Raw genomic sequence first — 55,122 nt, 5'->3', positions numbered from 1 at the left:
CGTCGTCCAGCCGCCCCGGCTGGCGTCGCCCCGGTAGGCCGACTCGACGAGCGGGACGAGTGCCGGGACGTCGTCGAGGACCGCGTCGCGGTAGCTGATCCGGCCGGTCTCCTGGGACGTGGCGGTGTCCATGTTCTCGGGGCTCCCCTCAGGCGCTGACGATCGGCGTGCGCGATCGGCCCGAGCCTAACGCGCGAGCCTTTCGCTCCCTTCGTACGCCTGTGCGCGCCCGTGCGCCCGCGTGCGGCCCCCGGGAGGCGGGCATTCCTCCCTGGAGGGGACGGCGGCGAGGGGGAGGTGTGCCGTGCACGGACCGGCTCTGTCCGGGTGGTTGCTGGTCGCGCTGTGCACGGCGACGGGCGTGTACTGCCTGCTGCGGACGCGCACCTGCGTCGGCGAGGCGCGGCGGGCCGCGGTCGGCGAGGCCGTGATGGGCTTCGGGATGGCGGCGATGGCGCTGCCCGCGGCGGCCCTGGCGCCGCCGGAGTGGGTGTGGGCGGTGTACGCGGCGGTGTTCGGCGCGGCGGCGCTGCACGGTCTCCTGGCGGCCCGGCACGGCGGTCACCATCTGCACCATCTGGTGGGCTCGCTCGCCATGGTCTACATGGCGGTCGCGATGGCGGCGCCCGGCGCGACGGGGGCGCACGCGGGGCACACGGCGGGGACGACGGGCGGCATACCCGTGCTCACGGGCGGACTTCTCCTCTACTACACGGCGTACGTGCTCCGCTCGGGTGCGCGACTCGTCCCGGTGGCGGCGACCCAGGGGGGCGCCGCGGGCCGGGCGTGGGCGAGCGGGGGCGGCGGCTGGGCGGGCCGGCCGGAGCTGACGCACGCCTGCCGGCTGTCGATGGCGCTCGCGATGCTGGCCATGCTGGTGACCATGTGAGGCGGGGGGCTCACCGGGCCCCGGGAGGTCTCGTGGGACCCGGCCCGCGACCGCGCCTTCCGGCCAACCAAACCGTGGCGTACGTCACTTGCCGTCCGCGCCCATACCCCGGCGAGTACCGCGCTCATAGGCTGACGCCATGTGGGTCTCCCTCGCGCTGTTCCTGCTCGGCCTCCTGACCGCCGTCGCGGCCCCCAAGCTGCTGTCCCGGGCCGACTGGGTGGAGCGAGAACCCGTGGTGGCCCTGTGGGTGTGGCAGTGCGTGGTGGCCGCGGTGCTGGTCAGCTTCGCGCTCTCCATGACGTTCAGCGCGTCCGCCGCCTGGCAGGCCGTCCGGGGGCAGGTCTTCGCGCCCGCGCCGCGCGCGGTGGTCGACGCGTACGAACTCGGCACGTCCGGGCCCTGGTCTGCGGTGCTCGCGGTGGCCCTGGCGGCCGGCGGGCTCTGGTCCGGGGCGATGCTGGGCCGCGAGATCGGCCAGGCCCGCGCCCGGCGCCGGCAGCACCGCTGCGAACTGCTCGTCCGCGCGCCCCTGCTGCCCGGGGAGCGGCCGGGCGGCGAGCGGCTCGTCGTCCTGGAGGGCGAGCGGGCGAACGCCTGGTGGGTGGCGGGCTCCACGCCCCAGCTGGTCATCACGACCGCGGCGCTGCGCCGGTTGAAGGGGCGCCAGCTGGACGCGGTGCTGGCCCACGAGCAGGGCCACGCCCGGGCCCGGCACGACTGGCTGCTGCACTCCTCGGCCGCGCTGGCCGCCGGATTCCCGGGGATCCCGGTCTTCGCGGCCTTCCGCGAGGAGATGCACCGTCTGGTGGAGCTGGCCGCCGACGACGTCGCCTCGCGTCGCTTCGGGCGGCTGACGATCGCGCTCGCGCTGGTCGAACTGAACGAGGACCGGGGAGTGTTCGGCCCCGGGCCCGCGCCCGACGCCGGTCTGCCGCAGCGGGTGAACCGGCTGCTGACGGCGACCCCGCGGCTTACCGCCGGCCACCGGCTCCGGCTGACGGCGGCCGCTTCCCTGGTGCCCGTGATCCCCGTGCTCGTGGCCTTCGTGCCGGCGCTCAGCGCGCTGGGATAACGGCAGGTGACAGCGGGCTCGATGGACCGGTCCCGGACGGCGACGCGCGCCGGGGCGGAGGACCGGGGCCGGACGGCGACACCCCCCGGCCCGGACAACGGCGCGGGGCGGATCGTCGGGCAGGATCGGCGCATGCGCACCTCCGCCGTGATCTCCGGGGTCCTGGCCCTGGCTCTGCTCCTGCTCGTCGCGGTGGGGTGGTCGCCGCTGCTCTCCTTCGACCGGTCGGTCGCCGAGGCGCTGCACCGCAGCGCCCTCGCGCACCCCGGCTTCACCCACGTCAACCGTGTGCTGACCGACTGGGTGTGGGACCCGTGGACGATGCGTGCCCTGGCCACCGTCGCCACGGTGCTGCTGTGGTGGCGGAAGGAGCGGCGACCGGCTCTCTGGGTGGCCGGGACGAGCCTGCTGGCCGCCGGACTCCAGCAGGCCCTCAAGTCGCTGGTGGACCGGGACCGGCCGCAGTGGACCGATCCGATCGACTCGGCACGGTACGCCGCCTTCCCCTCGGGCCACGCCATGACGGCGACGGTCACCTGCGGGCTGCTGCTCTGGGTCCTCGCCCTGCGCTGGCGCGACGAGTGGCGCGGCTGGGGGACCGTGGCGGGCGTCGCCGCCTTCTCGGTGCTCGGGGTGGGCTTCACGCGGGTCTACCTGGGCGTCCACTGGCCCTCGGACGTCGTCGAGGGGTGGCTGCTCGGCTGGTTCTGCGTGTCCGTGGCGGTCCTCACGTACCGGTGGAGCGAGCGGCGCGAAGCCCCCGGAGGTGAAGGCGGCATCGGGGGCAGAATGGGAGAAAGACGATGAAGCCGCCTGTTCTGGACGATCCCCCGTGTCGCCCAGAACAGACGGCATCCCCGCCGGTATGCCACAGGGGCATGCCGACGGCATGCGCCGAGTATATTGGCCGGCAGCCAGTCAACGCAGGAGTCCAGCATGTCCCCGCGTAGCCCATCGGTCAATGAAGAGCTTCGGCGCCGGTCGCGGGAGCGGATTCTCCAGGCCACGGTGGACCTGATCGACGCTCATGGCTACGAGGCGACCACGCTCGGCGACATAGCGGAGCGGGCCGGTACGGCGCGGGGGCTGATCTCGTACTACTTCCCCGGCAAGCGCCAGCTGCTCCAGGCGGCGGTGCACCGGCTGATGCACCTCACCCTGGAGGAGGCGCTCGAGCGAGAGCCGCGCACGGAGGACGGCCGCGAGCGGCTGGCCCGCGCGATCGACGCGATCCTGGGGCTCGCGGTGGCGCGGCCCACGCTGATGCGGACCCACATGGCGGGCATCCTGCAGGCCGAGGGGTTCGTGCAGTGCGAGGAGCAGCAGCGCCTGGCCTTCCTGCTGCGGGACACGGTCACGCGGTACGGCTCGACGGACGTGGACACGGACTACCCGCTGCTGCGCGCCCTGCTGATGGGCACGGTGGTGGCGCTGCTGCTGCCGGGGGCTCCGATGCCGCCGGCCCGGCTGCGGTGGGAGCTGTTCCAGCGGTACGGGCTCGACTGGGAGGCGGGCATGCCGCCGGACGGGGGTCCGCCCGACGGCATGCGGGTGCTCAGGCCGTCATCCGGCCGTCATGACCTCGGTCAGTCGTCGAGGTCGAAGTAGTCCGGCTGGGTCTGGACGTTGAGCCGGTCCATCCGGATCCGCTTCGCCGGGTCCGTACGACGGTCGGAGAGCTGCAGGACGTCGAAGCCCTTCGCGATGTCGTTCGAGTAGATGTGGCCGTTGTAGTAGTACGCGGACCAGGAACCGCCCGTCGCCATGGTGGTGGCGGACAGCGGGCCTCGCTCGAAGTAGGCGATCTCCTTCGGGGCGGAGGAGTCGGTGAAGTCCCAGACGGAGACACCGCCCTGGTACCAGGCCTGGACCATGAGGTCCTTGCCCTTGACCGGGATCAGCGAGCCGTTGTGCGCGACGCAGTTCTCGGTGTCGGCCTGGTGGCGCGGGATCTTGAAGTAGCTGCGGAAGACGAGCTTGCGCTGGTCGCCCTTGCCGACGATGTCGTAGATGCCGTCGGCGCCCCGGTTGGGGCCGACCTGGGCGTTGCAGGTGGCGGCGCCGCCGCCGCCGAGCTCGTCGGTGAAGACGACCTTGTTCGCCTTCTGGTTGAAGGTCGCGGAGTGCCAGAACGCGAAGTTGACGTTGTCCTCGACCTGGTCGATGACCCGCGGGTGCTCGGGGTCCTTGATGTCGAAGAGGATGCCGTCACCCATGCAGGCGCCGGCCGCGAGGTTCTCCGACGGGAGCACGGTGATGTCGTGGCAGCCGGTGGTCTTGGAGACGCCCGGGTTGGTGGGCGCGCCCGGGTTGCCGCCGCCGTCCGGGCCGTCGCCCGGGAAGAGGACGGGGAAGTTGACGACCGCGGCCTGCTCGGGCGCCTTGCGGGGCACCTTGATGACGGAGATGCCGTCGTGCGGGGGCTGGCAGTCCGGGAAGGCCGCGTTGGGCGAGTAGGAGGAGACGTAGATGTACACGTTCTTGCCCTTGGGCAGGATCGTGTGGGTGTGCGAACCGCAGTTGGTCTCGACGGAGGCGACGTACTTCGGGTTGGCGATGTCGCTGATGTCGAAGATCTTCATGCCCTCCCAGGATTCCTTCACCGAGGCGGGCTGCGTCGTGCTGGCGCACGAGTTGTCGCTGCGGGAGGAGTCGGTGGAGAGGAAGAGGAGGTTCCCGGAGACGGAGACGTCGTTCTGGGAGCCCGGGCAGAGGACCTGCGTGACGGTCTTCGGGGCCTTCGGGTCGCTGATGTCGAAGATCCGGAAGCCGTCGTAGTTGCCGGCGAAGGCGTACTTGCCCTGGAAGGCGAGGTCCGAGTTGAGGCCCTTGAGGGCGTCCTTGGGGATGTTCGCCAGGTGCTCGATGTTCTGGCTGTGGACGATCTCGTCCACGCCGGGTATCTCGCCGCTCTGGATGGCGGAGCGCGCCTCCTCGGCCTGCTGCGCGGAGACCGCGCCCTGTACGGGGCCGGTGTCTCCGGGGTCGGGGCTGGCGGTCGCGGGGCCTGCCACGAGCATGGCGGCCAGTAGCCCGGCCGCGGCGGATGCCACGCCCAGGCGTCTGATGCGGGCACGCGGGTCACGCGTGTCGGACGTGGAACGCGGGGTACGCAACGAAGTCACTCCGTCCTCCCTGGTATCCGTTCAGCTTTGAACGGGTGTTGGACCCCGGCAGTATCTTCCTTGCCGTGCACATCTCAACAGATGGCAACACAGACGTAATGAAGGTTTTCGATCGGTCAAGAAGAGAAAGTGCTAGGAACGGTCACTATCCCCCGCAAGAACCCCTGGAGGTCGCGTTGTTGATCCGCCGTCAGCGTGCCGTCGTCGCCGTGGCCCTGTCCGCCGTCGCCGTACTCGCCCTGGGTGCCTGCGAGTCGGGGCCCGACAGGAGCGCGCCGCAGGCCAAGGCCTCGACCGGGCAGTCGGTGGTGGCACCGGGCAAGCCGGGTGAACCGGCCCGGCGGATATCCCCCGAGGAGGCCGCCCGGCTGCTCCCCGACGAGAGCCCGAACGGCGCGGACTTCCGGTACGTCCAGATGATGATGGTGCATCACCAGCAGGCCCTGACGATGACGGACCTGGTCCCCCGGCGGGCGTCCTCGCCGCAGGTGAAGAAGGTCGCCGCGCGGATCGCGGCGGCGCAGCGGCCGGAGATCGGCGCCATGGAAGGTTGGCTGAAAAACAACGGCGGCCCGCGCGCGCAGGGCGCTCACGACCATCACTCGATGCCGGGCATGGCGACCGAGGCACAACTGGAGGAGCTGAGGAGCGCGAAGGGCGAGGTCTTCGACGAGCTCTTCCTGAAGCTCATGATCAAGCACCACGAAGGGGCCGTGACGATGGCCGCCGAGGTGCTGAGCGAGGGCAACAACGTCCTCGTGGAGGAGATGGCGAACGACGTGATCGCCCAGCAGAGCTCGGAGATCGACCGGATGCGCTCGCTGTAGGCGCCGCGGGATGCGGAGGGAGCCGGCCGTCAGGCCGTCCCCTCCTCCCCCGCACGCCCGGCCTGGGCGCCGGCGGCGGACAGGACGGAGTCGAGCAGGCCGGGGAAGAGGGCGTCGAGGTCGTCCCTGCGCAGGAGGTTGTACTTGGCCGTGCCCCGGTACACCTGCTGGATCACGCCGCTCTCGCGGAGCACCCGGAAGTGGTGCGTGGTCGTGGACTTGGTCACCGGGAGGTCGAAGTACGAGCAGCTGAGTTCGACGTCCTCGCGCGCCATGTCCCGCACGATCCGCAGGCGCACGGCGTCCGAGAGGGCGTGCAGCACCTCTTCGAGGCGGATCTGGTCGCGCGTGGGGTGTTCGAGGACGCGCGGGCTGGTGGTGGTCGTCATGGCGGCGGCTCCACTTCATCCGGGATGCGCACCATTGTACGAGAGGCCTCGTAGTTTGACAGGTGCCGTACTACGACGAGTATCGTACGAGCATCTTCGAGGCATCCCGAACGGAGTCCGTCATGAGCGTCGCCCTCTTCGAGCCGTACACCCTGCGTTCCCTGACCGCGCCCAACCGGGTCTGGATGGCGCCCATGTGCCAGTACTCGGCGGAGACGAGCGGACCGGACGCGGGCGTCGCCGGCGACTGGCACTTCGCCCACTACGCGGCCCGCGCCACCGGCGGTGCCGGACTGATCCTCGTCGAGGCGACCGCCGTCTCCCCCGAGGGACGCATCAGCCCGGCCGACCTCGGCCTCTGGAACGACACCCAGACCGAAGGACTGCGACGCATCTCCGGATTCCTCAAGGAGCACGGCACCGTCCCCGGCATCCAGATCGGTCACGCCGGACGCAAGGCCTCCACCAACCGGCCCTGGGAGGGCCGCGGCCCGGTCGACCCGAGCGAGGGCTGGCAGCCCGTCGGCCCCAGCCCGGTCGGGTTCGCCGCGGACCACCAGGTCCCGACCGAGCTGACCGTGGAGCGCATCCGGGAGATCACCGGACAGTTCGCGGACACGGCCCGCCGCGCCCTGGAGGCCGGTTTCGAGGTCATCGAGATCCACGGCGCGCACGGCTACCTGATCCACGAGTTCCTCTCCCCGCACAGCAACCACCGCACCGACGCCTACGGCGGCTCGTTCGAGAACCGCACCCGTCTCGCCCTGGAGGTCGTCGACGCCGTACGCGCCGTCTGGCCCGAGGAGCTGCCCCTCTTCTTCCGCGTCTCCGCCACCGACTGGCTGGAGCGGCAGGGCTGGACGGCCGACGAGACCGTACGGTTCGCCGCCCTCCTGCGCGAGCACGGCGTCGACCTCCTCGACGTCTCCACCGGCGGCAACGGCGGACCGGCCGAGATCCCGGTGGGCCCCGGCTACCAGGTGCCCTTCGCCGCCCGCGTCAAGGCCGAGACCGGGCTGCCCGTCGCCGCCGTCGGCCTGATCACCGAGAGCGAGCAGGCAGAGAAGATCCTCGCCAACGGCGAGGCCGACGCGGTCCTCCTCGGCCGCGAGCTGCTGCGCGACGCCTCCTGGCCGCGCCGCGCCGCCCGCGAGCTGGGCGCCCTGACCCCCGCGCCCTCGCAGTACGCCTGGGCGATCTGACCACGGCGCGTCACCGGGGACCGTTGTCAGTGGCCGGGTGCAGACTGGCCCGTATCAGTGACAACGGCGTCCCTGGAGGTGGCAGCCATGCCCGACGTACTCCTCACCGTAGGCACCCGCAAGGGCCTCTTCATCGGGCGGAGGCACGACGGACGATGGGAGTTCGACGATCCCGGCTTCCCCGCGCAGGCGGTGTACTCGGTGGCCATCGACACCCGGCGGCCGACACCGCGCCTGCTCGCGGGCGGGGACAGCGCGCACTGGGGCCCCTCCGTCTTCCACTCCGACGACCTCGGCAGGACCTGGACCGAACCGGCCCGCCCCGCCGTGAAGTTCCCCGAGGACACGGGTGCCTCCCTGGAGCGGGTCTGGCAGCTGCACCCGGCACCCGAGCACTCCCCCGACGTCGTGTACGCGGGGACGGAGCCGGCCGCACTGTTCCGGTCGGCGGACGGCGGCGAGTCCTTCGAGCTCGTCCGCCCGCTCTGGGAGCACCCGACGCGCTCGAAGTGGGTGCCCGGCGGAGGCGGCGAGGCCGTGCACACCGTCGTCACGGACCCGCGCGACCCGGACGCGCTGACGGTCGCGGTGTCGACGGCCGGGGTGTTCCGCTCGCGGGACGGCGGAGCCGCGTGGGCGCCCTCCAACCACGGTGTGTCCGCCGTCTTCCTGCCCGATCCGAACCCCGAGTTCGGGCAGTGCGTCCACAAGATCGCCCAGGACGCGGGCGACAACGACCGGCTCTACCTCCAGAACCACTGGGGCGTCTTCCGCAGCGACGACGCCGGCGCGAACTGGTCCGACATCGGCTCGGGACTCCCCTCGGACTTCGGCTTCGCGGTCGCCGCGCACCCGCACCGCCCGGACACCGCGTACGTCTTCCCGATCACCGCCGACTCCGACCGGGTTCCGGCGGGCCGCCGCTGCCGCGTCTACCGGACGACGGACGCGGGCGCCACGTGGGAGCCGCTCAGCCGGGGGCTGCCCGAGGGCGACCACTACGGCACGGTGCTGCGCGACGCGCTGTGCACGGACGACGCGGACCCGGCGGGCGTCTACTTCGGCAACCGGAACGGCGAGGTGTACGCGAGCGCGGACGACGGGGACAGCTGGCAGCTCCTGGCGGAGCACCTGCCGGACGTGCTGTGCGTGCGGGCGGCGGTGATCTGACGGAACGACAGATTCCGCAGAATCTCGCTCAAGTGCCGCCGTGCAGGCGGAAGTTCGTTCGTGCGAACATGCGATCATGAGGCCGCTCTCCCGGCCGACGGCTGGGGCCTCCCTGATTGCAGAGGACCATGAAGCTCAGCCTGTTCTCCCACGCCCGCCGCCTCCTGCTCGCGCTCGCCGCCGTCTTCGGTGTCCTGCTCACGGCCGCCCCTGCCCAGGCCGACGGGGGCCACGTCTCCGACTTCACCTATGAGATCCGTCCCAACCACACCTCGGGCATGTGCCTGGAGGTCGCCGACTGGAGCCTGGCCAACGGTGCCGCCGTCCGACAGTGGCCGTGCACCGGCGGCGCCAACCAGCAGTGGCGCAGGTTCTACGAGCCGAACTCGTCCACCGGTCCCTACTGGTACGTGAACGTGAACAGCGGCATGTGCCTGGAGATCGGCGGCTGGGCCACGTACAACGGCGCCACGGCCAACCAGTGGGACTGCCACTGGGGTGCGAACCAGACCTGGTACGGCAATGACGGCCGCATCCGCACTCCTGTCGAGTACGTCCAGAACAAGTGCCTGGAGATCGCCGACTGGCGCGTCGACGCAGGTGCCCCTGCGCGACTGTGGGACTGCACCGGCGGCGCCAACCAGTCGTACTACTTCCGCAGGATCTACTGACGCTCCGGGGCGCGCCGGCGGCACCGGCGCGCCCTCAGGGCAGGCGCCAGTCCACGGGCTGGGCGCCCATGCCGATGAGCATCTCGTTCGCCCGGCTGAACGGGCGGGAGCCGAAGAAGCCCCGGTCCGCCGACATCGGGGACGGGTGCGCGGACTCGATCGCCGGCAGGTTCCCGAGGAGCGGGCGGGCCCTGCGGGCGTCACTGCCCCAGAGGATAGAGACCAGGGGCTTGCCCCGGGCCGCCAGCGCGCGGATCGCCTGCTCGGTGACCTCTTCCCAGCCCTTGCCCCGGTGGGCACCGGCCTTGCGCGGGGCCGTCGTCAGCGCCCTGTTGAGGAGCAGGACGCCCTGGCGGGTCCACGGCGTCAGGTCGCCGTTCGACGGCCGGGGCAGATCGAGGTCGGTGTGCAGCTCCCGGAAGATGTTCTCCAGGCTGGGCGGCAGCGAGCGCACCTCGGGCGCGACCGAGAAGCTGAGCCCCATCGGCATCCCCGGTGTGTGATAGGGATCCTGACCCACGATCAGAACCCGCACCTCGTCGAAGGGCTGCTGGAAGGCCCGCAGCACGTTCGGCCCGGACGGCAGGTACGTCCGGCCTGCGGCGATCTCCGCCCGCAGGAAGTCGCCCATCGCGGCGACACGCCCCGCGACGGGGCTCAGGGCCTCCGCCCAGCCGGGCTCCACCAGTTCGTTCAAGGGTCGCGCTGTCACGGTCCGTCACTCTACCGGCCTACGCTGACAACGGGGTCCGGCGCGGACCCCCGCCGGCTCCCGCTCACGTCTCCGAGGATGGTGCACCGTGGTCTCCGTGGATCCCGTACGTCCCGCTCTTCCCGTGGCCGAGTCCTCCGACGCCGTGGTCGTCGGCGTCGACTCCGGCGGTTCGGGGCTCCGCGTCGCGCTGGCCGGGGCGGCGAGCGGCACCGTCCTGGAGACCGTCTCCTCCCGGGAGCCCGTGCGGACCGGACCGGGCGGGATCTCCGCCGGTCACTTCCTGGAGCAGGTCCTGCCCGCCGTCGCCGCCCTGCGGGAGCGGGCCGGTGGGCGGCCGGTCGCGGCCGTCGCCGTGGGTGCCGCCGGGATGGCGACCCTCGGGGACGAGCTGCGGGCCGAACTGCCGGGCGCGTTCGCGGAGGCATGGGGGGTACGCCTTCTGGCACTCGCGGCCGACGCGGTCACCGCCTACGCCGGGGCGCTCGGCCAGCGGCCGGGCGTCGTCGTCGCCGGCGGTACGGGGCTGATCGCGCTCGGCACGGATCTGACGTCCTGGCGGCGGGCGGACGGCTGGGGGCACCTGCTCGGCGACTGCGGCAGCGGCTCCTGGATCGGCCGGGCGGGCCTCGAGGCGGCGATGCGCGCGCACGACGGGCGGCGAGGGGGTTCGGCGGAGCTCCTGGCGCGGGCCGAGAAGCTCTTCGGGCCCGCGGCCGGACTGGCGGGCGTGCTCTACCCGCGTACGGACCGGCCCGCCGTACTCGCCTCCTTCGCCCCCGAGGTGGGTCGGTGCGCCGGGTCCGATCTGGTGGCGGCCGGCATCCTCGCGCGGGCCGGCACGCACATCGCCGAGGCCGCCGAGGCCGCGTGCCCCGCGGAGCCCGGTGCTTCGGTGGCCCTCACCGGCGGGCTCTTCAAGATGGGCGAGCCCCTGCTCGCCCCGCTCCGGTCCGCTCTCGCGGAGCTGCTGCCGGAGGCCCGGGCGGTGGAACCGGCGGGAGACCCTCTCGCCGGGGCGGTCGCCCTGGCCTCCGCGCTCGCCACCGACACCCTGCGCCTGCCGGAACACCCGTCGCTGCTCCGCCTGTTCGGCGCCGGGGTGGCCTAGCCGGGGCCTTCCGCCCAGCTGGGACACGGTGCGCGGAGGCGGGAGTCGACCCGTGCGGGGTGGAGGAGACGGGGAAGCGGAACCGGCGCCGGGGCGGATGCGCAAGCGTGGCGGAACGGAAGTCGGAGCAGAGAGCGGACATAGAGGGGCAGAAGGCACGTGACCGCACCTCAGCCAACGGCGCGGCGGGCGAAACCAGTAGCATGCGGCGCCATGAGCTCCCCCACTGGGCCTGCTTCCGGCCTGCCTGTACGAATGCCTCGACCCCGCCAGTCCGGGCGGCACCGTCGCCCCGAACCCGCGGCGGCGCCCGAGGGCGCTCCCGCACTGGTTCTCGCCGTGCCCGGCGTGCCGTCCGCCGCCATACGCTCGCTGGCCGAGGAGGTCGTGAGCATCGCCCGCTCCGAGCTGCCCGGCCTGGAGGCCGCGATCGGCTTCCTGGAGGGCGACGACACCGAATACCCCTCGCTCGCGACCGTCCTCGCGGCGACCGAGAAGCTGCGCACCGAGCGGTACGAGCTGGCCCTGGCCGCCGGCCGCGAGGCCACCGCCCCGACGGGCCCGGCCGCGGTCGTCGTCCCGCTGCTCGCGGGCCCTGACAGCGCGCAGATGCGCCAGGTGCGCCAGGCCCTCATGGACGGCGGCAACACCGCCGAGCTGACCGATGTCCTCGGCCCGCACCCGCTGCTCGCCGAGGCGCTGCACGTGCGGCTCTCCGAGGCCGGTCTGGCCCGCGCCGACCGCGCCCGGCTCTTCACCGTCGCGACGGCCGCCGACGGCATCATCCTGGCCACGGTCGGTGGCGAGGAGGCCGTGCAGGCCGCCGGCATCACCGGCATGCTGCTCGCCGCGCGCCTCGCCGTCCCGGTGATGGCCGCCGCGCTCGACCAGGAGGGTTCCATCGCCTCCGTGGCCGATCAGCTGCGCGCCGCCGGCGCGGAGCAGCTGGCCCTCGCCCCGTACCTGATCGGCCCCGAGCTGGCCGAGGGCCTCCTCGACGAGGCGTCGAAGGAGGCGGGCTGCGCCGCCGCCGAGCCGCTGGGCGCCTACCCGGCGATCGGCAAGCTGGTGCTCTCGCAGTACACCGCCGCGCTGGGCATCCCGCCGCAGCAGCCGCAGGGCGCGCCCTCGCTCTGAGGCCCGCTCGCAGGCCCCGGCCCCGCGCCGTACGGAAGGGCCCGCTCCGGAATCGTCCGGCGCGGGCCCTTCGTCGTACCCCGACCGTCTCTCGCCCGGCGGTCTCAGCCGAAGACGACGCAGGAGGCCGCGGGGGCCTCGATCGCGCCCGCGCGCGTCGGGATCCCGGTCTCCGGGTCGAGGGTGAACCAGGTGACGTCGCCGGAGCGCTCGTTCGCCGCGTACAGGTGCCGCCCGGAGGGGGCGAGCGTGAGGTCGCGGGGCCAGGTGCCGCCACAGGGCACGGCGGCGACGAGACGGGCCTCGGCGCCGTCCGCCCCGAGGGCGAGCACGGCGAGGGTGTCGTCGCCGCGCACGGCGGCCCAGAGGAAGCGGCCGTCGGGGGAGACGACCACCTCGGAGGGGTAGCTGGGACCGGTGGTGCCCTCGGGGACGACGGGGGTCTCGCCGAGCGGTTCCAGGACGCCCTGCGCGGCGTCCCAACGGCAGACGGTGAGGGTGGGCTCCAGCTCGTTCAGGACGTACGCGTGGGTGCCGGCCGGATGGAAGGCGAGGTGGCGCGGTCCGGTGCCGGGGCGCAGCGCGGTCTCGCCGTGGAGCGTGAGCCGCCCGGTCGCGGGGTCGAGCGCGCAGATCCGTACCGAGTCGGTGCCGAGGTCCACGCTGACGACCCAGTCGCCGCTGGGGTCGGGGAGCACCTGGTGGGCGTGCGGGCCGCTCTGGCGGTCGGCGACGGGGCCGCCGCCCTCGTGCCGCAGGACGGTGGTGGCGGGGCGGGCGGTGCCGTCCTCGGCCAGCGGCAGGGCGGTGACGCTGCCGGAGGTGTAGTTGGCGGTGAGGAGGTGTCCGGCGGCGAGCGCCAGGTGGGTGGGGCCCGCGCCGTCGACGGGGACGGGGGCGCCGAGCGGCCGGGGCGCCGGCCCGGTGACGTCGAAGGCGGCGACGGCACCCGCCTCGGTCTCGGACACGGCGTGGAGCACGGGGCCGGCGAGGGCGAGGAAGGAGGGGTCGGCGACGGCGTCGCCGGCGCCGGTGACGGTCAGCGCGCCGGTGGCCTCGTCCACGTCGGCGGCGAGGACGCCGCGGCCGCCCGCCGAGGTGAAGGAGCCTATGTACGCCCGTACCCCGCTCCGGCCCTGATCCGTCCCTGTGCCGCCCACGGCGCCTCCCCTGTCCCCGGGCCGGTCGCGGTCGACCGGCCGTCGTCTCTCGTCGGGCCGACGGTAGCAGGCGGTCTAGACCAAATCGGGGAGCCCGGGGCCCTTCAGGGGCGGACCATCCACGCGCCGGGCGGAGTCCGCAGCGGAGCGTCCAGCTCCGTGAGCACGCGCGCGAGCCCGCTCGCGTGGACGAGAGCCGGCGCACCCGCGTGGGCCTCGCTGTCGGACCGGGGGTGACCCTCCAACTCCATCGCGGCCCCTTCGCGCGAGGTGAGGGCCTCCACGGCGGCCTCCACCCGCCAGCAGGCGGCGGCCAGGCGGGCGTCGTGACTGGCGTCCGGGTCGGCGGCCACGGCGACGAGTCCCCGCACCTCGGCGGCCGCCTCGTCGAGGAGCACGAGGACCCGGCGCGCTCGCTGCTTCCTCCCCAGGAAGGGGGTCAGCGGATGCACCAGCGGAGCCAGCGAGAGCCGGACGCGCCCGAGGAGCGCCTCCAGCTCGGCGGCGTGCGGCGTCGGGTCGGCGGCCTCCTCGCCCGCGAGACGACGTACGGACGCCGACGTGGCGGACCGGACACACAGCAGCGCCCTCTGGATCCACGCGTCGTTCGTGGTGTGCGTCCGTACGGGAAGGACCAGCGTCACGGCGAGGCCGGCGCACACGGCCCCGACGACGGTCTCGGACACGCGCAGGAGGAGCAGCGCGCCGTCGAGCACCCCGAGGAGCCCGTAGAGCAGGCTGGCCATCACAGTGACCGCGAGGATCATCCAGCTGTACGAGACGGGGGCGGCGTAGAAGATCCCGAACACGCACACGGCGACCAGCAGCGCGGTGGCGACGGGGGCGCCGCCCAGCGGGATGGCGACGAGGAATCCGGCGGCGATGCCGGTGACGGTCCCGAGGACGCGGCGGAAGCCCCGGACGAGCGTCTCGCCCCGGGAGGCCGTGTTGACGAAGATCCACCAGACGGTGCCGACGGCCCAGTACCAGCGCTGCTCCGAGAGGACCTGTCCGATGACGAGGGCCGCCCCGGAGGCGACGGTGACCTGGACGGCCTGGCGGGTGGTGGCCCGGGCGAGCCCCGTCCCGGGCAGCGGGGCGGGCGCCGCCGGCGGCGGGACCCGGCGCTCGACGGGCCACAGCACGAAGCGCACGGTCGCGGCCGCGCCCAGGGCGATGCCGGTGGCCGCGTACAGCTCGGGGAGCTGGGCGGGGAGGGCGTGCAGGAACTGGGTCACGAAGAACTGCATGAAGGCGAAGATGCCGAGCGCGTGTCCGCGCGGCCCCCAGCGGCGCGCGTACACGCCGGCGAAGATCACGAGCAGCCAGGCCGCGTCGCGCAGGGCCGGAGCACCGTGCAGGAGGGTCGCGAGGGCGAGCACCGGGAAGCCGACCGTCGGCAGCAGGGCCGTGGTGACGGCCTGACGGCGCACGCTGGGGTCGGCGACCGTGAAGAGGGCGAGCAGCGCGGCGAGCCCGGCGGTGATGGACGCGACGAGGGACAGACCGGACAGCTCGGCCAGGGCGACCGCGAGCGCGATGCCGAGGACGGCGCGCAGCGAGACCCTGAGCCTGACGCGCCCCGGATCCGGGGCCATGAAGTACTTGTGCACGGCGGCCAATCCCGCCCCCCTTGATCTGTCCCTCACCGCGCGCGAGACGTCCCCGGGGGTGGTGGGGGCTCGGACACGACGAAAGCACCGCGGGCCGGTCCGGCCTCGTCGCCGGACGGCGCTGCGCGGCGCCGAAGATGTGTGATGGCTACAAGGATAGACCGAAGGGGGTACAGCGGCTCAACTCACCGACGAAAGGGTGGGCCATCGGCCCAGCGACACGCCGAGACGGGTGACCGGACGGAGCCATTGGCCCACACCGCCGAACACCGGATGCCGGCGGCAGCGCCTGCCCGCCGACGTCTTCACCGATGAGTTCGGCGTCCTCGAACGGTCCACCCGGCGACACGACCGTTCTCGACAGGAGTGCCATGTCCACCATCCAGCCCGTGATCGTCACCGCCCACCACGACGTCCTGCGCGACTTCTACACGAAACTGTTCGGCGCCCAGGAGATCTCCCGGGTGCCGGAGGAAGGCCCGGTCTTCTATCTCGGCCTGCGCATCGGCGACACCGACCTCGGTCTCGTGTCCAGGGCCGACGCGGGGAACGGGGCTGCGCCGCGGATCCTGCTCAGCATCGGTGTCGACGACGTCGACGAGACGCTCGGCCGGGTGACGGCGCTTGGCGGCTCGGTCGGCGGCGGCCCCACCGACATGCCGTGGGGGCAGCGCGTCGCCCACATCAAGGACCCCGACGGCAACCCGTTGAACCTCACCCAGCCGGTCCCGGCGCCCTGAGGGCCGTCCACTACAGTGCGTGGTCACTGCGACTGTCTGTCGCGTTCGTGACAAGGGGTGGGTATGGCCGGCCATCGGCTTTCGAAGAAGCGTCGCTACATCGCCGCGGCGACCGGAGGCGCCGTCGCCGTGGTGGGCGCCGTGGTCGCGGCGCAGACCTCGATGGCGGCCACGGTGTGGCCCGCGCAGAGGACGTTCACCGGGCGGGCCTTCGACACGTGCACGGCGCCCTCCCTGGCGGCGATGAAGGCCTGGAAGAGCAACGGCTTCTACGGCGGCGCCGCGGTCTACATCGGCGGCAAGAACCGGGGCTGTGCGCAGCCGAACCTCACCGCGTCCTGGGTGAAGTCGGTCGACGCGGCGGGCTGGAAGCTCATCCCCCTCTATGTCGGCGCCCAGCCGCCCTGCCAGACCAGCGCCAACCCCGAGAGGCTCACGGCCTCGACGGCGGCGTCCCTCGGCGTGACGGACGCCGCCGACGCGGTGGCGAAGGCCTCGGCGCTCGGCATGAAGCCCGGCAGCCCGATCTTCCTGGACATGGAGCCGTACGCCGTCACCGACAAGGCGTGCAACGACGCCGTGCTGACGTACGTGCGGTCCTTCACCAGGACGCTGCGCGCGAAGACGTACCGCGGCGGCTTCTACGGCTTCACCAGCTCCAGCGCGAAGGCCGTCGCCACCGCGACCGACCGCACCGACCTGCCGGGCAACCTCTGGTACGCCCTGTGGGACAAGCAGAACACCACCACCGCCGACTGGCCGTGGGGCGCCACCCAGTACACCGGCCACAGCCGCGGCCACCAGTACCTGGTCAACGGCAAGGAGACGCGCGGCGGCTACACCCTCACCGTCGACCAGGACGCGTGGGACGGCCCGGTCGCCATCGTCGGCTGATCGCCCCCCCGAAGGCTCCGCGGCTAGCCGGCCTCCCCACCCAGTTCGGCCCAGACGGTCTTGCCCTCGTCGGTGTGGCGCACGCCCCAGTTGTCCGCGAGGGAGGCGCAGATCAGGAGGCCGCGGCCGCCCTCGTCGACGGCCTTGGCATGACGGAGGTGGGGCGCCGCCTGTCCGGCGTCGCTCACCTCGCAGATGAGGGACGGGCCGTCGGCGATCAGGCGGAGGACGACCGGGGCGGCGCCGTAGCGGAGGGCGTTGGTGACGAGTTCGCTGACGACGAGCGTCACCGTGAACGGGTCGGCGGGGTGGTTCCACCGGCGGAGGCGGTCCTGGACGTGGGTCCGAGCGGTGGCCGCGGCGGACAGGGCGTACGGGATCTCCCACTCGGCGAGTTCGCCGGGCGGCAGATGGCGGGTGCGCGCCAGGAGCAGGACCCGGTCGGGGGTGAGGAGCCGCTCCACGTCGTCGGCCATCGCCTCCGGGTCGCGCTCCGGGTGGGCGAGGGCCGCCATCAGGTCCTCCGTCCGGGGCCCTTCGCCGCCGGACGCCAGACACAGGGTGCTGCCCTCGGGCAGGAAGTACGTCGCGCAGGCGAACGGCGGGCCCTCGCCGCCGAGCAGGGGCCCTTCGTCGAGCGGCCGGGGGTCCGCCGACCCGTCAGGATGGACGACGACGAACAGCGAGGCACCGGCACGGGCGATGTCGAGACGTCCGTCGACGGGGTCGTGGACGGCGATCGTGCAGCCGGCGGTGGGGTGGACGTCGACGTGCGGCGCGGCGGCCGAGTAGGCGACCGTCGCCCCGCCCTCCGCGGCGAGCCGCAGGGTCGTCGCGTGCAGGCGGGCGAGGAGCTCGTGCGGGTCGAGGTCGAGCGTCGTCAGGCTGTGGACGGCGGTCCGCAGCCGGCTCATGGTGGCGACGGCCCCGGGCCCCCGGGACTCCACCTGTCCCACGACGAGGGCCACGCGCGCGCCCGGCAGGGGGATCACGTCGCACCAGGAGCCGGCGCCGCTGCCACCGGGCCGGTGCCGGCGGGCTACGTCGACGGCGCTCTGGGTGGCCTCCTCCCTGGGCGGCGGCCAGCTCTGCAGGGCGGTCATCACGATGTGCTCGCGGGTGTAGCGGAGGGCGTTCTCCAGACAGTTCGCCGTACGGGACGCCAGGGCGTCGGCGAGGGCACGGTCGTCGGGGCCGTACGCCTCCGCGTCGGCGCGGCGCTGGAAGGCGACCGCGCCGAAGATCTGCCCGCGTACGGTCAGGGGGACCACGAGCCGCGTCGGGAGCGGACGGCCGGGCGTGGGCTCCCGCTCGTCGAAGATCCCCGGCAGCACGACGGTACCGGCCTCCGGGACCTCCGGCCCGGTCCCCGTGCCGCCGGTGGCGGTGCAGCGCAGCAGCGGCACGGTGTCCCGGGACTGGAGGGCCGGGTCCTGCCCACGGAAGACGGCGTCGGTGAGGGCGACGACGACGGAGTCGGCGAACACCGGCACGGTCACGTCGACGAGCTCCTGGGCGGTGCGTTCCACGTCGAGGGTGGTACCGATGCGCTCGTGCGCGTCGTGGAGGAGCCGCAGCCGGGCGTGGGCCCGTTCGCTGTCGGTGACGTCGGTGCTGGTGATGACGAGGCCCAGCACGTCTCCCGCGGCGTCCTGGAGGCGGTACGCGGAGGCCGAGTAGACGTGCTCGACGTGCGCGGCGCCGGGTGCGCGCCCGACGACGCGCAGGTCGGTGGCCGGGTGACCCGTCGCGAGGACCTTGCGCAGGACGGCCTCGTCGATGTGCACGCCGGCGAACGTCGCGTACGCCTCGACGGCGGGCATGCCGGGGACGCGGTCGGCGGGTATGCCGTGGAGTCCGGCGACGACGCCGTTCACGCGGACGACGCGCAGGTCCTTGTCGAGGACGTGGAGCCCGATGTCGGACTGGGTGAAGACCGCGTCCAGGACGGCGTCGCCCCACGCGGCCTCCGCGCTCCAGCGCTCGGCCGCCCCGGGCGGGGGTGCAGCCGCCTGGTCCTGTTCACGGTACGCATCCACTCGTCGTCGCTCCCGCCGGACGTGCCTCAGCCGGTTCCGACGAGCCTCTCCCAGATCGCTCGGACGCGCGAACGGAACAGCGGACGGATGCGGGGGCTCCGCTGTGCCTAGATCCTCTCCAGGCAGTACACGGAGCCGTTGCTGTCGGTCCAGAGGCGGCCGGATCCGCTCGAGTACGCCCCCTCGCAGACGGACTCTTTCGTGGACCCGTTCGAGGCCCGGACGGCTGCGACCTTCAGCCGGGGAGACGGGCCTCCGCACGAGCCCGCCGTCCACAGCACGGACGACGGAACGTAGCCCCGGTCGTACCTGGTCTCGTTCAGGCAGTCGCCCTCGACGACCCGCGGCCCGACGCAGAGGTTCGATCCGGGCCAGTGTTCGCTGGGCTGGGGAGTGTCCGGGCAGGGACCCGCCGGGTCGGCCTGTGCCATGACGACGAGCGTCGCCGCGGAATCGCCGCAGTCCACCTCGCGCGGGCTCCCGGGTTCGTAGGTTCCCGGGGTGGTACGGGTGTTGGACAGGCAGTCCGCCACGCTCAACCCGTCCTCGGCCATGCGGTCGTAGATCAGGTATCCCCCGGTCGACACCACGATCGCGACCGCGGCCGCCGCCAGGGCCCGGACGCGCCGGCCCAGCCTTCGACCGCCGTGCCCCGCCGGGGGCGGCGGGGACGCCGGAGTCGCCGGGCGCGGCATCGGCTCCTGCGCCGGCGCCGGTTTCGGGAGGGCCGTCCGCGTCGGGGCGGAGTGCAGCGCCGGTACGGGATCGGCGGCACGCTCGGCGCTCGCGGCTGTGGCGTCGACGGCCGGGGCGTCGCCGGCCTCCGTCGGAGGGACGTACTCGTGCCGGGCCCGGATCAGGGACGTCCACGGCGCCGGGAGGAGTTCGCTGCCGCCAGTCGGTTCGCGTTCGAAGGCGGACAGGATGTCCTGCGGCGTCGGCCGGGACGACGGGTCCCGCGTCAGAAGTGGCCGGATCAGGTCGTCGAGTTCGCGCGGCAGTCCGTCGAACGCGACGTCGGCCCGCTGGACCTGGGCAAGCAGCCGGAAGGCGTCCGAACCCGGGGCGTACGGGGGTCGGGCCGTCGCCAGGTGGAAGAGCGTCGTGCCTGTCGAGTACACGTCGGACGCCGGCGTGGAGGCCTCGCCGCGTGCCTGTTCCGGCGAGGTGAACGCGATCGTACCCAGGGTGAGGGTGGTACGGGTCAGGTCGAGCGCGTGCGAGATGCCGAAGTCGATGAGCCGGGGTCCGGACTGCGGCAGGAGCACGTTCCCGGGTTTCACGTCCCGGTGCACGATCCCCGCCCCGTGGAGGTCCACCAGCGCCTCCGCCATCCCGGCGGCGATCCAGCGCACGGCGGACGGCGGCAGCACACCCGCCTCCTGGACGAGTTCGGCGAGGGAGGGCGCGGGGACGTACTCGGTGGCCATCCAGGGCCGGTCGGTCTCCGCGTCCGCGTCCAGGACGGCCACGGTGAACACGCCGTTGACGCGGCGGGCCAGCGCCACCTCGCGGGCGAAACGCCGCCGATCGGTCTCCGAGACCTCGCCCTCCGCGAGCAGGGTCTTCACCGCCACGAGACGGCCGCTGACGGTACGGCCGAGGTAGACGCGGCCCATCCCGCCGGACCCGACGCGGCCGATCAGCCGGTACGGTCCCAGACGTGCCGGATCGTCGCCCCGCAGCGGCAGCAGCCGTGGCGCCCCCATCCCGATCCCCCGCTCCCCCTCAGGCCCTCGAGCCTCCCGGGCTCCGGCAGCACCGACCGTACGGGATACGGCCCCGGCCCGCCGGGGGCTTCGGGGGTTTCGGCCGCGTGAGCAGGCGGTTCCGGACACGGGGCGCAGGCACGGCACCCTCCGGGGGCATGGGTACAGTCGGAAACCGGACGAGCCGGGGCGAAGGAGGCCGACGGAGCATGGCGGTGGACGAGCTCGACACGCGGATCCTGCGGCTGCTCATCGAGCAGCCGAGGACCAGCGTGCGCGAGTACGCACGGATCCTGGGAGTGGCGCGGGGCACCGTGCAGGCGAGGATCGACCGCCTGGAACGGGACGGGGTGATCACGGCGACCGGCCCGGTCCTCTCCCCCGCCGCCCTCGGTCACCCGGTGCTCGCCTTCGTGCACGTCGAGGTGACGCAGGGGCATCTGGACGAGGTCGGCGACGCGCTCGCGGGCGTGCCGGAGATCGTGGAGGCCTTCTCCATCACCGGCGGCGGCGACCTGCTGACCCGGGTGGTGGCCCGGGACGCCGGGCACCTGGAGGACGTCATCCAGCGGCTGATCCAGCTGCCCGGGGTGGTCCGCACCCGGACCGAGATCGCGCTGCGGGAGCGGGTGGCGCACCGGCTGCTGCCGCTGGTCGAGGCGGTCGGGCGGCGGTCGGGGACGGCTTGAGCGGGCTTCGTTCCGCGCCGGTCGGCTTCGTCGGTTCGTCCGAGCGGGTCGGCCGATGCCCTGGGACGGACCTTGATCGCTTGTAGCCGGGATCCCCTACGACCTAACGTGACCGGCATGCAGTCCTACACCATCGGTCAGGCCGCCCGCCTGCTCGGCGTCAGCCCCGACACGGCACGCCGCTGGGCCGACGCGGGCCGGGTCGCGACCCACCGCGACGAGAACGGCCGGCGGCTCATCGACGGCCGTGACCTGGCCGCCTTCTCCATCGAGGTGGGGCAGGGCACCGCCGGGGACGAGGAGGAGCCGTACACCTCCGCCCGCAACGCCTTCCCCGGGATCGTGACCGCCGTCAAGCTCGGCGACATCGCCGCCCAGGTCGAGATCCAGGCCGGTCCGCACCGGCTCGTCTCGCTGCTCACCCGCGAGGCGGTGGAGGAGCTGGGGCTCGAGGTCGGCATGCGGGCCACCGCCCGCGTGAAGTCGACCAGCGTGCACATCGACCGGACCTGAGCCCCCTGCGGGACGCCAACCACCCGGTCCCGTAAGGAAATTCACGCGCGCCGGGCGGGGTCCTGTGGCAGCGTACGACGCTCTGTCCCCGTTGTGATCCGGAGCGCCCCATGCCTGTGCCCGAGCGGCTCGCCCCCCTCCTCGACCAGTTCGACTTCGCCCGGCAGCGGCTCGCGGAGCGGATGGCGGGACCGGTGATGGACAGCGGCAACGGGACGAACGTCGAGGTCGGTCCGATGACCGACGCGGAGTACCTCTGGGAACCGGTGGCCGAGTGCTGGTCGGTCCGGCGGCACGCCGAAGGACCGGGGCCGCGCGCGACCCTCCTGGTGGGCGCCGGCGACTGGGGCCGGGACACGACGCCTCCGCCGCACCCCGCGCCGCCGCCGTTCACGACGATCGCCTGGCGGCTGAGCCACCTCACCGAGATGCTCGCGCTCCGCGCCGACCACACGAACGGCAGCCGCAGCCTGACCCGTGACGACTTCACGGTCAGCGGGGACGTCGCCACCGCCCTGCCGGCCTTCGCCGCCGCCGCGGCCGCCTGGCGCGAGGCGCTGCTGTCCGTCGACGACGAGGCGCTCGACACCGTGGGCCACTGCACGTACCCGCACGGCAGCGACCCGGACGACCCCTTCCTGGAGATCGTCTGGTGGGTGAACCAGGAGCTCCTGCACCACGGGGCGGAGATCGCCCTCCTCCGCGACCTCCACAGGTCCCGCTCGTAGGAGGGGTCAGCGGGTGGTGCGGGCGAGGAGCATCGCCACGTCGTCCTGGGCGGAGCCCGCGAGGAGCTGTCCGAGGACCTCGTCGCACATCGTGTCCAGCGGCCGGTCCAGGGGCCGCAGCGCCTCGGCGAGCTGCCGCATGCCCTGGTCGAGGTCCCGGTCGCGGGCCTCGATGAGACCGTCCGTGTAGAGGACGAGGAGTCCGCCCCCGGGAAGGACGACCTCCTCCGTACCGAAGTCGTGCGCCCCGGTGCCGAGCGGGGTCCCGGGCGGCCCGTCGAGGAAGGTGATGGTGCCGTCCGGGGTGGCGACGGCCGGCGGCGGATGGCCCGCGCGGGCGATGACCCAGCCGCCGGTGGCCGGGTCGTGGACCGCGTAGACGCAGGTGGCCATCTCGTCCTCGCCGAGGTCGGCGACGACGGCGTCGAGGGAGCTGAGCATGCGGTCCGGTGCGATGTCGTGGCGGGCCAGGGTCCTGACGGCGGTGCGCAGTTGGCCCATGACGGCCGCCGCGTGGATGCCGTGGCCCATGACGTCGCCGATGACGAGCCCGGTCCGGCCGCCGGGCAGCGCGATGACGTCGAACCAGTCGCCGCCGACGTCGTGGGAGCTGGCGGGGAGGTAGCGGCCGGTGAGTTCGAGGCCGGTGACGTCGGGGAGCGCGTTGTTGGTGAGGCTCCGCTGGAGGGTGAGGGCGGCCTCCCGCTGGGTGGTGTAGAGCCGGGCGTTGTCGATGTTGAGGGCGGCGCGGGCGACGACCTCGTCGATGAGGACGAAGTCCTGCTCGTCGAAGGGTTCACGGGTCCGCAGCCGGGTCACCGTGACCGCGCCGAGCACCTGGCCCCGGGCCACCAGGGGGATGAGCCGGGCCGAGCCGATGCGGGTGGCGAGATACGTCTGGAGGGCCTCGGTGCGGGGATCGGTGAAGAGCTCCGGGATGTCGGCCGTGTAGAGGTTCATGGGCCGGCCGCGGACGACGACCTGCTCGTACACGGAGTCCAGGGGGATCTGGAAGGTCTGCCCGGGGGTGAGGAGGGCCGTCGGCGCGGTCGGGTCGGGGAAGCGGGCCGCGAGCCGGCGCAGCACGCTCCGGGTGGAGTCCACGGGGTCGTCGGGTTCGAGGACGGACTCCAGCATCTGCACGTCGGCCGAGTCGGCGAGCTGGGGTACGAGGAAGGCGACGGCCTCCTCGGCCGTCTGCTTCAGGTCGAGGGTGGTGCCGATCCGGGCGCCGGCCTCGGCGAGCAGGGCGAAGCGCTGGCGGGCGCGCTCGACCTCGATGTGTGCCTCCTGGCTCTCGGTGATGTCGACGAGGGAGGCGATGAGCCCGAGCGACCGCCGCTCGGTGCGGTCGACGAGCGGGGCGTACGAGCAGGACCAGATGTGGTCGTGCTCGGGGTCGGCGGGGGTACGGCCGACCCGGCGGGCGTCCACCACGGCCGTACCGCTCTCCATGACCTGGCGCATCAGCGATTCGAGTCCGGCGGCGTTGACGTCGGGGACGACCTCGGTGAGCCGGTGGCCGACGTGCCGGGCGGCCGAGACGCCGTTCATCCGCGCCAGGGCGTCGTTGACGCGCAGGAAGCGCAGGTCGGGCCCGAGCAGCGCGAGCCCTATGGGCGACTGGGTGAAGAGGCTCTCCATCGCCGCCAGGTTCTCCCGCATCCGCAGGACCTCGGAGGTCTCCACCGCGATGAGCATGGCTCCCGGGCGGCCCTCGGGGTCGGTGGCCGGGACGATCCACATCTCCATGGTGACCGTGTGGCCGTCGCGGTGGCGGACGGGCAGCGTGCCGACCATGGTCTCGCCGGACTGGACGCGGTCGGTGAGCTTGTCGGCGAGTTCCCGGTTGGTGTCGGGGACGAGGAGCGGGGTGGCGAGCCTTCCGAGGACGTGCTCGGGCCGGTGTCCGAGGAGGTCCTGGGCGGCGAGCGACCACTCGACGATGCGGCCCTCGGCGTCCTCCCGCCAGAGGGCGATCGGCAGCAGTTCGCGGAGCACGCCCGCGTCCCCGACGGCCGCCCGGGGCGGCTGCGGAACCCTGCTCGACGACTGATGAGTCTCCAAAGCATCGACCTACGCATCGGCCCGGCCCCGGGGGGCGCAATCCCTACCGAATCACCCTAGCCGAGGAGCCGTCGGCGGGCCCGGCACAGTGCGGCCGATAGGTACGGACCAGGGTCGAGGGGGCACTCACTCCCGGTGACCGCGCCGGGGTTCCCGGGCCTCGACGGTGAGGGCCTTGAAGGCGCGGGTCTGTTCCGTGACGGCCCGCTCCGTGGGCAGGCGTTCGATCGACGAGGCCCCGAAGAAGCCGACGACGCCGGTGGTGCGCTCCAGGACGTAACGGGCGTCCTCGGGCTCGGCGATGGGTCCGCCGTGACAGAGGACCAGGATGTCGGGGTTCACCCGCTTGGCCGCGTCGTGCATCGCCTGGACGGCCTCGGCGGCCCGGTCGAGCGTCATGGCGGTGCCCGCGCCGACGGCCCCCTTGGTGGTGAGTCCCACGTGCGGCACCAGGACGTCGGCGCCGGCCTCGGCCATGTCCGCGGCCTGCTCGGGGTCGAAGACGTACGGGGCGGTGAGCAGGTCGCGCTCGTGGGCGGCACGGACCATGTCGACCTCAAGGCCGTACCCCATGCCGGTCTCCTCCAGGTTGACCCGGAAGGTGCCGTCGTACAGGCCGACCGTGGGGAAGTTCTGCACCCCGGCGAAGCCCATGCCCTTGAGCCGGTCGAGGAAGAGGTCCATGCGGCGGAACGGGTCGGTGCCGCAGACACCGGCGAGGACGGGCGTGTCGCGGACCACGGGCAGCACCTCGCGCGCCATGTCCTGGACGATGGCGTTGGCGTCCCCGTACGGCAGCAGACCGGCGAGCGAGCCGCGGCCGGCCATCCGGTAGCGCCCGGAGTTGTAGATGATCAGCAGGTCGACCCCGCCGGCCTCGGCGCACTTGGCGGAGAGGCCGGTGCCCGCGCCCGCGCCGACGATCGGGCGGCCGGCGGCGACCTGGGCGCGCAGCCGGTCGAGCACGTCCTGGCGGCTGGGGGCGGCTGGGGTGGTGGTCCGGGTGTTCACGGTGGTCACTCCTCGGTGTCCTGGCGTCTCGGAGGGCGGCTCGGCAGGCGGCCGGCGGTTGTCCTGGTGTCCCGGACGGCGGCTCGGTGGCGTCCTGGCGTCTCAGGGCCGGCCCGGCAGGCGTTCCGCCGTCTCAGGGGGCGGCCATGCGGTTGTTCTCGGTGATCAGCTGGTGGAGGCGGTCGGCCATCGCGGTCGCGAAGGAGGGGTCGTTGACGTGGGCGTCGAGTTCGTGGACGCGGACCTCGCCGCCGAGGACGGCGGCGCGCAGTGCGTCGAGCCCGGCACGGTCCGCCTCCGGGTCGTCGAAGGGGCCGCCGGCCGCGTCGACGGCGGAGACGCCGCGCAGGGGCCAGAAGACCTCGGCGGGTCCGCGCGCGGCGCGGAGTTTGCGGCCGATGGACGTGCCGAGGTCGGCCATCTCGCGCGCGGTGGTGCGCATCAGGGTCACCGTCGCGTTGTGGATGAGCAGCCGGCGTTCGGCGAACCGCTCGGGGACGGTGGCGGCCGGCCCGAAGTTGACCATGTCGAGGGCTCCGGGGGCGACGACCTGCGGGATGCCCAGGGCACCGGCGGCGGTGAGCCGTGCGGGGCCCGCGCCGAGCACGCCGCCGACGAGTTCGTCGGCGAGTTCGGTGGTGGTCAGGTCGAGGACGCCGTCGAGCATGCCGTCCCTGGCGAGTTTCTCGACGGCCCGGCCGCCGGCGCCGGTGGCGTGGAAGACGAGGACCTCGTAGCCGAGTTCGGCGAGCCGGGCGCGGGCCGTGTCGACGGCCGGGGTGGTCACGCCGAACATGGTGGCCGCGACGACGGGCCGTCCCCGGCCTGCGGGTTCGTCGTGGTTGCGCTCGTGGCGGCGGGCCATTCCGGCGGCGGCCGCGGCGGCGTTGCCGAGGACCTGGCGGGACACGGAGTTGAGCCCGGAGATGTCGACGACGCTGTACATCATGGTGAGGTCGCTGCTGTCGACGTACGGGGAGACGTCACCGCCGGCCATGGTGCTGACGAGCACCTTCGGGACGCCGATGGGCAGGGCCCGCATGGCCTGGGCGGCGATCGCGGAGCCGCCGCTGCCGGCCGCGGCGAGCACCGCGTGCAGTCGTCCCTTGCGGTAGAGGTCGAGGACGATCCTGGTGAGGCCCTGCGCCATGGCGGTGACGGCCGCGCCTCGGTCCCCGGCGGCCCGGAGGCGCTCCAGGTCGTGGCCCGCGGCGCGCGCGACGACGTCGGCGGGGACGTCGGCCACGGGTGCCTGGGCGGGCGGCGGCATGATGCCGGTGTCGACGAGGAGGACGTCGCTGCCGTACTCCCTGAGCCGCTCGCGCAGCCAGGCGTACTCCTCCCCCTTGGTGTCCAGTGTGCCGGCCAGCACGACGGTCGCCATGCCCTCACCTTTCTCCCGGTCCCGTGCCCGGTTCCGTGCCCGGGTCCCGCCGATGTCGATCCTCCGGGGCGTGACCTGCGGCGACAACGACCAGTCGGGGCGAATTGGCCTGCGTCGTGACGCAAGATGGGTGCCATGGCCAGGATCGCCTCGACCCGTCTGTCCCGACTCCTCACCGGCTGGTCCTCGGAGGGGCCGGGACCGCTGCCGCGGCGGCTCGCGGACGCGCTGCGGGAGCTGGCCGAGCGCGGGGACGTGCCCGGCGGCAGCGTGCTGCCCTCGCAGCGCGAACTGGCCCTGGTGCTCGGCGTGAGCCGGTCCACGGTGACGGCCGCGTACGGACTCCTGGAGGACGAGGGGTGGCTGGAGAGCGTACGGGGCAGCGGCTCCCGGCTGCGGGGCTCGGGGGCGCTCGACCGGTACGTCGCCGAGGGGCGGCTCGCGAGCTTCGACGCGCGCTCGGGGGGCTCCGGCACCGCGGACCTGTCGAGCGGGGCCCTGCCCGGGCTCGGCGCGGTCGGCGAGGCCGTCGGGGCGCTGACCCGCGGCGACCTGGGCGGCCTGCTCGGCGAGGACGGCTACCACCCGTACGGGATCCCCGCGTTGCGGGAGGGCATCGCCGCGTACTACCGGGCGGCGGGGGTGGCGACGGAGGCGGAGCAGATCCTGGTGACCTCGGGTTCGCAGCAGGCGGTGTGGCTGGTGGCGCAGGCGCTGGTGGGACCGGGCGACACGGTGGTCGTGGAGGACCCCACGTACCGGGGAGCCCTGGAGGCGCTGCGGGCACGCGGCGCGCGGCTCGTCCCGGTCGGCGAGGACGGGCCGGAGGGCGGCGCGGACGGTACGGGTCCGGCGGAGCTTCGCCGGCTGTGCGCCCGCGCGCGGCCGCGGCTCGTGTACCTCCAGCCGACGGTCCACAACCCGACCGGGCGCACGCTGGGCGGCGCGGCGCGCCGGGAGTGGGTGCGGGTCCTCGCGGAGCAGGAGCTGTTCACGGTCGAGGACACGGCCTGCGCCGAACTCGCCCTGGGCGACGAGGAAGCTGCTCCGGTTCCGCTCGTGGCCGCGCTCCCGATGGACTCGGTGACCGTGGGCACGCTCTCGAAGCTGTTCTGGGGCGGTCTGCGGGTGGGCTGGGTGCGGTCCTCGCCACGGGTGGTGGCCCGGCTCGCGAAGATCAAGACCTCGGTGGACCTGGCCTGTTCGGTCGTGGACCAGCTCGTCGCCGTCCGTCTCCTGGACCGGCTGCCCGAGGCCCGCGCCCGGCGCAGGGCGGAGCTGCGGGGCCAGCGGGACGCCGCCGAGGCGCTGCTGCGCGGGGCGGCACCGCACTGGGAGTGGACCCGGCCGGCGGGCGGGCCCGCGCTGTGGGTGCGGATCCCGGGCGTCGACACGGAGGCCCTCGCCCAGCTGGCGCGGCGCCACAAAGTGTCGGTGGTTCCGGGGGCGGCGTTCTCGCCGGTGGACGGCTTCCGTGACCGGCTCCGGCTGCCGTACGCGCACGGGACGAAGGCGCTGGCCGCCGCGCTCCCCGTCCTCCTGGAGTGCGCGGAGCGCGCGGCGGGGTGACGGTCCGGAACCTTCAGCACGGCCGGGTGACGGTCCGGATCCCGGCGGGGGCTCACGGGTGCATCCCGGCCCCCTTGAGCACCTTGTCGACGGCGTTGCGCGGCCCGTACACGGCGATGCCCGCCAGATCGAGCTGTCCCGTGCCCACGGCCCGCACGGCGGCGCGGTTGTCGCGGTCGTTGCCGGTGGCGAACAGGTCGGTGGTGAAGACCGCCCGGGGCAGCGCGCGGGAGAGGGCGCGGCCGTGCGCGGCGGTCAGCGTCTCCTTGGTGCCCTCGAAGACCAGGACGGGCTGCCGGAACATCGGCAGGTACGGGGTGCCGTCGGCGTCGGCGTAGGGTTCGCCGATCACCTCGGGAAGCTGGGTGCCGAGGCCGCTGACCAGGAACGCCGTCACGTTCAGCCGCTGCCAGGTCTCCAGGTCCTCGCGCAGCAGAACGGCGATCTTGGTGTCGAAACGTACGGGCGTGCTGTCGGTCGTCGTCATGCTCCGAGACTGCCGCCGGACCCGTCTCACGGTCTTGTACATTCCTTGCATGGTGAACCGCACGTGACCCGGCAGCAGGTCTCGGCGTGGCGCCCGCACGTGCCGGGTGTCGTGGAGGTGTTCCACGCCCACTTCACCGCGCACGCGTACCCGATGCACGTGCACGACGTGTGGACGCTGCTCATCGTCGACGACGGCGCGGTCCGCTACGACCTCGACCGGCACGAGCGCGGCACGCCCGGCGACACGGTGTCCCTGCTCCCGCCGCAGGTCCCGCACAACGGCTCGCCCGCCACCTCCGGCGGCTTCCGGAAGCGGGTCCTGTATCTGGACCTGACGCAGCTGGACGAGAGCCTCATCGGTCCCGCGGTCGACGCGCCCGACCTGGTCGATCCGCTGCTGCGGCGCCGAGTCGGGCAGTTGCACACCGCGCTCGCGGAACCGGGCGACGAACTGGAGGCGCAGAGCCGCCTCGCCCTGATCGGGGAGCGGCTGCGCGGCCATCTGCGGCCCCGGCTCGTCACGCCCGAGCGGGGGGCCGGTCCCGGGGTGGCGCACGGGCTGCGGGAGCTCCTCGACGCACGTCTCGTCGAGGGCGTGACCCTGGACGAGGCGGCCCTGCGGCTGCACGCGCACCCCGCCCATCTCGTACGCGCCTTCAGCGGCGCCTTCGGCATCGCGCCGCACCAGTATCTGACGGCCCGCCGGATCGACCGGGCCCGGCGTCTGCTGCTCGACGGGCAGCCGCCGGTCGAGGTGGCGGCCGCGACCGGCTTCTACGACCAGTCGCATCTGAACCGCTCGTTCAAGCGGATCGTGGGCACCACCCCCGGGCGCTTCGCACGCACGCGCGGAGGACCGTCGCCGCCGTCGTGAACCGGACACCGGACGAGGGGCGCACACGCGTTCCGGGAGCGGCCGTCCGTACGCCCCGTGGTGTGCCGTCCGGCCCGTGAGGCGCCGCGAACCGGGACGATCCGGCCAGACACACCGTCATCCTCCCCCGCGGGCGACCGAATTCCGCCCATGATCACCCAAACGGACCAGATGATGCACAGGTAGCCATGTCCTCTGGTGGCGGTGACTCCAGCGCCCCGCCGCACGCCCTGTCGACGCCGATCCGCCGCCCGCACCCTGAGCAACTGAAGAGAGCGGGGAGCACGAGCGGGGAGCGGGTGACCGAGTGGACACAGGCACGGACGGCGACGTGGACGTGTGCGTGGTCGGGGCGGGACCGGTCGGACTGACCCTCGCGATCGGTCTGCACCGACTCGGGTTACGGGTCCGGATCGTCGACAAGGCACCGGCCGCCAAGCACGAGGCCCGTGCCCTGGTGCTCTGGGCGCGGGCCCGCGAGGCCCTCGACTCCCTCGGGGTCGGCGAGCTCCTCCGGCGCCACGGGGTGGAGCTGGACGCGGTGACGATCCACGCGCGCGACCGGTACCTCGGCGAGCTCACCACCGGCTGGGCGCTCTCCGCGCACGCCCGCCCGCTCGACATCGAACAGCACGACGTCGAACGCCTCCTCCGCGGGGAACTCGCCCGCCTCGGCACCCGCGTCGAGTGGAACGCCGAGGTGACCGACCTCAAGGTCCACGAGGACCGGGCCGAGTTCACCCTGCGCCACGGCGACGGCAGGATCGAGTCCGCCACCACCCCCTGGATCGTCGACTGCGACGGCACCGCCGGCGTGGTCAGGGACCGGCTCGGCATCCCCTTCGAGGGCCGCCGCCGCACCGGCCTCCAGGTCGTCCAGGGCAACGCCCGCCCCACCCGGCCGCTCGGCGAGCGGCCGGGGCGCGGGCGCATCTTCCTGGCCCCGCACCGCTCCCTGCTCGTCTTCCCGCTGCCCGGCGGCGGTTTCCGCTTCTTCTGCTTCCGCGACGACCCCGACCCCACGCCGACCGCCGCGCCCACCGTGGAGGAGCTGCGCGACCTGGTCGCGGACACCACCCGCATGCCGGGCCTCCGGCTCGACACGACGGAGCCGCTCCGGCTGAACCGGGCCCTCTTCAGCGACCGGGTCGCCGCCCGGCTCCGTCAGGGGCGCGGTCTGCTCGCCGGGGACGCGGCGCACGCCTGGGCCCCGGTCGGCGGCCCCGGCGTGAACGTCGGCATCCTCGGCGCCCACAACCTCGCCTGGAAGCTCGCCGCCGTGCACCGGGGCCAGGCCGGCGAGGGGCTCCTGGACACGTACTGCGACGAGCAGCGGCGGATGGCCGTGCGGTACATCCGCGAGATGCGGTTCGACTTCATGGAGCTGCCGCTGCCTCCGCTGGGCCACCGGGCGTTCACGGCCACGGTGCCCGGCGCCCTCGCCCGGCGCGGCTTCCCTCGTCGGCTCGACCTGCGCCCGAGCGACCTGCTCCGCCACCACCGGGGCCGCGCGCCGTCCTGGCACCACGCCGGCCGCCACCACCGCTCAGGGCCGCGCGCGGGCGACCGCATGCCCGACGTCAGAGTCGCGATCGGCGACGACCGGGTCGCCGGCGAGCCCGTCGTCCGGCTGCACACCCTCCTCGCGTACGAGCGGTGGACGCTGGTCCTGCGGGCAGAGCGGGCCGCGCCCGGGGTGCTCGCCGCCCTGCGCGCGGCGTGCGCGCGCTCCCCCGTCCCGGTCCTGGTCCTGCCCGTGACGCCCCGGGACGGCATCGAGGCCGGCCGGCTCGGTCACCCCGGCGACCTGTGGCTGGTGCGGCCCGACGGATACGTGGGCCTGGTCGCCCCACTCGCCCGCATCGCCCTGCTCCGCGACCACCTCGCGGCGCTCGCCCCCTGACCTGGTGACACAGGCGCCGCCCGTCCCCCGGGAACCTCTCGCCACCCCTCCGCGTTATACCCCCCAAGGGTATACAGAGGAGAGGCTCCATGACCACGAGAAGACTGACCGCGCTCGCCCCCGAGCAGGCGCAGGGCCGTGCCCGCGAGTTGCTGACCGACATCGCCGAACGGCACGGCTCCGTCGGCGAGATGGTGTCCACGATGGCGCACTCGCCCGCGCTGCTCGACGGCTATCTCAGCCTCTCGCGCGCCATGAAGCGGGTGAAGATCCCCCGCGCCCTGAGCGAGAAGCTCTCCCTCGCCGTCCAGGAGTGGATCGGCTGCGGCACCTGCCGCGAGGCGCACGTCGCAGCCGGGCGCGCGGCGGGCCTGACCGGGACCGAAATCGAGCTCGCCCGCCAGGGCACGTCGACCGACCCGCGCGAAGCCGCCCTGATCGGCCTGGCACTGAAGGTCCTCGCCGAACCCGGCGCGCTCTCCGACGAGGACGTCGCCGAGGTGCGGGCGCACGGGTGGAGCGACCGGGTGATCGCCGAGGTGGTCGGCGTGGTCACCCTCAACCTCCTCACCGGCGCCTTCAACCTCCTCGCGGGCATCCAGCCGGGACCGGAGGACTGAGCCGGCGGCCTCAGCTCGCCCTGGGGGCGGTGAAGGTGACGTCGGCAGTCGGGACGGTGGTCTCCGCGTCGCTCCCGAGGGCGTACGCCGCGACGCGGGAGACCGTCGCGGCCGGGACGGCCTCGCCGATGCCCGGCGCCGCGGGGATGTCCTGGGTCGCGTGGGCGTCGTGCGGGACGACGACCCGGTAGCCGAGCTCCAGGGCCGTGCGGGCCGTCGCCTGCACGCACATCTCCGACATCACTCCGCAGACGGCGACCGCCCGTACCCCCGCGGCGGTGAGCACCGCGCCCAGCGACGTCTCCGCGAAGCCGTCGTCGCGGGGCTTGCGGATCACGACCTCGGCCGGTCCTGGCTCCACCGCGTGGTGGAGCTCCCAGCCGGGGGTGTGCGGTTCGTCCTCGGCGCCGGGCGGCCCGTCGTTCTGCAGGTGGGCGATGAACGCCCCGTCCCGCCGGGCCCGGGCGATCAGATCGGTCGTCCGGTCGACGAGCCGGCGGGCGTCGGGCACGGCGCCGTCTCCGGTGACGAAGGCCGACTGCACGTCGACGACGATCAGGGCATCCACGGGCTGCGCGCGCTCGGTCATCCGGCCATCATCACGCCCACGGGCCCAGCCCGCCACGGGATTTCGCCCCGCCGAAGGGTCAGGGAAACCCGCGCGCGCAGGCCCCTGACCTGCGGGTAGCCTCACCGGTCGAGAACCAGGGGAGGATCCGCATGGCCGAGTTGACGACGTCCGAGTGGTGGGGGCTGCTGCCGGAGGGCATTCGCGGCGAGGTCGACGGATACGTCCTCCAGGACCGCCGGCTCCAGGCGGCGCGTGTCGTCCGGGAGGCCTGCCGGGCCCGCGGTCTGGGGCTCCACGAGGCGGAGCTGGTCGTCCACGCCCGCTACCTCCACCACGGCGACCGGATCGCGCGCACCCCGCTCAGCCCCCTCGACCTGGAGTCGCTGACGGCGAAGGCCTCCGGCTGCCCGGGGCCGGTCGCCGCGATCGAGGCGATCTGGGACGGCGACACCGTCCACGACTGGTTCGTGATCCTCCTGGCCGTCTCCACCGAGCCCGCCGGCGAGCGGCACCTCGCCACGGTCCACCGGGAGACGGCCGTACGGCACCTGGGAGAGGCGCGGGCCGCGGAATCGCTCCGGCCGGCGGCCGCGGCCGCCGAGGAGGCGGGCCGGGCGCTGGCCCGACACCTGTCCGTTCCCTTCCACTTCGCGAGCCCGGACACCCCGGACGACGAGGCGCCGCGCTGGCGGCCCTGAGCCGCGAAATCGGTTTGCCGCCGCCGAGCCCTGCCGGATAGGAAGCCTGCATGCTGAGAGGCGACACGGTCGGGCTCAGGGCCCGGCACGAGGAAGACATCCCCGTCCTGCGGACCGAGCTCTACGACGACGTGGTGAACGGCTCGCGGGCCGAAGGCGGGCCGTGGCGGCCGATCACACCCGGCTCGAAGGACCCGCGGCTCGTGGTGGACGACAAGGAGCAGCGCCACGTCCCCTTCTCCGTCGTGGAGTTGGAGGGCGGCGCGCTGGTCGGCACGGCGACGCTGTGGGGCATCGACACCCACAACCGGTGCGCGCACATCGGCCTCGGCCTGCTGCCGTCCGCACGTGGCAAGGGCTACGGCACCGATGTCGTCGCCGTGCTGTGCCACTACGGCTTCGTCGTGCGCGGTCTGCACCGGCTGCAGATCGAGACGCTGGCGGACAACCACGCGATGCTGCGCTCGGCCGAGCGCAACGGCTTCGTCCGCGAGGGCGTGCTGCGCTCCTCGGCCTGGGTGCTCGGCGAGTTCCTCGACGAGGTACTGCTCGGTCTCCTCGCCGAGGACTGGAAGCGGGACTCCTAGTAGTGCTTCGTTACGTCGGGTGATCTCGCCTGGTGGTGGGCATCTTCCGGTCATGAGGCTTGGGGAGGTGGAACGACTCCGGGGTGAGGTGGCGGAGTTCGTTGCCGATGTGTTCGCCTCGCTTCCGCGGCGGGATCAGCGGCGGTGGGGCGGGTGTTATCTGCGGGGCCTGATGCTGGACGGGCGGCGCAAGTCGGTCCAGCCGATGGCCGAGCGGCTGCCGGACGGGAACATGCAGGCCCTGCAGCAGTTCGTGAACCAGTCGCCGTGGGATCCGCTGCCGGTGCGGCGGCGGATCGCCGAGCGGTTGTGCGAGGCGATCCGGCCTGAGGTGTGGGTGATCGACGACGTGTCGTTCCCCAAGTGCGGCACCCGGTCGGTGGGGGTGGCCCGGCAGTACTGCGGGGCTCTGGGGAAACGGGCGAACTGCCAGGTCGCGGTCAGCGTCCATGCGGCGACCGACACCGCTTCGTGTCCGTTGGACTGGCAGTTGTACCTGCCCCGGGAATGGACCGACGACGCGGCCCGCTGCCGGAGGGCCGGAGTCCCCGCCGATGTCGGCCACCAGGAGAAGTGGCGCTTGGCCCTCGGCCTGCTCGACGCGCTCGCCGACTGGAATCTCATCCCTCCCATGGTGGTGGCCGACGCCGGATACGGAGCGAGCACGCCCTTCCGTCTGGCCCTGGAGGAGCGGGGCTTGTCCTATGTGGTCGCGCTGACGGGCAAGGAGGTCGCTCACCCGGAAGCCGTCGAACCGCACCGGCCTGCCTATGGCGGGCTCGGACCGCCGACCCTGCCGCGATACCGCACCCCGCCGCGGGCGCTGCCCGACCTCGCTGCCGACGTGCCGGCCTCCGACTTCCGTGAGGTCACCTGGCGTGAAGGCAGCAAGGGCCCGATGACCTCACGGTTCGCGGCGCTGCGGGTGCGGCCGGCGGGCAGGCAGGCCCTGCGGGCCGCGCAGGAAGCCGGCGGAGGGCACTACCAGTGGGACGGAGTGCTGCCGGTGCGGACCGTGCTGGTGGAGTGGCCCGCCGGGGAGACTGCCCCGACCGTCTACTGGATCTCCAACCTGCCGCCGGACACGCCCGTCGAGGACGTGGTGCGGTGGGCGAAGATGAGGTGGCGGATCGAGCACGACTACCGCGAGCTCAAGCACGGCCTGGGCCTGGACCATTTCGAAGGCCGGACCTGGCGCGGCTGGCACCACCACGTCACCCTCGTCACCGCCGCCCAGGCCTTCCTCACCCTGCGGCGGCTCGACCCAAAAGCCCCCACGCCGGCCTGACCCTCTACCAGGCCCTCGACACCCTCCAGGACCTGCTGCAGTGCTGGACCGGCACCTGCACCACCTGCGGCCGACGCCTACCCCGCAACAGAACCAGACTCAGAACCTAACGAAGCACTACTAGGGCCTGTCTTTCGGATCAGGCCGGATCAGGGAGCGGGGCCTGGCATGACCCGAAAGACAGGCCCTAGACGTCCTCGGCGGCCCGGGCGAGCAGCCATCGGCCCGAGACCCCCGTGACGAGGAGTCCGGCGACGAGGGCGACGAGGGCGGCCCCCGGGCACGAGGCCCAGTCGACCGTGGAGGCGCGGGCCGCGAGGACCGCGCCGAGGGCGAGGGCCACGACGGGGACGGCGTTCAGGGCCGGTCGGATACGGGCCAGGTCGTCCTCCGCCAGGGAGCCGAGGACGCCGACGCCGAGCGCGAGCGCCCACACGCCGAGGCCCTGCGCGTCGGCGCGGTTCACCGTCCACGGGAGCAGGGCGCCCCAGAATGCCGGGAAGAACAGCAGGCCGGCGCCGACGCCGAGCCAGCCCGAGCCGAGCACGGCGAGCGGCGGCTTCGACCAGGCGGGCAGCGGGACGACCGGACGCCGCGGGCCCGCCCCCGTGCCGCCGGGCCGTGCGCGGTACTGCGTCGCCAGGCAGCCCACCGCCGCGAGGGCGAGGACGCCGAGGGTGGCGACCCAGCCGAGGCTGAACAGGGCGAGGAACAGCGGGCCGCCCCGTACGGCCTGGAGGCTTCCCGCGTTCAGCACGGTCACCGTGAAGAGGCCGACGAGGACGATCGCGAGCGGCAGCACCAGGCAGCGGGCCTCCTCCCAGACGCGGGCCCGGCCGACCGTGAACAGCGCGGGTGCCACGCCCGCCATGGCGGCCCCGACGAGGCCGGGGCTCAACGCCTCGGACGACACCCAGGCGCCCGCCGCGTGCCCGGTCAGGCTCGCCACGGCGAGCAGGGCGCCCACGGTGGCGCTGATGCCTCCGACGACACCGCTCAGGACCACGACGGCGGGCGAGAGCGCGCGCCCGTCGGTCACGACCGCTTCCTGCGGAGTCACGCTCATCCCCCCGCTCCTTCCCGCACGACACCGGCGGTCGCCGGGCTCGTCGGCAGGTCGGCGAACTCCTGCTGCCGCTTGAGGACTTGGCGGGCGTACAGGATCCGCAGGCTCACCACCGTCACGGCCGCGTAGGCGAGCACGCCGCAGCCGATGCCGACGCCCGCGACGAGGGCCGTGGTCCGGTCGAGGCCCAGGGTCCGTTCGAGTACGGGCACGGTCAGCGCCGAGAAGGCGGGGGCCAGGCACAGGGCGGTGAGGTGCAGCGACCACTCCTCGCGCGCCCACGCGCCGCCGGCGCGCGCGGCCCGCACGGCGACGACCGCGTACGTCACGGCGTACGGGACGAGGTAGGCGAGGAGCAGTCGGCGTCCGGCGGTTCCCTCGCCGAGGAACGCCACCGTGATCCACACCAGGCCCGCCGCGCCCGCGAGATGGGCGGCGACGCGCACCGGCAGGGGGCACCAGGTGCCGGTCAGGCCGGGGACGGTGGCGCGCCGGTCGAGGGCGCGGGAGGCGAGGAGCGCGCCGAAGGAGACGAGCGCGCCGAGGTGCATGATCGCGACGCGGTTGATGCCGAAGAGGCCGAGCCCGGGGTAGAGCGAGGGCAGCACGCCCCATTCGAGCCGCAGCAGCGGGGCGGTCATCAGGAAGGCGTAGCAGAGCAGCAGCCAGCGCTGGTGGAGGTCGGGGAAGCCGCGGAGGGCGGCGAGGACGCCGGAGGTCACGCTGCCGACGGTGCCGACCAGGATCGTGGCGAGGACGATCCAGAACGCGGCCCCGCTGAAGGCCTCCGCCGGCGGGGTGCGCAGGAGGTAGAGGGCGGCGCCCGCCATCGACACGTACACCGTGACGGCGAAGACGGTCCCGGCGATCCGGTGCAGCCGGATGCGGCGCCGGACGGCGGAGAGCAGCTGCACGGGGCCGAGCAGCATGAGGAGGCCGCCCAGGACCGAGTGCACGATCAGGGGGACGAGGCTGCGGCCGTACGGTCCCGTCCGGTCGCGCACGGCCTCGGCGACGAACTCCGGGGAGACGGACCGGCCGAGGAGCCATTCGCCGAGGGCGGGCGCTCCCGGCCGCGCGTACGGCCAGAGTTCGGTCATGGCGATCGGCGCGTACGCGAGGCAGAGCACGGTCACCGCGACGGTCGCCGCTCTCCCCCACCTCCGGCTCGTGCCGGTCGGACGGCTCATGGCGATTCCCCCTTCACCGAAAGCACCCATAGTCCTTTCTGGACTATGGAGGAAGGTAGGGGCGCACACCCCCGGGGTCAACCGGTCGGTAACAAGCTGCCGTCCGCGGGATCAGGGCTCGCGGCTCTCCACCCACTGCCAGAAATCGACCATCATCCGCTCATACCGGATGCCGAACTCCAGGGCCTCGCGCTGGCCGCGCGTCAGCAGCTCGCCGACGTCGTGCGCCAGCCCCTCGTACTCGTCCAGGGTCCGTCGGTGCTCGTCGATCTGGACGGGGGCGTGGACGCGCGGGCTGGCGCCGAACCACAGCTTGAGGATGCCCCGTTCGCGGGCCTCGACGGGGACGAAGGCGGGGTCCGCGAGCCAGCCGCGCAGCGCCGCCGCCCCCTCCTCCGTGAGGCTCATCAGGCGCCGGTTGCGGCCGCCCGGCTGCCGCACCTCCGACAGCAGCCCCGCCTCCAGGAGCCGGTCGCACTGCGCGTACACCTGGGCGTGCGGCATGGACCAGAACGGGGCCACCGTCCGCGCGGCCTCCACCTTCACGTCGTACGGACTGGCCTCGCCCAGCTTGTCGATGATGCCGAGCACGAGGAAGGAGGGCGTGGTCAACCGGACTTCAGACATGCGGCGACCGTATCCTCCTTCCCCTCCTACTCCGCCCTCAGCGCCCGGGCCGTGGCCGTGCGGGCCGCCCAGCCCGCCGGGAGCAGCGCACCGGCCGTCGCGATCACGACACCCGCCGTCGCGAGCAGCACGAGCAGCGGCGTGCCGTACACGTCGATGTCGGCGGGCGGGATCGTGGTGCCGACCGCGCGGCCCATCGCCGGCATCACCCGGCCGTGCAGGACCGTGCCGAGCGGCACGCCGACCGCGCCCGACACGAGGCCGAGGGCTCCGACGGAGGTGAGGACCTGCGTGACCGTCTGCCGCGGCGTCATCCCCAGGGCCTTGAAGACGCCCAGGTCACGGACGCGGTCGCGGGTGTCGAGGACGACCGTGTTCAGCACGCCGAGGCAGGCGACGGCGACGAGCATCAGGGTCAGCATGACGATCAGGGCCTGCATCGCCCGGATGACGCTCGACTTGCTGCCCTCGGTGAGGGCGGCCTCCGCCCGGAGCGGCCTCACGGCGGCGTCGAGGCGCTCCGCGTACCGCGCCGCGTCCGTGCCCTCGGTGACGGTCACGGCGAAGTCGGCGGGCTCGTAGCGGGCCCGGAGCGAGGCGACGGACGCCGCCGTGGTGCGCAGGGCCATGCCGTCGTCGCCGAGGTCGAAGATCTCGCCGACGATCCGCACCCGGACCGTGCGGCCCTGTTCGGAGAGGGTGATCGCGTCCCCGACGCGGACCCCGGTGGTGCGCAGGAACCGGGATGCCGCGACGGCCTCCCCGGTGGCCCCGAACCAGCGGCCGGAGACCATCGTGTGCGGGCTGCCGGCCGTGTCCCCCTCGTACGCGACCAGGGGCGCGCCTCCCTTGAGCCCGGCCACGTCCAGCTGGGTGCGGGCCGTCCGGTACGCCGACTCCGTACCCGGGAGCGCGGCGATCGCCGCCGCGACGGCGGCCGGATCGGCCGGCTTCCCCGGCAGCGGCCCCGGATCGCCGGGCTTCCCCTGCGCCAGGGTGACCGTGTGCACGGTGACATCGCCGCCCCGGTCCGGGTCGCCGTCCGCCTTGATCGCGACGAGCGTGCTGCCGAGGCCCACGGCCAGGGTCACCGCGAGGGTCCCGAAGGTCACCGCCGCCGCCGTGCTCGCCGCGCGCCCGGGGCGGGCGAAGGGACCGGCGAGGCCCAGGGTGAAGGGCCGGGGCAGCGGCAGCCGCCCGAGCAGGCCGCGGATCGCGCGCCCCCGGCCGCCGCCGGTGGCGGGGCCGATGCGGAGGACCGTCGCCGTCGGCAGCCGGGCCGCGCGCAGGGCGGGTCCGAAGGCGGTGGCGGCCACGAGGGCGAGGGCTCCGGCCGGCACGACGAGGTCCACCCACACGGGGATGAGGACCTCCGTCGTCCCGTACACCTGGGCCACCTCCGCCATGATGGGCACGGCGAGCAGGTTGCCGAGGGCGACTCCGAGCACGGTTCCGACGGCGGCCGGGATCAGCGCCTGGGCCACGTACGCCCGCCCCACCTGGAACGGGGTGAAGCCGAGGGACTTGAGGATCCCGATCCGGCGGGTCGCCGCGCCTACGGCGCCGCTCACCACGATGCCGATCACCAGGACCGACATCCCCAGGCCGAGGACGGCGAAGGCGGAGACGAAGGGCACGAAGGCGGCCGTGTTCCGACGCGCGCTCTCCCGTACGTCGAGATACGACCGGGTGCCGCTCACCGCTCCGGCGGGCACGGCGGCGGTGACCGCCTGCCGTCCGGCCGCCACCTCGGCGGCCGTGCCGGCGGAGGTCAGCCGGTAGAGCATCTGCAGCGCCGGAGGCCGTCCGCCCGCGAGCGCCGTGAGCTGGTCGGGGACGACCCAGGCGTCGGCGCTCTCGCCGACCGACTCGGCGACGCCCACCACCGTGAGGGTCACGCCGTCGGCGGTCAGCCGCTCCCCGGTACCCGAGGCCGGCGGGACGGACCCGCGCTCCAGGACGATCTCGCCCGGAGCCGTGGCCCACCGGCCCTCCGTCAGGGTCACCGCGTCCACGGGTCCTGCGGCGGAGGCCCGGCCGACGACCGTCAGCGGCGGCGGTGCGAAACCGGGCGGGGCCGTCCGGTCCGCGCTGAGGCGCAGGGACGTGACGGCGAAGGGGCCGGAGGCCGCGGCCACCCCGGTCGCGCGGGCGGTGGCGGCGAGCCGCCCGGGGGTGACCTTCGATCCGTCGAACCGCACGGTCAGGTGGGCGCCGTGCTGCCGGGCGAAGGCCCGGTCGAAGGGCGCGCCGGAAGCGACGAGGAGACCGAGCGCGAGGACGGCGGAGGCGACCGAGAGCAGCGTGGTCAGCACCATCACGGCGGTCTGCATGCGGCGCCGCCCGACACCGGCGCGCACGACGCGCCCGAGGGCGCCGCCGCGGGTTCCCCGGCCGGGGCCACCGATCCCTGCGCTCGGTCCGGCAAGGCGCGCGCTGGTGCCGCCGGTCTCCCCACTCGTGCCGCCGGGACGCACGCTCGTACCGCCGATCCCCTCGCCGACTCCCGCGGGGCGCGCGCTCATCGGGCCACCGCCACGACGTCGCGGGCGATACGGCCGTCGACGAGTTCGATCGTGCGGGTCGCGCAGGCCTCGGCGAGGGCGAGGTCGTGGGTGACGAGGACGATCGTCTGACCGTCGGCGTTGAGGCCGCGCAGGAGGTCGCGGACCTCCGCGCCGGACGCGGTGTCGAGGGCTCCCGTGGGCTCGTCGGCGAGGAGCAGCGGCGGACGGTTCATCAGGGCGCGGGCCACGGCGACGCGCTGCCGCTCGCCGCCGGAGAGGCGGCCGGGGTGCACGCGCGCGTGCCGGGCGACGCCGAGCCGTTCGAGGAGTTCGGCGGCGCGTGCCGCCGCCCGGCCGCGCGCCATGCCGGCCAGCTGGGCCGGCAGCAGCACGTTGTCGAGGACGGTGAGGTCGTCGAGGAGGTTGAAGAACTGGAAGACCATGCCGATGCGGTCGCGCCGGTAGCGGGCCGAGGCCGCCTCGCTCAGCGCGTCGACGCGCAGCCCGTCGACGGTCACCCGGCCGGTGCTCGGCCGGTCGAGCCCGGCGAGGAGGTTGAGGAGGGTCGACTTGCCGCTGCCGGAGGGGCCGAGCACGGCGAGCGACTCCCCTCGCGCCACCCGGAGGTTCAGCCCGGCGAGGGCGGCCGGTCCTTCGTCGTACGTCCTGCCGACCTCGCTCAGGTCGATGAGCGGCTCGGCTCGGGATGGGGTCATGAGGCCCTCCGGGGTCGGGGAACGAGTGGATCGCCCCGACGCTAGGAGCGGCCCACCGTCGGGCGCGTCGGCTGTGGTGGCGAAGATCCGTACCGTGTGCGGCGGAGGCGCGGGCGGGTCGTCCGCGCGATGTACTCCGCGCGGACGGTGCCCTGGTCCCCCGGGCCGATTCGCCCCGGCGGCCCGGCTTGGCACACTGCCCCGGTGAGCAGGTACGAGGAGTTCATGGGCCGGGTGCGCGGATCGCGGACCCTGGGCGCGCCGCCCCCGATGTCCCGCTGGGCGTGGACGGCCGACGGGCTGCTCGCGCTGTCGCTCGCCGTGGCCACGTTCGTCGGGAACCTGAACCGCTCGTACGTGGAGCTCCGGCCCGAGCCGTCCGGGATCAGGACGCCGGAGCCGGGGCACCTTCCGGCACCGCCCGCGCTCCCGGACGTACCGGGGGTTCCGGACCCGCGCCCCCTGCACGCCGTGGAGCACATGCTGCCGCCGGTGGAGGCCTGGGAGGTCGTGGCGGCGCTGCTGACCGCGCTGCCGCTGGTGCTGCGGCGCCGCTTCCCGCTGGCCGTGTACTGGGTGGTGACGGTCGCCTCCGTGGTCCTGCACCTGGGGGACGCCGCCGACGACGCCACACGGACCACCTTCGCCGCAGGGCTCGTCGCGGCCTACAGCGCGGCGATGCACAGCCCGCACCGCAAGTCGGTCGCGGCGTCCCTCCTCGCCGGCGCGCTGCTCTACGCGGTCTTCCCCCTGGTGCCCGACGTCGACAGCGACCTGGTGCCCCTGCTCGTCCTGCTGCCGCTCGCCCTCGCCTCGCACGGCGTCCATCTGTGGCGGCAGCGGGAGCGGGTGCTGCGGGAGGAGCAGGAGGCGGCGCTGCGCCGGGCGGTGGAGGCGGAGCGGTCGCGGATCGCCCGGGAGCTGCACGACGTGGTCACCCACAACGTGAGCATGATGACCATTCAGGCCGGTGCCGCGCGCACGGTCCTGGCCGCCTCCCCCGAGCTGGCCCGGGAGGCGATGCTGGCGGTGGAGGCTGCCGGACGGACGGCGATGTCGGAGCTGCGGCACGTGATGGGGCTGCTCACGATGGCCGCGGACGGTCCCGATCCGGCCGCCGACGTGGCGCTCGCCCCGCAGCCCGGCCTCGACCGGCTGACGGAGCTGACGGACCGGGTGCGGTCCTCGGGGGTGCCGGTGGAGGTGGCGGTGCGGGGCGTCCCGGTGGAACTGCCCGCGGGGGTGGACCTCGCCGCGTACCGGGTGGTGCAGGAGGCGCTGACGAACGCGCTGAAGCACGCGGACGGCGCGCGGGTGTCGGTGACGGTGGAGTACGGGGCGGGCCGGCTGCGGGTGGAGGTGTCCGACACGGGCGGGCGCCGGCGGCGGTCGGCGGAACCTGGCGGCGGTCACGGGCTGCTCGGACTGCGGGAACGGCTCGCGGTGTACGGCGGTACGCTCGACGCCGGCAGCCGCCCGCACGGCGGATACCGGGTGTGTGCGGTGATTCCGTGGGAGGTTCCGTGATCGTGGCCGGCGCTCCGCGCGTGGTGATCGTCGACGACCAGGCGCTCGTGCGGACCGGTTTCCGGATGATCCTCGCCGCCGACGGCATCGACGTGGTCGCGGAGGCCGCCGACGGCGACGCGGCGGTGGCGGCGGTCCGCAGGACCCGGCCGGACGTGGTCCTGATGGACATCCGGATGCCGGGCACGGACGGCCTGGAGGCCACGCGCCGCATCCTCGCGGACGAGGCGGCGCCGCCGAGGATCGTCGTCCTCACCACCTACGACCTCGACCGGTACGTGTACGCGGCGCTCGCGGCGGGCGCGAGCGGCTTCCTGCTCAAGGACGTCACCCCCGAGCACCTGACGGCGGCGGTCCGGCTCGTCCGCTCCGGGGACGCCCTGCTCGCCCCGGCGATCACCCGGCGCCTGGTGGAGCGCTTCGCCGCGTCCTCCTCCGGGCCTTCCGCCGCCCCGCACCGCGAACTGGCCACGCTCACGCCGCGCGAGCTGGAGGTCCTGGAGGCCCTGGCGCGCGGCCACACCAACGCCGAGCTCGCGGTGCGCTTCCGGCTGAGCGAGGCGACGGTGAAGACGCACGTCGCCCGCATCCTCCAGAAGCTGCGGCTGCGCGACCGGGCCCAGGCGGTGATCGCCGCCTACGAGACGGGTCTCGTCACCCCGGGCTCGGCCGGAAGCGACACCGCCGGTCCGGACGGAGCCGGCTGACCGAGCGGGTCCGGAGGATCGAGGAGGTCCGCAGGACCGGGCTCGGGGCGGAGGACGTCGCCGAGCGCGGTCAGCCGGATGAGCCGCAGGATCCACGGCTGGTCGCAGTGGAGCCGCCAGCGCGCACCGCGCCGGTGCATGCGCCCGGCGCAGTGGGCGAGGAGCCCCAGCCCGGTGGCGTCGCAGAAGGTGAGGCGCCGGATGTCGACGGTCAGGGCGTCGGACTCCCGGACGAGGGCGTCGAGCTCGGGCCGCAGGTGCCGCACCAGGACGAGGTCGAGCTCGCCCCGGAGGGCGGCGACCGTGACACCGCCGGTCGAGCGGACGACGAGGTACGGGTCATGACGGGGGATCAGCTGCATCGGACGCTCCACAGGGTGGCTCCATGTGTCACGTCGAGCGTGGCCGCCCCTCTGCGGGGAGGGACGTTTCACCTCGACCGCTGTCACCTGAACCGGTGAAGATCCGCCCCGCTTTCCCCCGTTCGGGCACACGGGGCCCGGACATGCGTACGGAGCGGCTCAAGCGACAGGAGGCAGCGGGATGCGGCGGAACTCGACGGTCTCGTACGGGCTCCGCGTCCCGGTCTCGTGCAGGAGGCCGACCGTGGCGCGGTCCAGCGGGACCAGATCCGAGTAGGCGGCCTTCCGCCGGTCCACCGTCAGCGCCTTCGTGAAGGTCCGTCCGCCGTCCGTGCTGGTCCAGAGGGCCGCCTCGGCGCGGTCGTCCGGTACCGAGGGGGCCGAGAACAGCAGGACCCCGTCACGGCCGCCCACGTACAGCAGACTGCCCTGCACCACGGGCACGCGGTCCAGGGCGCGCCGGGGCGCGAAGGGACGGTGGAGGCTCTCGCCTCCGTCGGCCGAAGAGGCGTCGGCGCGGTTGCCGGGGCTCGTCCCCAGCTGGTCGCGGGAGCTGACGTACACGCTTCCGTCGGGGAGTTGGGCGGCCGTCGACTCGTTGGCGTTGACGAAGCCGTCGTAGGTGTCGTCCACGAAGCCGAGGGACCAGGTGCGGCCGCCGTCGTCGCTGTAGAGGGCGTGCGCCCCGTAGTACTCGGGTTCCTCTCCGGTGTCCGCGGAGCCCTCGGGCGGCGCCGCCGAGTGGTTCGCGGCCACGACGAGCCGGCCGGCGTGCGGGCCGCGCGTCAGGGCGAGGGCGTGGCCCGGCCCGGTGGCGTACCAGCGCCATCCGGGCTTCTTGACGCGCGCGGTGATCTCGCGCGGGGCGGAGAACGTCCGCCCGTCGTCGGAGCTGCGCTGGACGAACACGCGGCGGCCGCGGGCCGGAGGGACCTCGCCGCGCAGGATCCGCCGCTCCGTCGCCTCCACGCCGTTGTACGAGCTGACCAGCACCACGTCGCCCGAGCGGGGATCGACGACCGGTGCGGGGTTCCCGCGCGTGTCGCCGTCCCCCGCTACGACGACCCGCAGCGGCCCCCAGGTGCAGCCGCCGTCGGCCGACCGCCGCACGACGATGTCGATGTCGCCGCTGTCACCGGCCCGTCCGCGCCGGCCCTCGGCGAAGGCGAGCACGGTCCCGGCTCGGGTCCGTACGGCCGCGGGGATGCGGTAGAGCGCGTAGCCGCCGGTGCCGGCGGTGTACGGGACGGACACCTCGCACCCGGCCGCGGTCACCGGCGGGCCGGTCTCCACCGCGGCGAGCCCGGCGGCGGTCAGCCCGCCGAGGGCCGACACCAGGAGCGCCAGGACGGCCACCCGGCCGCTCCTCACGGTCACACGCCGCACAGACCCCCCTGACGTCCCATCACGATGACTCGTCCCACGGACCCCTGACGCCGCTTCACCTCACGGACCGTCCGTCCACCGTCCCTCCCCCACGGCACGACGAGCCGAACTCCCGGACGACACGAGGGGCCGTCCGCGTGAATTCACGCGGACGGCCCCTCGTCCGAGCCCCGGCGGGAGGCTCAGCCCGCGAACCGGGCCATCCACGCCTCGACCTCGGTCGAGGAGCGCGGCAGACCGGCCGACAGGTTCTCGTGGCCCTCTTCGGTGACGACCAGGTCGTCCTCGATCCGGACGCCGATGCCGCGCCACTCCTCGGGCACGGTCAGGTCGTCCGGCTGGAAGTACAGACCGGGCTCGACCGTGAGCACCATGCCCGGTTCGAGGACGCCGTCGACGTACTCCTCCGTACGGGCCTGCGCGCAGTCGTGGACGTCGAGGCCGAGCATGTGGCCGGTGCCGGCCATGGTGAAGCGGCGCTGGAGACCGAGCTCGTACGCGCGGTCGACGGGGCCCTCGATGAAGCCCCACTCGACGAGGCGCGCCGTCAGGTGGCGCTGGGACGCCTCGTGGAAGTCGCGGTACGGAGCGCCCGGCTTCACCGCGGCCATGCCCGCCTCCTGCGCCTCGTACACCGCGTCGTACACCTGGCGCTGGACCGGGGTGAAGGTGCCGCTGATGGGGAGGGTGCGGGTGACGTCGGCGGTGTAGAGGGAGTGCGTCTCGACACCGGCGTCGAGGAGGAGCAGCTCACCGGGGCGGACCGGGCCGTCGTTGTCCGTCCAGTGCATGATCGTCGCGTGGTCGCCGGCGGCACAGATCGAGCCGTAGCCGACGTGGTTGCCCTCCAGGCGGGCGCGGCGGAAGAAGGTGCCTTCGATCCACCGCTCGGAGGAGGCGATCGCGCGGGACAGCTCGGCGACGCAGTCGGTGAAGCCGCGGACGGTGGAGTCGACCGCCTTGCGCATCTCGCCGAGCTCCCACGCGTCCTTGACGAGGCGGAGGTCGCTGAGCGCGCCCTCCAGCTCGGCGTCGCGCTCCTCGTCGGTGGTGACGGCGGCTTCGAGGGCCGGGTCGACGCCGCGGACGATCCGGGTCGGCACGCCGGTGCCGGCGGCGAGGTCCTCGGTGATGGTGCGGACGTCGCGGCAGGGCAGTCCGAGGACGGTCGCGGACTCGGCGAGGGAGCGGCGGCGGCCCATCCACAGCTCGGCGGTGTAGCCGATCCAGAACTCGTCGTTGTCACGGCTGTCGCGGGGGAGCTGGTAGCAGTACGCGTCGTGGCCGCCGTCGGCGCGGGGTTCGAGGACGAGCGCGCCGTCGCGGGCCTGGTCGCCGGTCATGTGCACGTAACCGGAGTACGGGCGGAACGGGTAGGTGTCGTCGTTGGAGCGGTACTTGAGCTTGCCCGAGGGGACGATCAGGCGCTCGCCGGGGAAGAGCGCGGAGAGCGCCAGACGGCGCTCGGCCGCGAACGGGGCCTGCTCGGCCGGTTCGAGGTCGTGCCGTTCGGTGTCCGCCCACCCCGTCCTCATCAGAGCGGAGAGCTCCTCGGAGACGCCGTTGTAGAGGCCGTTCTTGCGACCCTTCGCCACGTCCTGCACCTTCTTCCGGGTACGTTCTCGGCCGCCGGTCGTCGGCGGCACCCGGACGGTACTGCGCCGCGGACGCGCCGGGTGCCGGGATCGGCCAGTGGCACGGATCGGCCACACCCGGGCGGCGGGGGCGGCCGGCGCGGGTCGATAATGCGGTCCATGGCGAACGCGAAGCTCGGTGAGGCGCTCCGGCTCCTCGGGATCGGCGACGAGGCCCGCCGGGTCTACGTCCAGCTCCTGGAACTCGGTCCCGCGCCGCTGAGCGCGATCGGTTCCGCGGCCGGTCTCGACGGCGCGGAGCTGACCGCGGCGTACGGGGAGCTGGTCGACGCGGGCCTGGCGAGTCCGGCGGGGCAGGACCCGGACCCGGTGGCCCCGGTGCCTCCCGCCGCGGGCCTGGAGATCCTGGGGCGGCACCGGGCGGCCGAGCTCGACGAGTCGCGGATCACGGTCGGGGGCGCCTTCGAGTCGTTCCGGCGGCAGCGGCTCGCCGCGTACCACGACGACCTGGTCGAGGTGGTGACCGGTGACGCGGTCGGTCCCCGCATGCGGCACGCCTGGGCCAGCGCGCGCGGGGAGATCCGGCAGCTGGACTCCCCGCCGTACTTCCCGCTGCCCAGCGCCACCGACGACGCGCTGGCGACGCTGGCGCGCGGGGTGACCCAGCGGGTCGTCTACTCGCAGGCGTCGCTGGAGTACCCGGGCCAGCTGGAGTCGGCGATCGAGCCGTGCGTGGAGGCCGGGGAGCAGGCGCGGGTGCTGCCGTCGGTGCCGGTGAAGCTGGTGATCATCGACGAGTCGTACGCCATGGTCTCGCTCTCCATCAAGGAGGCCGACGTCCACAACAGCATGCTGGTGGTGCAGCCGTGCGGTCTGCTGTCGGCGCTGGTCGCGCTGTTCGAGCAGACCTGGCAGAACGCGCTGCCCCTGCACGGCCGTTCCGTCCGGCCGGCCGGACTGCTTCCGGCCGACCGGCGGCTGCTCCGGCTCCTGGCCGGCGGAGCGAGCGACGACGTCATCGCCCGGGAGATCGGGGTCAGCCGTCGCACGCTCTTCCGCCGGATCCAGGTGCTCATGGCCCGGCTCGGCGCCACGAGCCGCTTCCAGATGGCGCTGCAGGCGCAGCGCGCGGGATGGCTTTAGTCACCAGGGCTCAGGTGAGGTGCCTCCGGAGGAAGGTGTGCACGAGGGCGCTGTTGTGGGCGGCCTGTTCGTTGTCCCCGGCGCCCGCGTGGCCGCCGCCGGTGTTCTCGTGGAACAGCACGGGGTGGCCGAGCTCCCGCAGCCGCGCCGCCGTCTTGCGCGCGTGGCCGGGGTGGACCCGGTCGTCGCGGGTGGACGTCATGAGGAGCACCGGCGGGTAGGTCCGGTCGGCCGCGATCCGGTGGTACGGGGAGAGTTCCCGCAGGCGGGCGAGGTCGGCCGGGTCGTCCGGGTCGCCGTACTCGGCGATCCAGGACGCGCCCGCGAGGAGCTTGTGGAAGCGGGTCATGTCGAGCAGCGGGACCTGCGCGACGATCGCCCCGAACAGCTCCGGGTGGCGGGTGAGCATCGCGCCCATCAGCAGGCCGCCGTTGCTGCCGCCCGCCGCGCCGAGCCGGTCCGGGGTGGTGATGCCCCGTGCGACGAGGTCCTCGGCGACGGCCGCGAAGTCCTCGAAGGCCCGCGGCCGCTCGGCGCCGAGCGCGGCCTGGTGCCAGTCCGGGCCGTACTCGCCGCCGCCCCGGATGTTCGCGATGACGTACGTGCCGCCGCCCTCCAGCCACCCCCGGCCCCGCAGGGCGCCGTAGGCGGGGGTGAGGGAGACCTCGAAGCCGCCGTAGCCGTAGAGGAGGGTGGGCCCGGGTCCGGTGGCGGTGTGGTCGGGACCGATGACGAAGTAGGGCACGCGGGTGCCGTCGGAGGAGGTCGCGAAGTACTGCGCGACGGTGAGACCGGCGGTGTCGAAGCGGTCCGGGGCCTGCTTGAGGACCTCCGTCTCGCCGCCGATCCACCCGCGGTGGAGGCTGGAGGGCTGGAGGAAGCCCGACACGTCGAGGAAGTACTCGTCGGAGACGTCCGGGTCCGTGTCCACGACGGCGACGGCGGACAGCGCCGGGACGCCGACGAGCGGGGTCCGCGTCCAGCCTGCGCCGTCGCGGCCCGGGGTGAGGACCTCGATGTGGGCGCTGACGTCCCTCATCGTCTCCAGGATCAGATGGTGCCGGGTCCAGGAGTGCCCGGCGAGGGCCGTCCGCGCGTCCGGGGTGAACAGCACCTCGAAGGTGCGGTCGCCCGCGAGGAAGGCGTCGAAGCCGAAGGCCAGGAGGGAGCCGGTGGGCTGCCCGAGCCACTCGGACTTCAGGGTGACGAGCAGGTGCCGGCCGTGGGCGTCGACGAGCGCGTCCTCGGGGACGTCGATGCGCACGGTGGTGTCGCCGGACGGGCCGTCGGGCATGCCGTCGGGCGTCAGGAGGTACGTCTCGCTGCGGAAGAAGTCCAGCGAGCGGCCGACGAAGTCCCGCTCGAAGCCGGGGGTGGGGTCGTGGTACCCCCAGGCCGAGACGTCGCTGTCCTCGGCCTCGTAGACGAGCTCGGACTCCTCGATCGGCGTGCCGCGCCGCCACCGGCGGACCGTGCGCGGGTAGCCGGAGTCGGTCAGGGAGCCCGGTCCGGTGTCCGTGCCGACGAAGACGGTGTCGGCGTCGATCCAGCCGATCCGCGTCTTCGCCTCCGGCACCTGGAAGCCGTCCTCGACGAACTCCCGCGTGCCGAGGTCGAACTCGCGGACCACGACGGCGTCGCCGCCGTCCCGCGAGAGCCGCACCAGGGCCCGGTCGTACGCGGGACGGCGCGCCCGCGCCCCGTCCCACACCCACTTCTCGCCCTCGGCGGCGGCGAGGGCGTCGACGTCGAGGAGGACCTCCCACTCGGGCTCGTCCTTGCGGTACTGCTCCAGGGTCGTGCGCCGCCACACCCCGCGCACGTGGTCGGCGTCGCGCCAGAAGTTGTAGAGGTACGCGCCGCGCCGCGTGGTGTACGGGATGCGGTCCGAGGCGTCGAGCACCTCCCGCAGGCGCGCCTTCAGCGGGGCGAACCCGGCGTCGGCGGCCAGCACGTCCGCCGTCTCGGCGTTCCGCTCGGCCACCCACGCGAGGGCGGCCTCGCCGGAGATGTCTTCCAGCCACAGGTACGGGTCGTCATCGCTCACCCCCGTATTGTGCAGGCCCGCCCTCCGGTCCCGGCGTCAGCTCCGCTTCTCGCGGTGGAGCCGTACCGCGAGGTGGTGCTGGAGCGGCCGGCCGACGGCGGCGAGGTCGTGGACGAAGTCGAGGGTGTCCTCGTCGGTGAGGGTGTAGCGGCGGCGGGTGGCGTCGACCTGCTTGGCGGTGGGCGCGAGGGCGACCTCGTGGGTGCCGAGGTCGACGGTGCCGCCGTCCGCGCGGCCGACGGCGATCTCGGCGATGCCGGTCGGCTGGGTGATCAGCGCCTCGACCCGCCCCTCGGGCTGCAGCCGCCACCAGCCGCTCTCCCGGGCCGACGGCCGCAGCGGGGTGCCGTCCTCGTCGATGAGCCAGGCCCGCGCCTCGTAGTGCAGGAAGGGCCGCCCGTCATGGCTGAAGGTGACCTCCTGCTCGTACGCGAAGTCCTCGGCGAGCGTCGGATAGCCGCCCCGCCCGCGCCCCACCCAGGTCCCGAGCAGCCCGGCGACCGGGGCGAGCAGCGCGTGCGGCGCGGGCGCCTCGTCCGCCCGGAACGCGTCGGGGTACGGGTGCTGCCGGTCGCGGTCGTTCATGAGGGTGTGCTCCTGGGGTCGGGGCCTGTGCCGTACGGCAGCTTAGGCCGCCGGTTCCGGCGCGCCCCGCAGGGAGAGCCGGAGCACCGTGGTGGCGACGGCACCGGCAAGGAGGCCGCAGGTCAGGGCGGCCGGGATGCCGTTGCCGATGGCGGCGGAGGAGTAGAGGAGGCCCTGCTGGGGGCCCGTCTGGACGACCGCGATCCGGAGGATCTGGCTCGCGAGGAGGCCGAGGACGGTGGCGCCGACCGCGCCGGCCGCCATGGCCGGGAGCGTGACCCGGGTGAGGAGCCCGGGGAGCCGGCTCAGGGCCCACCAGACGACGGCGAGGAGGAGGACGTCGGAGGCCCGGTGGAGGAGCCAGTCGACGACCGCGCCGGCCGCCGGGGCGTCCCAGGCTCCGAGCAGCAGCCACTGGCGCAGCAGGTCTCCGGGTTCGGCGAGGAGGCCGCCGTCCGGGGAGTACGCCTGGAGGGCGGCGGCGACCGGCTGGTACGAGAGGACCACCACGGACAGGGCGATCACGGCGGTCCCCGCGGTGGCGGCCAGGCGCGCGGCGCGGGCCGGGACGTCCGTGCGGGGCGGCGTGCCTGCGCCTTCGGCGGCGATCCGCGCGGCGAGGACGGTCGCTCCCGCCGCGACGAGCGAGACGGCCACGGGGAGCTGCCGTCCGCCGGCGGTCACGCTCGCCAGCTGGGGCAGGAAGCGGTGACTGCCGTTCCCGGCCGCGGCGATGAACCAGGGTGCGGACACGGCGGCGGCCAGCGTCCCGGCCGCCGCGCCCCAGGTCCACAGCGCGAGGAACGCCGCGGTGGTGCGCCCGCGCACCGGCGGGAGCCTGCGGACCAGGAGGAGGGCGCCGAGGACGAAGGCGACGAACACCGCTCCGTACCGGATCTGGAGCCCGGTCGTGTACAGGCCGTTGTAGCGGTCGCGGTCGTCGTCGCCGCCCAGGGGTGCGTAGCCGGAGCCCTGCGCGCCGGAGTCGAGGAAGGACGGCGGGTCGTACGACCAGGGGGTCACCCACCGCTGGAGCTCGGCGATCGCGTCGGGGCCGAGCGTCCCCACGCTGCCGGGCAGCTGCAGCGCGTCGGCGCTGGAGCCCGCCCACCACAGGAGTGCGGTGAGCAGCAGCCCGCCGATGAGCGCGGGTATCGCCGCGCGCCGGTACGTCATGTCGTGTCCCCCGTCGTGAACGTGTCGTCCGAGTGCCCCCGTTGGAGACTAGGCTCCGCTGATCACGTGTCGGCCACGGAGGCACGTCGGTTCGGCGGGCGGACGCTCCGGTAATCGCGCGTCCAGGGTCCGAGACACCGTTGACCGCGCGCGTGCCGGCCGCTACGTTCGCGCCATGTTGCGTACAGCCCTGCTCACCACGCGCGGTCACATCGACCTGCTGCGGGTGGCCTCCGCCGCGTGTCGCCGCGGTCGCTGACGCCCTCTCACACCTTCGCCCCGCCTTCTGACGCCCTGACTCCCGTGCGCGTGTGTCCGCTCCGCGCCCATGGGCGCTGAGGCGTACCTTCACCTCCCTCTCCCCCGGAGTCCGTCATGACGGTCGACCATGCCCCGCCCTCATCCCTGCCCGACATATCGCCTTTGCCTGACCTCGTACCCCTCACTGCCGCCCGGAGACCGGGCCGCCTCCCGTCCGTTCCCCGCTGGCTGCGCCGGGCCGTGGGCCCCGTGCTGCTGCTCGTCCTCTGGCAGTCGTGCAGTGCGACGGGGGTCCTGCCGGCGGACGTGCTGGCCTCGCCGGGGACCGTCGCGCGGGCCGCCGGCGACCTGGTCGGGGACGGGACGCTGCCGACCGCGATGGGAGTCTCGCTGCGGCGGGTCGCCGTGGGGCTGCTGCTCGGCGGGGCGGTGGGGATCGCGCTCGCCCTGGTGTCCGGGCTCTCGCGGCTCGGGGAGGACCTCGTCGACGCCCCCGTGCAGATGCTGCGGACGGTGCCGTGGGTCGGTCTGATCCCGCTGTTCATCATCTGGCTGGGGATCGGGGAGGCGCCCAAGGTCGCGCTGATCGCCCTCGGCGTCGCCTTCCACCTCTACCTGAACGTGTACGCCGGGATCCGCGGCGTCGACGCCCAACTCGTCGAGGCGGGCGAGTCACTGGGGCTCGGCCGGTGGGGCCTGGTCCGGCACGTCGTCCTGCCGGGCGCGCTGCCCGGGGCGATGACCGGGCTGCGCTACTCCCTGGCGACGGCCTGGCTCGCGCTGGTCTTCGGCGAGTCCATCAACGCCGACGCCGGGATCGGCTTCCTCATGAACCAGGCGCGGGAGTTCTTCCGCACGGACGTGATCGTCGTCTGCCTGGTCGTCTACGCCTTCCTCGGCCTGCTCGCCGACGCCCTCGTCCGCACTCTCGAAAGGCTGCTGCTGCAATGGCGACCGACCTTCACGGGGCAGTGACCGTCCAGGGTCTCACCCGCTCCTTCGGCGGACGTCCCGTCGTCGACGGACTCGACCTGACCCTGCGCGCGGGGCAGTTCACCGCACTGCTCGGGCACAGCGGCTGCGGCAAGTCGACACTCCTGCGGATCCTCGCGGGGCTCGACCGGGAGGTCTCCGGCACGGTCCTCGTGCCGCGCCGCCGCGCGGTCGCCTTCCAGGCGCCGCGCCTGATGCCCTGGAAGAAGGTCTGGCGGAACGTGCTGCTCGGGCTGCCGGGGAAGCCGGACCGGGCGGTGGCGGAGCGGGCGCTCGCCGAGGTGGGACTCGGCCACCGCTCCGGGGCGTGGCCGAAGACGCTGTCGGGCGGCGAGGCCCAACGCACCTCCCTCGCCCGTGCGTTGGTACGGGACCCTGATCTGCTGCTGCTCGACGAGCCGTTCGGCGCGCTGGACGCGCTGACCCGGATCAAGGCCCAGCGGCTCGTGGCCGAGCTGTGGCGGCGGCGCGGCTGCACGGTCCTGCTCGTCACGCACGACGTCGACGAGGCGCTGCTGCTCGCGGACCGGGCGCTGGTGATGCGGGACGGCGTGATCGCGTACGACACCGCCGTCGACCTCGACCGCCCCCGCTCCCCCGGCGATCCCGCACTCGCCGCGCTCCGCGCCCGCCTTCTCGCCGAACTGGGCGTTGATGAGGCGGAGTTGACCCCAAGCGCGACGCCCTGACCACCACACCGCACACCTTCCGAGGAGACGACCATGAAGTCCTTCCGCCTGTCCGCCGCGGCACTGCTCGTGCCGCTCGCCCTGCTCGCCTCCGCCTGCTCCGGTGCCTCCGCGGCCGGCAGCGCCTCGAACTCCGACGGCAAGGGCTCCCTCGTCCTGAACGTCGGCGACCAGAAGGGCGGCTCCGAGGCCCTGCTGCGCGCCGCCGGTGAGCTCGACGACCTCCCGTACCGGGTGAAGTGGTCGACGTTCACCTCCGGCCCACCGCTCCTCGAAGCGGTGAACGCCAGAGCCGTCGACCTCGGCTCCGTCGGGAACACCCCTCCCGTCTTCGCGGCCGGCGCCGGCTCGAAGATCACCGTGGTCGCCGCGACGCACGGCGACTCCGCGGGAGAGGCGATCCTCGTCCCGAAGGACTCCCCGCTGCGCACCGCGCGGGACCTGAAGGGGAAGCGGATCGCCGTCGCCCAGGGCAGCTCCGCCCACTTCCAGCTGATCGCCTCGCTCCGCAAGGCCGGACTCGGCCTGGAAGACGTCCGGGTCAGCCTGCTGCAGCCGGCCGACGCGCTTGCCGCGTTCACCGCCGGCAAGGTCGACGCCTGGGCGGTCTGGGATCCGTACACCTCCCAGGTCCTGCTGAGCGGCAAGGGCCGGGTGCTGACCGACGGGCGCGGCCTCACCAACGGCCTCGGCTTCCAGGTCGCGGCCCCGTCGGCGCTGGCCGACCCGGAGAAGGCGAAGGCCGTCGGCGACTTCGTGGAGCGGCTGCGCCGGGCCCAGGGCTGGGTGTTCGACCACCCCGAGGAGTGGGCGAAGGTCTGGTCGAAGGAGACCGGGCTGCCGTACGAGGTGGCCCTGGCGGCCGTGAAGCGGAGCAACGGGACGCGTATCCCCGTCGCCCTCGACGACGCCGCGATCGCCTCCGAGCAGAAGATCGCCGACACCTTCGCCGGGCTGAAGCTCATCCCGCGCACGTTCCGCTTCGCGGACTACGTCGACACCCGTTTCAACAAGGACCTGCCGCCGTCCACCACCCCGGCGCGCAGCTACGGAAAGGCCTCCTGATGACCGTCCATCTGCACTGGTTCCTG

Annotated in this window: 54 protein-coding genes (2 of these 54 cut by a window edge); 30 read left to right on the top strand and 24 right to left on the bottom strand. The window is 73.9% G+C overall.

Annotation, left to right across the window (positions count from 1 at the left end):
* Positions 1-132, bottom strand: partial view of a GNAT family N-acetyltransferase gene (locus tag ACFYX3_RS31555; protein WP_116162398.1) — the 5' end (the start) only. Its footprint begins 420 nt before the window's first position; 132 of the gene's 552 nt are visible here — the first part of the coding sequence; its start codon is at positions 130-132; its stop codon lies beyond the left edge, outside the window.
* A 172-nt stretch (positions 133-304) separates the two neighbouring features.
* Here ACFYX3_RS31555 and ACFYX3_RS31550 point away from each other — a divergent pair, with 172 nt between their 5' ends.
* From ACFYX3_RS31550 to ACFYX3_RS31535, 4 genes are all read left to right on the top strand, one after another.
* Entirely contained in the window at positions 305-889 is a 585-nt protein-coding gene (locus ACFYX3_RS31550) for a DUF5134 domain-containing protein (RefSeq protein ID WP_389020603.1), read from the top strand.
* Between the two features lie 139 nt (positions 890-1,028).
* Entirely contained in the window at positions 1,029-1,964 is a 936-nt protein-coding gene (locus ACFYX3_RS31545; protein ID WP_382658006.1) for a M56 family metallopeptidase, read from the top strand.
* 132 nt (positions 1,965-2,096) lie between these two features.
* Positions 2,097-2,771 carry a phosphatase PAP2 family protein gene (locus ACFYX3_RS31540; RefSeq protein WP_389020598.1) on the top strand — a complete coding sequence of 225 codons (675 nt, stop codon included), beginning with the start codon at positions 2,097-2,099 and terminating at the stop codon, positions 2,769-2,771.
* A gap of 129 nt (positions 2,772-2,900) precedes the next feature.
* The gene (locus tag ACFYX3_RS31535; protein WP_382658011.1) at positions 2,901-3,572 is read left to right on the top strand and encodes a TetR/AcrR family transcriptional regulator; all 672 of its coding nucleotides are present in this window, start codon (positions 2,901-2,903) and stop codon (positions 3,570-3,572) included.
* On the opposite strand, the gene ACFYX3_RS31530 is transcribed toward ACFYX3_RS31535, so the two are convergent.
* Entirely contained in the window at positions 3,551-4,984 is a 1,434-nt protein-coding gene (locus ACFYX3_RS31530) for an LVIVD repeat-containing protein (protein ID WP_376584342.1), read from the bottom strand. The two genes, ACFYX3_RS31535 and ACFYX3_RS31530, sit on opposite strands and share 22 nt — an antisense overlap.
* Positions 4,985-5,265: 281 nt before the next feature.
* Between ACFYX3_RS31530 and ACFYX3_RS31525 the strand changes: the two genes are divergently transcribed.
* Positions 5,266-5,916, top strand: coding sequence for a DUF305 domain-containing protein (locus ACFYX3_RS31525; RefSeq protein ID WP_389020594.1), 651 nt, complete (start codon positions 5,266-5,268; stop codon positions 5,914-5,916).
* A 29-nt stretch (positions 5,917-5,945) separates the two neighbouring features.
* Here ACFYX3_RS31525 and ACFYX3_RS31520 read toward each other — a convergent pair whose 3' ends face one another.
* Positions 5,946-6,305: an ArsR/SmtB family transcription factor gene (locus tag ACFYX3_RS31520; protein WP_389020591.1), complete on the bottom strand. Its 360-nt coding sequence runs from the start codon at positions 6,303-6,305 to the stop codon at positions 5,946-5,948.
* A gap of 122 nt (positions 6,306-6,427) precedes the next feature.
* On the opposite strand from ACFYX3_RS31520, the gene ACFYX3_RS31515 reads away from it, so the two are divergent.
* From ACFYX3_RS31515 to ACFYX3_RS31505, 3 genes are all read left to right on the top strand, one after another.
* Complete coding sequence (locus ACFYX3_RS31515) at positions 6,428-7,507, top strand: NADH:flavin oxidoreductase/NADH oxidase (protein ID WP_389020588.1); 1,080 nt, start codon at positions 6,428-6,430, stop codon at positions 7,505-7,507.
* Between the two features lie 87 nt (positions 7,508-7,594).
* Positions 7,595-8,677, top strand: coding sequence for a WD40/YVTN/BNR-like repeat-containing protein (locus tag ACFYX3_RS31510; RefSeq protein WP_389020585.1), 1,083 nt, complete (start codon positions 7,595-7,597; stop codon positions 8,675-8,677).
* Between the two features lie 128 nt (positions 8,678-8,805).
* Positions 8,806-9,348: an RICIN domain-containing protein gene (locus ACFYX3_RS31505; RefSeq protein ID WP_389020582.1), complete on the top strand. Its 543-nt coding sequence runs from the start codon at positions 8,806-8,808 to the stop codon at positions 9,346-9,348.
* Between the two features lie 34 nt (positions 9,349-9,382).
* On the opposite strand, the gene ACFYX3_RS31500 is transcribed toward ACFYX3_RS31505, so the two are convergent.
* The gene (locus ACFYX3_RS31500) at positions 9,383-10,060 is read right to left on the bottom strand and encodes a uracil-DNA glycosylase (protein ID WP_389020579.1); all 678 of its coding nucleotides are present in this window, start codon (positions 10,058-10,060) and stop codon (positions 9,383-9,385) included.
* Between the two features lie 97 nt (positions 10,061-10,157).
* On the opposite strand from ACFYX3_RS31500, the gene ACFYX3_RS31495 reads away from it, so the two are divergent.
* Together ACFYX3_RS31495 and ACFYX3_RS31490 are read left to right on the top strand one after the other, a co-directional pair.
* Entirely contained in the window at positions 10,158-11,171 is a 1,014-nt protein-coding gene (locus tag ACFYX3_RS31495; RefSeq protein ID WP_389020576.1) for an N-acetylglucosamine kinase, read from the top strand.
* 213 nt (positions 11,172-11,384) lie between these two features.
* Positions 11,385-12,308 carry a sirohydrochlorin chelatase gene (locus ACFYX3_RS31490; RefSeq protein WP_389020573.1) on the top strand — a complete coding sequence of 308 codons (924 nt, stop codon included), beginning with the start codon at positions 11,385-11,387 and terminating at the stop codon, positions 12,306-12,308.
* 104 nt (positions 12,309-12,412) lie between these two features.
* Here the strand turns inward: ACFYX3_RS31490 and ACFYX3_RS31485 are convergent, their stop codons facing one another.
* Positions 12,413-13,468, bottom strand: coding sequence for a lactonase family protein (locus ACFYX3_RS31485; protein ID WP_389020570.1), 1,056 nt, complete (start codon positions 13,466-13,468; stop codon positions 12,413-12,415).
* A gap of 104 nt (positions 13,469-13,572) precedes the next feature.
* Complete coding sequence (locus ACFYX3_RS31480; protein ID WP_389020652.1) at positions 13,573-15,066, bottom strand: FUSC family protein; 1,494 nt, start codon at positions 15,064-15,066, stop codon at positions 13,573-13,575.
* A gap of 386 nt (positions 15,067-15,452) precedes the next feature.
* On the opposite strand from ACFYX3_RS31480, the gene ACFYX3_RS31475 reads away from it, so the two are divergent.
* Complete coding sequence (locus ACFYX3_RS31475; protein ID WP_389020567.1) at positions 15,453-15,821, top strand: VOC family protein; 369 nt, start codon at positions 15,453-15,455, stop codon at positions 15,819-15,821.
* Between the two features lie 63 nt (positions 15,822-15,884).
* Complete coding sequence (locus ACFYX3_RS31470) at positions 15,885-16,715, top strand: glycoside hydrolase domain-containing protein (RefSeq protein WP_389020564.1); 831 nt, start codon at positions 15,885-15,887, stop codon at positions 16,713-16,715.
* Positions 16,716-16,738: 23 nt separating this feature from the next.
* Here ACFYX3_RS31470 and ACFYX3_RS31465 read toward each other — a convergent pair whose 3' ends face one another.
* Both ACFYX3_RS31465 and ACFYX3_RS31460 read right to left on the bottom strand, forming a co-directional pair.
* On the bottom strand, positions 16,739-18,754 hold the full coding sequence (locus ACFYX3_RS31465; protein WP_389020561.1) for a SpoIIE family protein phosphatase: 2,016 nt from the start codon (positions 18,752-18,754) through the stop codon (positions 16,739-16,741).
* Between the two features lie 107 nt (positions 18,755-18,861).
* Positions 18,862-20,463, bottom strand: coding sequence for a serine/threonine-protein kinase (locus tag ACFYX3_RS31460; RefSeq protein ID WP_389020558.1), 1,602 nt, complete (start codon positions 20,461-20,463; stop codon positions 18,862-18,864).
* 209 nt (positions 20,464-20,672) lie between these two features.
* Between ACFYX3_RS31460 and ACFYX3_RS31455 the strand changes: the two genes are divergently transcribed.
* The 3 genes from ACFYX3_RS31455 (at position 20,673) to ACFYX3_RS31445 (ending at position 22,393) form a co-directional block, all read left to right on the top strand.
* Entirely contained in the window at positions 20,673-21,152 is a 480-nt protein-coding gene (locus tag ACFYX3_RS31455; RefSeq protein WP_030686050.1) for an Lrp/AsnC family transcriptional regulator, read from the top strand.
* A 117-nt stretch (positions 21,153-21,269) separates the two neighbouring features.
* The gene (locus ACFYX3_RS31450) at positions 21,270-21,665 is read left to right on the top strand and encodes a molybdopterin-binding protein (protein ID WP_116165662.1); all 396 of its coding nucleotides are present in this window, start codon (positions 21,270-21,272) and stop codon (positions 21,663-21,665) included.
* Positions 21,666-21,775: 110 nt separating this feature from the next.
* On the top strand, positions 21,776-22,393 hold the full coding sequence (locus tag ACFYX3_RS31445; protein ID WP_389020554.1) for a DinB family protein: 618 nt from the start codon (positions 21,776-21,778) through the stop codon (positions 22,391-22,393).
* A 6-nt stretch (positions 22,394-22,399) separates the two neighbouring features.
* On the opposite strand, the gene ACFYX3_RS31440 is transcribed toward ACFYX3_RS31445, so the two are convergent.
* From ACFYX3_RS31440 to ACFYX3_RS31430, 3 genes are all read right to left on the bottom strand, one after another.
* Positions 22,400-24,460 (bottom strand): SpoIIE family protein phosphatase, encoded by a 2,061-nt coding sequence (locus ACFYX3_RS31440; RefSeq protein ID WP_389020551.1) that lies wholly within the window; start codon positions 24,458-24,460, stop codon positions 22,400-22,402.
* A gap of 126 nt (positions 24,461-24,586) precedes the next feature.
* Positions 24,587-25,471, bottom strand: a complete 885-nt coding sequence (locus ACFYX3_RS31435; RefSeq protein WP_389020548.1) for a phosphoenolpyruvate hydrolase family protein — start codon at positions 25,469-25,471, stop codon at positions 24,587-24,589.
* 133 nt (positions 25,472-25,604) lie between these two features.
* The gene (locus tag ACFYX3_RS31430; RefSeq protein ID WP_389020545.1) at positions 25,605-26,855 is read right to left on the bottom strand and encodes a Tm-1-like ATP-binding domain-containing protein; all 1,251 of its coding nucleotides are present in this window, start codon (positions 26,853-26,855) and stop codon (positions 25,605-25,607) included.
* A gap of 135 nt (positions 26,856-26,990) precedes the next feature.
* Here ACFYX3_RS31430 and ACFYX3_RS31425 point away from each other — a divergent pair, with 135 nt between their 5' ends.
* Positions 26,991-28,424, top strand: a complete 1,434-nt coding sequence (locus tag ACFYX3_RS31425; protein WP_389020542.1) for a PLP-dependent aminotransferase family protein — start codon at positions 26,991-26,993, stop codon at positions 28,422-28,424.
* 52 nt (positions 28,425-28,476) lie between these two features.
* On the opposite strand, the gene ACFYX3_RS31420 is transcribed toward ACFYX3_RS31425, so the two are convergent.
* Complete coding sequence (locus ACFYX3_RS31420; protein ID WP_389020539.1) at positions 28,477-28,962, bottom strand: DUF2000 family protein; 486 nt, start codon at positions 28,960-28,962, stop codon at positions 28,477-28,479.
* Between the two features lie 12 nt (positions 28,963-28,974).
* On the opposite strand from ACFYX3_RS31420, the gene ACFYX3_RS31415 reads away from it, so the two are divergent.
* The 3 genes from ACFYX3_RS31415 (at position 28,975) to ACFYX3_RS31405 (ending at position 32,310) form a co-directional block, all read left to right on the top strand.
* Positions 28,975-29,787 carry an AraC family transcriptional regulator gene (locus ACFYX3_RS31415; protein WP_389020536.1) on the top strand — a complete coding sequence of 271 codons (813 nt, stop codon included), beginning with the start codon at positions 28,975-28,977 and terminating at the stop codon, positions 29,785-29,787.
* Positions 29,788-30,094: 307 nt separating this feature from the next.
* On the top strand, positions 30,095-31,690 hold the full coding sequence (locus ACFYX3_RS31410; RefSeq protein WP_389020533.1) for an FAD-dependent monooxygenase: 1,596 nt from the start codon (positions 30,095-30,097) through the stop codon (positions 31,688-31,690).
* 89 nt (positions 31,691-31,779) lie between these two features.
* Positions 31,780-32,310, top strand: coding sequence for a carboxymuconolactone decarboxylase family protein (locus tag ACFYX3_RS31405; protein WP_389020530.1), 531 nt, complete (start codon positions 31,780-31,782; stop codon positions 32,308-32,310).
* Between the two features lie 10 nt (positions 32,311-32,320).
* Here the strand turns inward: ACFYX3_RS31405 and ACFYX3_RS31400 are convergent, their stop codons facing one another.
* Complete coding sequence (locus ACFYX3_RS31400; RefSeq protein ID WP_389020526.1) at positions 32,321-32,899, bottom strand: isochorismatase family protein; 579 nt, start codon at positions 32,897-32,899, stop codon at positions 32,321-32,323.
* Between the two features lie 131 nt (positions 32,900-33,030).
* Between ACFYX3_RS31400 and ACFYX3_RS31395 the strand changes: the two genes are divergently transcribed.
* From ACFYX3_RS31395 to ACFYX3_RS31385, 3 genes are read left to right on the top strand one after another with little or no spacing between them, the layout of a single operon-like run.
* Positions 33,031-33,579, top strand: coding sequence for a hypothetical protein (locus tag ACFYX3_RS31395; protein ID WP_389020523.1), 549 nt, complete (start codon positions 33,031-33,033; stop codon positions 33,577-33,579).
* A 50-nt stretch (positions 33,580-33,629) separates the two neighbouring features.
* Positions 33,630-34,166, top strand: a complete 537-nt coding sequence (locus ACFYX3_RS31390) for a GNAT family N-acetyltransferase (RefSeq protein WP_389020520.1) — start codon at positions 33,630-33,632, stop codon at positions 34,164-34,166.
* Between the two features lie 52 nt (positions 34,167-34,218).
* Entirely contained in the window at positions 34,219-35,454 is a 1,236-nt protein-coding gene (locus ACFYX3_RS31385; RefSeq protein WP_389020517.1) for an IS701 family transposase, read from the top strand.
* Between the two features lie 187 nt (positions 35,455-35,641).
* Here ACFYX3_RS31385 and ACFYX3_RS31380 read toward each other — a convergent pair whose 3' ends face one another.
* From ACFYX3_RS31380 to ACFYX3_RS31360, 5 genes are all read right to left on the bottom strand, one after another.
* On the bottom strand, positions 35,642-36,520 hold the full coding sequence (locus tag ACFYX3_RS31380; RefSeq protein WP_389020514.1) for a hypothetical protein: 879 nt from the start codon (positions 36,518-36,520) through the stop codon (positions 35,642-35,644).
* A complete protein-coding gene (locus ACFYX3_RS31375) occupies positions 36,517-37,710 on the bottom strand; it encodes a DUF2306 domain-containing protein (RefSeq protein ID WP_389020510.1) in 1,194 nt (397 codons plus the stop codon). Before ACFYX3_RS31375 ends, ACFYX3_RS31380 begins: the two co-directional genes overlap by 4 nt.
* 111 nt (positions 37,711-37,821) lie before the next feature.
* Complete coding sequence (locus ACFYX3_RS31370) at positions 37,822-38,337, bottom strand: helix-turn-helix transcriptional regulator (RefSeq protein ID WP_376584264.1); 516 nt, start codon at positions 38,335-38,337, stop codon at positions 37,822-37,824.
* 26 nt (positions 38,338-38,363) lie between these two features.
* Positions 38,364-40,862 carry an ABC transporter permease gene (locus ACFYX3_RS31365; RefSeq protein WP_389020506.1) on the bottom strand — a complete coding sequence of 833 codons (2,499 nt, stop codon included), beginning with the start codon at positions 40,860-40,862 and terminating at the stop codon, positions 38,364-38,366.
* Positions 40,859-41,560, bottom strand: coding sequence for an ABC transporter ATP-binding protein (locus tag ACFYX3_RS31360; protein ID WP_389020503.1), 702 nt, complete (start codon positions 41,558-41,560; stop codon positions 40,859-40,861). Before ACFYX3_RS31360 ends, ACFYX3_RS31365 begins: the two co-directional genes overlap by 4 nt.
* A 204-nt stretch (positions 41,561-41,764) precedes the next feature.
* Here ACFYX3_RS31360 and ACFYX3_RS31355 point away from each other — a divergent pair, with 204 nt between their 5' ends.
* Positions 41,765-43,087 (top strand): sensor histidine kinase, encoded by a 1,323-nt coding sequence (locus tag ACFYX3_RS31355; RefSeq protein ID WP_389020500.1) that lies wholly within the window; start codon positions 41,765-41,767, stop codon positions 43,085-43,087.
* A gap of 2 nt (positions 43,088-43,089) precedes the next feature.
* Positions 43,090-43,794, top strand: coding sequence for a response regulator (locus ACFYX3_RS31350; RefSeq protein WP_376584339.1), 705 nt, complete (start codon positions 43,090-43,092; stop codon positions 43,792-43,794).
* On the opposite strand, the gene ACFYX3_RS31345 is transcribed toward ACFYX3_RS31350, so the two are convergent.
* From ACFYX3_RS31345 to ACFYX3_RS31335, 3 genes are all read right to left on the bottom strand, one after another.
* Positions 43,725-44,156, bottom strand: a complete 432-nt coding sequence (locus ACFYX3_RS31345) for an STAS domain-containing protein (RefSeq protein WP_359512941.1) — start codon at positions 44,154-44,156, stop codon at positions 43,725-43,727. The two genes, ACFYX3_RS31350 and ACFYX3_RS31345, sit on opposite strands and share 70 nt — an antisense overlap.
* A gap of 159 nt (positions 44,157-44,315) precedes the next feature.
* Positions 44,316-45,512 (bottom strand): exo-alpha-sialidase, encoded by a 1,197-nt coding sequence (locus tag ACFYX3_RS31340; protein ID WP_389020495.1) that lies wholly within the window; start codon positions 45,510-45,512, stop codon positions 44,316-44,318.
* Between the two features lie 212 nt (positions 45,513-45,724).
* Positions 45,725-47,137, bottom strand: coding sequence for an aminopeptidase P family protein (locus ACFYX3_RS31335; RefSeq protein WP_116162328.1), 1,413 nt, complete (start codon positions 47,135-47,137; stop codon positions 45,725-45,727).
* A 159-nt stretch (positions 47,138-47,296) separates the two neighbouring features.
* Here ACFYX3_RS31335 and ACFYX3_RS31330 point away from each other — a divergent pair, with 159 nt between their 5' ends.
* Entirely contained in the window at positions 47,297-48,280 is a 984-nt protein-coding gene (locus tag ACFYX3_RS31330; protein ID WP_385661098.1) for a LuxR family transcriptional regulator, read from the top strand.
* A 10-nt stretch (positions 48,281-48,290) separates the two neighbouring features.
* On the opposite strand, the gene ACFYX3_RS31325 is transcribed toward ACFYX3_RS31330, so the two are convergent.
* The 3 genes from ACFYX3_RS31325 to ACFYX3_RS31315 are packed head-to-tail and all read right to left on the bottom strand — an operon-like array spanning position 48,291 to position 52,088.
* On the bottom strand, positions 48,291-50,327 hold the full coding sequence (locus tag ACFYX3_RS31325; RefSeq protein ID WP_389020491.1) for a prolyl oligopeptidase family protein: 2,037 nt from the start codon (positions 50,325-50,327) through the stop codon (positions 48,291-48,293).
* A 36-nt stretch (positions 50,328-50,363) separates the two neighbouring features.
* A complete protein-coding gene (locus tag ACFYX3_RS31320; RefSeq protein ID WP_359512934.1) occupies positions 50,364-50,912 on the bottom strand; it encodes an FABP family protein in 549 nt (182 codons plus the stop codon).
* 42 nt (positions 50,913-50,954) lie between these two features.
* Positions 50,955-52,088: a hypothetical protein gene (locus ACFYX3_RS31315; protein ID WP_389020488.1), complete on the bottom strand. Its 1,134-nt coding sequence runs from the start codon at positions 52,086-52,088 to the stop codon at positions 50,955-50,957.
* Between the two features lie 175 nt (positions 52,089-52,263).
* Here ACFYX3_RS31315 and ACFYX3_RS31310 point away from each other — a divergent pair, with 175 nt between their 5' ends.
* The 5 genes from ACFYX3_RS31310 to ACFYX3_RS31290 all read left to right on the top strand — a co-directional run.
* Positions 52,264-52,347, top strand: coding sequence for a putative leader peptide (locus ACFYX3_RS31310; RefSeq protein WP_352027631.1), 84 nt, complete (start codon positions 52,264-52,266; stop codon positions 52,345-52,347).
* A 116-nt stretch (positions 52,348-52,463) separates the two neighbouring features.
* Entirely contained in the window at positions 52,464-53,324 is an 861-nt protein-coding gene (locus tag ACFYX3_RS31305; RefSeq protein WP_389020485.1) for an ABC transporter permease, read from the top strand.
* Positions 53,297-54,031, top strand: coding sequence for an ABC transporter ATP-binding protein (locus ACFYX3_RS31300; RefSeq protein WP_389020482.1), 735 nt, complete (start codon positions 53,297-53,299; stop codon positions 54,029-54,031). Before ACFYX3_RS31305 ends, ACFYX3_RS31300 begins: the two co-directional genes overlap by 28 nt.
* A gap of 33 nt (positions 54,032-54,064) precedes the next feature.
* Entirely contained in the window at positions 54,065-55,096 is a 1,032-nt protein-coding gene (locus tag ACFYX3_RS31295; RefSeq protein ID WP_389020479.1) for an ABC transporter substrate-binding protein, read from the top strand.
* Positions 55,096-55,122, top strand: the 5' end (the start) of a protein-coding gene (locus ACFYX3_RS31290; protein ID WP_116162314.1) for an LLM class flavin-dependent oxidoreductase. Its footprint extends 1,185 nt past the window's final position; the window shows 27 of its 1,212 coding nt (coding positions 1-27); its start codon is at positions 55,096-55,098; the stop codon falls past the right edge of the window. The genes ACFYX3_RS31295 and ACFYX3_RS31290 overlap by 1 nt, the downstream gene beginning before the upstream one ends.

The organism is Streptomyces sp. NPDC002463 (genome assembly GCF_042889835.1).
Lineage (GTDB): Bacteria > Actinomycetota > Actinomycetes > Streptomycetales > Streptomycetaceae > Streptomyces > Streptomyces nymphaeiformis.
The sequence above is the reverse complement of the archived record's forward strand: the minus strand, read 5'-3'. Positions and strand labels throughout refer to the sequence as shown.

Coding starts and splice junctions, on each gene's coding strand:
- ACFYX3_RS31305 (WP_389020485.1), top strand. CDS start 52,464: ATGACGGTCGACCATGCCCCGCCCTCATCCCTGCCCGACATATCGCCT.
- ACFYX3_RS31425 (WP_389020542.1), top strand. CDS start 26,991: ATGGCCAGGATCGCCTCGACCCGTCTGTCCCGACTCCTCACCGGCTGG.
- ACFYX3_RS31430 (WP_389020545.1), bottom strand. CDS start 26,855: ATGGCGACCGTCGTGCTGGCCGGCACACTGGACACCAAGGGGGAGGAG.
- ACFYX3_RS31400 (WP_389020526.1), bottom strand. CDS start 32,899: ATGACCGAGCGCGCGCAGCCCGTGGATGCCCTGATCGTCGTCGACGTG.
- ACFYX3_RS31515 (WP_389020588.1), top strand. CDS start 6,428: ATGAGCGTCGCCCTCTTCGAGCCGTACACCCTGCGTTCCCTGACCGCG.
- ACFYX3_RS31535 (WP_382658011.1), top strand. CDS start 2,901: ATGTCCCCGCGTAGCCCATCGGTCAATGAAGAGCTTCGGCGCCGGTCG.
- ACFYX3_RS31345 (WP_359512941.1), bottom strand. CDS start 44,156: ATGCAGCTGATCCCCCGTCATGACCCGTACCTCGTCGTCCGCTCGACC.
- ACFYX3_RS31450 (WP_116165662.1), top strand. CDS start 21,270: ATGCAGTCCTACACCATCGGTCAGGCCGCCCGCCTGCTCGGCGTCAGC.
- ACFYX3_RS31365 (WP_389020506.1), bottom strand. CDS start 40,862: ATGAGCGCGCGCCCCGCGGGAGTCGGCGAGGGGATCGGCGGTACGAGC.
- ACFYX3_RS31420 (WP_389020539.1), bottom strand. CDS start 28,962: ATGCAAGGAATGTACAAGACCGTGAGACGGGTCCGGCGGCAGTCTCGG.
- ACFYX3_RS31315 (WP_389020488.1), bottom strand. CDS start 52,088: ATGACGTACCGGCGCGCGGCGATACCCGCGCTCATCGGCGGGCTGCTG.
- ACFYX3_RS31545 (WP_382658006.1), top strand. CDS start 1,029: ATGTGGGTCTCCCTCGCGCTGTTCCTGCTCGGCCTCCTGACCGCCGTC.
- ACFYX3_RS31455 (WP_030686050.1), top strand. CDS start 20,673: ATGGCGGTGGACGAGCTCGACACGCGGATCCTGCGGCTGCTCATCGAG.
- ACFYX3_RS31295 (WP_389020479.1), top strand. CDS start 54,065: ATGAAGTCCTTCCGCCTGTCCGCCGCGGCACTGCTCGTGCCGCTCGCC.
- ACFYX3_RS31490 (WP_389020573.1), top strand. CDS start 11,385: ATGAGCTCCCCCACTGGGCCTGCTTCCGGCCTGCCTGTACGAATGCCT.
- ACFYX3_RS31320 (WP_359512934.1), bottom strand. CDS start 50,912: ATGAACGACCGCGACCGGCAGCACCCGTACCCCGACGCGTTCCGGGCG.
- ACFYX3_RS31530 (WP_376584342.1), bottom strand. CDS start 4,984: ATGCTCGTGGCAGGCCCCGCGACCGCCAGCCCCGACCCCGGAGACACC.
- ACFYX3_RS31310 (WP_352027631.1), top strand. CDS start 52,264: ATGTTGCGTACAGCCCTGCTCACCACGCGCGGTCACATCGACCTGCTG.
- ACFYX3_RS31360 (WP_389020503.1), bottom strand. CDS start 41,560: ATGACCCCATCCCGAGCCGAGCCGCTCATCGACCTGAGCGAGGTCGGC.
- ACFYX3_RS31330 (WP_385661098.1), top strand. CDS start 47,297: ATGGCGAACGCGAAGCTCGGTGAGGCGCTCCGGCTCCTCGGGATCGGC.
- ACFYX3_RS31405 (WP_389020530.1), top strand. CDS start 31,780: ATGACCACGAGAAGACTGACCGCGCTCGCCCCCGAGCAGGCGCAGGGC.
- ACFYX3_RS31480 (WP_389020652.1), bottom strand. CDS start 15,066: ATGGCCCCGGATCCGGGGCGCGTCAGGCTCAGGGTCTCGCTGCGCGCC.
- ACFYX3_RS31510 (WP_389020585.1), top strand. CDS start 7,595: ATGCCCGACGTACTCCTCACCGTAGGCACCCGCAAGGGCCTCTTCATC.
- ACFYX3_RS31520 (WP_389020591.1), bottom strand. CDS start 6,305: ATGACGACCACCACCAGCCCGCGCGTCCTCGAACACCCCACGCGCGAC.
- ACFYX3_RS31470 (WP_389020564.1), top strand. CDS start 15,885: ATGGCCGGCCATCGGCTTTCGAAGAAGCGTCGCTACATCGCCGCGGCG.
- ACFYX3_RS31445 (WP_389020554.1), top strand. CDS start 21,776: ATGCCTGTGCCCGAGCGGCTCGCCCCCCTCCTCGACCAGTTCGACTTC.
- ACFYX3_RS31300 (WP_389020482.1), top strand. CDS start 53,297: ATGGCGACCGACCTTCACGGGGCAGTGACCGTCCAGGGTCTCACCCGC.
- ACFYX3_RS31385 (WP_389020517.1), top strand. CDS start 34,219: ATGAGGCTTGGGGAGGTGGAACGACTCCGGGGTGAGGTGGCGGAGTTC.
- ACFYX3_RS31475 (WP_389020567.1), top strand. CDS start 15,453: ATGTCCACCATCCAGCCCGTGATCGTCACCGCCCACCACGACGTCCTG.
- ACFYX3_RS31380 (WP_389020514.1), bottom strand. CDS start 36,520: ATGAGCGTGACTCCGCAGGAAGCGGTCGTGACCGACGGGCGCGCGCTC.
- ACFYX3_RS31375 (WP_389020510.1), bottom strand. CDS start 37,710: ATGAGCCGTCCGACCGGCACGAGCCGGAGGTGGGGGAGAGCGGCGACC.
- ACFYX3_RS31505 (WP_389020582.1), top strand. CDS start 8,806: ATGAAGCTCAGCCTGTTCTCCCACGCCCGCCGCCTCCTGCTCGCGCTC.
- ACFYX3_RS31540 (WP_389020598.1), top strand. CDS start 2,097: ATGCGCACCTCCGCCGTGATCTCCGGGGTCCTGGCCCTGGCTCTGCTC.
- ACFYX3_RS31460 (WP_389020558.1), bottom strand. CDS start 20,463: ATGGGGGCGCCACGGCTGCTGCCGCTGCGGGGCGACGATCCGGCACGT.
- ACFYX3_RS31395 (WP_389020523.1), top strand. CDS start 33,031: ATGGCCGAGTTGACGACGTCCGAGTGGTGGGGGCTGCTGCCGGAGGGC.
- ACFYX3_RS31390 (WP_389020520.1), top strand. CDS start 33,630: ATGCTGAGAGGCGACACGGTCGGGCTCAGGGCCCGGCACGAGGAAGAC.
- ACFYX3_RS31370 (WP_376584264.1), bottom strand. CDS start 38,337: ATGTCTGAAGTCCGGTTGACCACGCCCTCCTTCCTCGTGCTCGGCATC.